This is a genomic window from Caulobacter sp. Root1455, from assembly GCF_001426905.1.
Lineage (GTDB): Bacteria > Pseudomonadota > Alphaproteobacteria > Caulobacterales > Caulobacteraceae > Caulobacter.
On record NZ_LMFQ01000008.1, the window covers coordinates 55,327 to 96,449 of the forward strand.

The window sequence follows — 41,123 nt, forward strand, 5'->3', positions numbered from 1 at the left end:
GAAAGGCGTGCGGCGCGGATCGCCCCAGCCGGGGCGGGTGTTCCAACGGCCGCGCGCGAACACCCGCACCGGCGCCCCGGCCCAGCCCAGGATGGCGCGGATCACCGACAGGCCGCGCGGGGCGCGGGCGCCGGGCGAGATCGCGGCCTCCACCCGGTCGATCCGTGTCCAGCCGGCGGTCAGGACGTCGAGGGCGGCGTGGCTGAGGGCGGGGGTCGAGCTGGCGCCGGTGATCGCCCAGCGCCCGGCGGCGCGCGCCGCGTCGTCCAGCGCCGCCTCGAAGCCGGCCACGAAGTCGCGGGCGTCGGCCAGGTCGACATAGTGGGCGCGGGCCGCGAGCACGGCGCGGGGGAAGGCGTGATCCTGCCCCTGGAACGGTCCGGCGGCGTCGACCACCGCCCAGGCGCCCAGCGCCGCCAGGCCCTTCGGGTCCAGGCGGTCCAGCCGGGCGACCTCGATCCGCGCGGCGGGCCGGGTCCTGGCCAGATCGGCCGCCAGGGCCTCCAGCGGTGGCAGGCTTCGGGCCGCCAGCACCAGGACCACGTCAGGCCAGCGGGCGATCATCGCCGCCAGTCTCTGGCCGAACACGCCGCTGGCGCCGACCAGCACGATGCGCTTGCGGCCGTCTTCCGTTCGGTTGGGGCTCATGCGGCCAATCTCATGAAGGCGGCGGCTCCAGCACGAAGCGGGCGCGCTGCTCGGGGGTGGGCAGCATGCAGGTCGAGCGCTTGCCCATCAGCCGGTAGCGGTTGGCGGCCAGCCCGTCATAGGCGCCGTCCAGCCAGGATCGCGGCAGGGCGCCGATCACGCCCAGCCACGACCAGGGCGCGCCCAGCCGCCGCAGCAGGGCCAGGACCGCCGCGCTCTTCTCGAACGCCTGGCCGCCGTCGAGGAACAGGAAGCTGGTCGGCCGGTCCGGGTCGATCCCGTGCTCCAGAGCCAGCCGCCGCCCATAGGCCGACTGGATCGGCGTGAAGCGGATCAGGCCCTCGCGGTCGATGGCCAGCACCGCCTGGACCGAGCCGGAACAGAGATTGCAGACCCCGTCGAACAACCAGAGCGCGTCAGGTTGGGGCGCATCCGACGGTCCGCTCATCGCGCCGCCGCCACGCTTTCGCGGCGCAGGGCCCGGAGGGCCTCGGGCACGTCGCGACGCATGGCCATGGTCGTCATGCCGTTGGGCAGGCCGAAGGGGGCGACGGCGCGGTTCTCGTAGGTGACCCGGGTGCCCTTGCCGCCATCGAGCGGCTCGAGCAGCCACTGGCCCTCGCAGTCCTTGATGTCGCCGCCCTCGCAGCGGAAGGCGATGCGCCGATAGGGCTCCAGAGTCAGCCGCGAGGTCGAGTGCAGGGCCGGCAGCAGGAAACTCCATTTGACCACGTGCTCGCGCAGCTCCACGCGGCCGCCGGCGTCGCGCGACAGCACGGTGCAGCGCTTGACGCTGGGGGTCATCCGCGCGGCCCGCTCGCAGTCGAGGATGGTGGTCCAGACCACGGCGGGCGGCGCGTCGATGTCGATCATCGCCCGCACCTGGCCGCCGCGGCCGGTCGGATCGGTGTGGGCCTCCAGCGCGACCTCGCCGCTTTCGATCCGGTGCAGCCAGTCCCGGCTGATGTCCTGCGCCCCGGCGGCCGCGGGCGCGGCCAGCATCACGAACGCAATGACTAGGGCTCGGCCAGGCATGAGGTGGAGCCTAGCCGAATTTCCGCCCTCGGCGCATCAGGCTTTGGCCCGATTTTTCACCAGATCGTCGACCACCGACGGGTCGGCCAGGGTCGAGGTGTCGCCCAGGCTGCCCAGCTCGTTCTCGGCGATCTTGCGCAGGATGCGGCGCATGATCTTGCCCGAGCGAGTCTTGGGCAGGCCCGGCGCCCACTGCAGGATGTCCGGCGCGGCGAACGGGCCGATCTCCGCTCGCACCCAGAGGATCAGGTCCTTGCGCAGCTGGTCGCTTGGTGCAACCCCCGCCTTGAGCGTCACGTAAGCGTAGACGCCCTGGCCCTTGATGTCGTGCGGATAGCCGACCACGGCGGCCTCGGCGACGGTGTCGTGGGCGACCAGGGCGCTCTCGATCTCGGCGGTGCCCAGGCGGTGGCCCGAGACGTTGATCACGTCGTCGACCCGGCCGGTGATCCAGTAGTAGCCGTCCTCGTCGCGCTTGCAGCCGTCGCCGGTGAAGTACTTGCCCGGATAGGCCGAGAAATAGGTCTCGAAGAACCGGCCATGGTCGCCATAGACCGTGCGCATCTGGCCCGGCCAGCTGTCGGTGATGACGAGGTTGCCCTCGGTCGCGCCCTCCAGGACCTTGCCCTCGGCGTCGACCAGCTGGAGCTTGACGCCGGGCAGGGGCTTGGTGGCCGAGCCGGGCTTCAGGGCCGTGGCCCCGGGCAGGGGCGAGACCAGGATCCCGCCGGTCTCGGTCTGCCACCAGGTGTCGACGATCGGCAGACGGTCCTTGCCGACCACGCGATGATACCAGAGCCAGGCCTCGGGATTGATCGGCTCGCCCACGCTCCCCAGCAGGCGCAGGGACGACAGGTCGTTCTTGGTCACCCAGTCGTCGCCCTCGCGCATCAGGGCGCGCAGGGCGGTGGGGGCGGTGTAGAAGATCTCGACCTGGTGCTTGTCGACCACCTCCCAGAACCGGGCCGGTGTCGGATAGTTGGGCACGCCCTCGAAGATCAGGCTGGTCCCGCCGTTGGCCAGCGGGCCGTAGACGACATAGCTGTGGCCGGTCACCCAGCCGACGTCGGCCGTGCACCAGAACACTTCGCCGGGCCGGTAGTCGAACACCGCCTCGTGGGTCCAGCTGGCCCAGGCCAGATAGCCGCCGGTGGTGTGCAGCACGCCCTTGGGCTTTCCGGTCGAGCCGGAGGTGTAGAGGATGAACAGCGGATCCTCGGCGTTCATCGGCTCGGGCGGGCAGTCCGTGGAGGCCGCGTCCTCGAGATCGTCCCAGACGATGTCGCGGGCGTGGACCAGCGGCACGTCGGCGCCGGTCCAGCGGACCATCAGCACCTTGGCGACCCACGGGCAGCTTTCCAGCGCCTTGTCTATATTGGCCTTCAACGGCACCCGCTTGCCGCCGCGACGGCCCTCGTCGGCGGTGATCACGAAGTGCGAGGCGCAGTCCTGGATGCGGCCGGCGATGGCGTCGGGCGAGAAGCCGCCGAACACCACCGAATGCACCGCGCCGATCCGCGCGCAGGCCAGCATCGCCACGGCGGCGATCGGGATCATCGGCAGGTAGATCGTCACGCGGTCGCCCTTGCGGACGCCCTGGTCCTTGAGGACGTTGGCCATCTTGCAGACCTGGGCGTGCAGCTCGCCGTAGGTGACCTTGAACGAATGGCCGGGGTCGTCGCCCTCGAAGACCAGGGCCACGTCGTCCTTGCGGTGCGGCAGGTGGCGGTCCAGGCAGTTGACCGAGGCGTTCAGCACCCCGTCGGCGTACCAGTGGATGCGGAAGTCGTCCTTGGCGAACGAGACGTCCTTGATCTTGGTCGGGGCCTTGATCCAGTCCAGCCGGCCGGCCAGGTCGCGCCAATAGCCCTCGGGATCGGACTCGACCCGGGCCAGGGCGGCCTCATAGCCGGCGGCGTCGATATGGGCCTTGCCCGCCCAGTCGTCGGGAACCGGAAAAACCTGTCCGTCGCTCACGCCGTCAACTCCCATGATCTTGTTGCGGCGGAGTTATGCGCGTGGCGTGGCGGGGCGCAAGAAGACCATTTGGAAATCGACCTCGACCGCGGCGCCGCCCGAAGCGCCCGCCGCATGAAACCTCCCGCGGTCGGCGAAGCCAATCGCGTCAAAGCTTCATGCGTTCCAATTCTATCCAAAATAAATTGCGCCACTTCAAGGGAACGAAATAAATCCTCAAAACAATGAACTTTATAAAGATGCAATAGTTTTCCCAACCTCGCGAACAGAGGCCAAGTATCAGCCTTGAGATCGCTAAGGTATATTATTCAGGAAAACTCAATTGAAGCGCATTATCTATGTACCGTCGATTGTTTTGTTGTCCTTACTCGCGTCCGCGTGCGTCACGCATGAAACGGTGATGGCCGACGCCAAGCGCACCCTGGCGTTGCCGATCGCGAGCGACAACGGCCAGGCGGCGGGGGCCGGTCTGGCCTCGGCGGCGTGGGGCGATCAATGGAGCGCGACCAACCTTTACAAGCGCGCCGCCACGGCCGACCCCTCGGTGCTCAATCGCTTCAACCTCGCCAGCGGCTACTATCTGACCGGCCGCACCGAAGAGGCCGTGGCGCTCTATCGTTCGGTGGCGCGGGACGGCCAGTTCACCCGAGTCCAGCTGAGCCCGTTGAACGGGGCCGTCGAGGGCACGGCGCGCTACATCAACCTGGGCGACGAGGCCTCGCGCCGGCTGAACGCCATGGCGCGGATCCAGGTGGCCGAGGTCGGGGCGATCGACATCGCGACGCTCCAGCCCGGCGCTGGACCCGATCGCGCTGGCGATCTGTCCGCCATGAGGGTCGTGGCCGGCTCGAGCGCGCACGACATACCCGACGATCAGGCCTTCGCCCTCGACGCTCAGGGGCCGAACGCCACGCTGCCCTAGCCGCCGCTCCGGCGGACGGCCGGTTCGTCTTGACGGGAGATGCCTTGCGACCATCTCCCGCCTTTCCGACAGCGCCTAGGCCGGCTGCCTGACCACGCGCAGATAGGGCTTCTGCTCGTCCCAGCCGCCCGGGAACAGCGTCTTGGCCGCTTCGTTGTCCACCGAGGTGACGATGATCACGTCCTCGCCCGGCTTCCAGTCGGCCGGGGTGGCCACCTTGTGGGCGGCGGTCAGCTGCATCGAGTCGATGACCCGCAGGATCTCGTCGAAGTTCCGGCCGGTGGTCATCGGATAGACCAGGATCAGTTTGATGGTCTTGTCGGGCGCGATGATGAAGACGTTGCGCACCGTGGCGTTGGCGGCGGCCGTGCGGCCGTCCGACGTGCCCGCCGCGTCGGCCGGCAGCATGCCGTACAGCTTGGAGACCGACAGGTCGGTGTCGGCGATCAGCGGGAAGTTGGGGGCGACCCCTTGCGTCTCGGCGATGTCGGCCGCCCACCGCGCGTGGTTGTCCGCCGGGTCGACCGACAGGCCGATGACCTTGACGCCGCGCTTGTCGAACTCGGGCTTCAGGCGCGCCACCGCGCCCAGCTCGGTGGTGCAGACGGGGGTGAAGTCCTTGGGGTGCGAGAACAGCACCACCCACTTGCCGTCGACCCAGTCGTGGAAATGGATCGGACCCTCGGTGGTGTCCTGGGTGAAGTCCGGCGCGATGTCGCCGAGTTTGAGCGTCATGGATGTCTCTCCTGTCCGCCAGAATGGGGTCGGCCCAAAAGGGATGCGTGGAGCCCTAGGATGGGCGTAAAGCCGTGCCCAAGTTGTAGGCGCGCGCCTCCCCCAGCGCCGCCCAGGATTTCTCGCGGAGTTTCCAGCCATGCTGCTCGCCCTTTCGACCTGGCCCGAGATCGAGGCTTACCTGGCGACGTCGAAGACGGTGGTGGTGCCGATCGGCTCCAACGAGCAGCACGGGCCGACGGGCCTGCTGGGCACCGACTGGCTGTGCCCCGAGATCATCTCGCACGAGGCGTCCAAGCTGTCCTCGAGCGTGCTGGTGGCGCCGACCTTCAATGTCGGCATGGCCCAGCATCACCTGGCCTTTCCGGGGACGATCTTCCTGCGGCCCTCGACCTTCATCGCCGCGATCGGCGACTGGGTGCGCTCGCTGGGGGCCCATGGTTTCGAGAAGATCTATTTCCTCAACGGCCACGGCGGCAACGTCGCCTCGATCGAGGCGGCCTTCTCCGAGATCTACGCCGAGTACAGCTTCCGCCGGGAACGCAGCCCCTTCGCCCTGAAGCTGAAGAACTGGTGGGACCTGAAGGGCGTGCTCAGCCTGGCCAACCAGCAGTTCCCCACCGGCCACGGCAGCCATGCCACCCCGTCCGAGATCGCCGTGACCCAGTGGGCCTATCCGGACAGCATCAAGACCGCCGATTACGCGCCGAGGATCGCGCCCACCGGCCCGATCCGCGAGGCCCTCGACTTCCGCGCCCGCTACGCCGACGGCCGCATGGGTTCGGACCCGGCCCAGGCCACGCCGGAAAAGGGCGGCGCGCTGGTGGCCCAGGCGGCCAAGTCGCTGATCGAGGACTTGGCGGAGTTCTCGGCCGAGGCGAGGGTCTAAGGCGGGAGATCAACAACGTTTGTCATCCCGGGCGTAGCGAAGCGAAGACCCGGGACCGACGCCTGAACGCCGCGTTCCACGTCGGTCCCGGATCGGCGCGCTACGCGCTTGTCCGGGATGACAAGGTTGGTGTGATCGCGACCTCGCCTACCGCGGGATCTCCGCGATCTTGGTCAGGGCCACCTGGCGGTAGACCGCGGTGATCTCGAAATACCGGCCGAACGCGCCGTGGAACTGGTCGACGGCCTGCTTCACGCCTGGGCCGCCGATCTCGCTGATGTCGTGCCAGTAGTCGTCCAGCACCATCATGCCGCCCACGCTGAGCAGGCTGGCGCAGAAGCACAGGTCGATCAGCACGGCCAAGGCCGTGTGGCTGCCGTCGACATAGATCAGGTCGAACCGCTCGCCGACCGCCAGCATCCGGGGCAGCTCGTAGGTCGAAAAGCCCTTGCGGGCGGTCATCGACCGGAAGCCGGTCTTGGCCATGTTGCGGTGAAAGCGCGGCTCGACCGCGTGGTACTTCTCTTCCGGGTTCAGGGCCTCGTCGAACCAGGGATCGATCACCGTCACGTCCAGGCGGCCGGGGATCAGCCAGTCCATGAAGGCCAGGTTGCGGCCCTCATAGGCCCCGATCTCCAGATAACGGATCGCCCCGTCGGCCCTCTTCGCGGCGAAGTCGCGCAGCAGCGGGGTGACGAACGGGATGTTGTTCGAAGCCCAGCCCGAGGTGAACTCGTAGCCGACCTTTTCGCTGTGGGCGTCGAAGGCCTCGACCACCGCATGGTCGCGCTTGGCCAGCATGGTGCGGGCCAGGTCCGGGGCGAAACGCGGATTGACCTTGGCGAACGAGCGCAGCTTGGCGCCCAGGCCGCGCGCGTCCTGCGCGTCGGTCAGGGCGGCGTCGAAATTCGGATTGGACCCGTCGGCCATGGCGCGGCTTCCCCGTTTGCGTCGGAAAACCCTAGCGCCAAGGGGTTAAGGAACGGTCAGGTGAAGCTGATGATCGGCCGGTTCCGCAGGGTGCTCCAGCCGGTGTGCAGCGTCCCGGCCCCGCTGTAGTAGGTCCACAGCATTTCGGAGGGGGCCAGGGTCAGGCGCTCGACGGTCGATCCGTCGGCCTGGGCCTGCAGCTGGATGTCGGCGATCATCGCGTCGCGCAGGGCGACGCTGAACATCAGGACCCCCGCGCCATTTATGGTGCTGACCCTGTGCAGATAGCTGGGGCGATCGTGACCCACGCCCAGCGGGCGGGCCCGCAGGCAGAACTCGTAGAGTTTCACCGACAGGGCGTCGATCGGCTTGAGCACGGTGAAGGCGGTGGCCGGCGGCGCGGTCGCCGAGGCGGGCGCCTTCAGCTCTTGGCCGAAGGCGGTCAGCGGCACGCACAGGCTGGGATCGAAGCCGCCGATCACGGCGGCGGGCAGGCCGTCGATCCTGGGATTGGCCGGGGCATAGACGATGTCCGGATCGCCCGGCTGCAGCAGAATGATGTCCATGGCGCGTCCCCGTCTCGTTGGGGCGGACCCTAACCTTGGCCATGACGTTTGGCGACCGGCGTTCTCTCAGCCCGTGACGACCGCGCCGTCCGCCACCCGCACCGGCCACGGGGTCAGGGCCACGTTCTGGCAAGGGCCGGCCACCATCGCCCCGTCCTCGATGCGGAACAGGGCCGCGTGGCCGCCGCAGAGGATCAGGTCGTTCTCGCGGGTCAGGAACCGGCCGTTCGGCCCGGCCAGCGGCCAGCCGGCGTGCGGGCAGCTGTCGACATAGCCGACCACGTCCTGACCCCGCCGCACCACGAACCCGGCGAACACCGCGTCGCCGGCGCGGAAGCGAAAACCCCGCGCGCCGGGCGAGGCGATCTCGTCCAGCGGGCACAGCACGGTCCCGCTGGCGGGCCGGGCGGGGTTGGTGGGATCGGTGCGGGACATCTTTGCTCGAAATAGGCTGTCATCCCGGAAACGGCGCAGCCGTTATCCAGGACCGCCGGAAGCGCATGCGTTCACGCGTCGGTCCCGGACCTTCGCGCTGCGCGCTCGTCCGGGATGACAACGATTGTTAGAGGCTGCCGATCGCCAGCCGCCAGAAATGCACCTCGACGCTCTCGAACACGCCGGCGGCGGTGAAGGGGTCGTTGTCGGCCTGGGCCTGGGCGGCGGCCTTGTCTTCGGCCTCGACCACGATGATCGAGCCGATCGCATTGCCGTCGTCGTCCAGCAGGGCGCCGGCCAGCTTCAGGTTCTTGCTGTTGTTCAGGTAGTCCAGGTGGGTCGGGCGGGTCGCCAGGCGGGTTTCGAGCGCGCCGGGCTTGTCCTTGCAGACGATGGCGTAGAGCGGCATGGGCGGTGGTCCTTTCTTGGGGATGGGCCCTGCGTCCTTCGAGGCCCGCTGCGCGGGCGCCTCAGGATGAGGAATTCAGAAACAACCCACTTACCTCATCCTGAGGCGTGAGCCGAAGGCGAGCCTCGAAGGCCGCGCGGCGCTTCAGGCCTCCGCCTTCAACGGCCGCGACAGCAGCCCCAGGATGGCGCTGTCGACGTCGACCTCGCCGGCCAGGATGGCGGCGACGGCCTCGCAGATCGGGGTCTCGACGCCGAGGGAGCGGGCCAGGGCGCGGACGGCGGGCGCCGAGGCCACGCCCTCGGCCACCGAGACCTTGCCGGCCAGGGCCTGCTCCAGGGTCTGGCCGCCGCCCAGGGCCAGGCCGACGCTCATGTTGCGCGACTGCGGGCTGGAGCAGGTCAGGACCAGGTCGCCCAGGCCGCACAGGCCGGCGACGGTCTCGCTCTTGCCGCCCAAAGCGACGGCCAGGCGGGTCAGTTCGGCGAAGCCGCGGGTGATCAGGGCGGCGTGGGCGCTGCGGCCCAGGCCCTTGCCCTCGGAAATGCCGCAGGCGATGGCCAGGACGTTCTTCACGGCCCCGCCGGCCTCGGCCCCGATCACGTCGGCGGCCCAGTAGGGGCGGAAGGTCGGGATGGCGATGGCCTGGCCGATCCGCTGGCCCAGGTCTTCGTCCTCGCAGGCCAGGGTGACGGCGGTGGGCAGGCCGCGCGCCACCTCGCCGGCGAAGCTGGGCCCCGACAGCACGGCGATCGGCTGGCCCGGCAGCACCTGCGCGGCCACGTCGCTCATCAGTTTCAGCGTGCCCTGCTCGACGCCCTTGGAGCACAGCACCACCGGAACGCCGGCTTGCAGGTGCGGCTTCAAGGCCGTGAGCGCCGAGCGCAGGTGCTGGGCCGGCGGCACGGCCAGGATCAGGTCGCAGGCCGACAGCGCCGCCATGTCGGCCGAAGCGACGATGGCGGCCTCCAGCTTCACCCCGGCCAGGAACATGGTGTTCTCGCGGTCGGCGGCGATCGAGGCCACGACCTCCGGCTCGCGCGCCTGCAGGGTGACCTGGAGGCCGGCGCGGGCCGCGACCTGGGCCAGGGCCGTGCCCCAGGCCCCGGCGCCGATGACGCCCACATGTTTGAACGTCATGCCTTGGCTCCCTTGCGACCGAAACTGTTGCTCGGATTGGATAACGCCGCCGCCTCGTCCAGCGGCCAACGCGGACGCGCCACGGCGTCCAGGTCGTCGGAAATGCCGATCGCCAGCCGCTCGGCCCCGGCCAGGGCGATCATGGCGGCGTTGTCGGTGCAGTAGGCCAGGGGCGGGGCGTCGAAGCTGAAGCCGTTGTCGGCGCAGTTCTTCCGCAGCGCCTCCTTGACCGCGCCGTTGGCCGCCACCCCGCCGGCCACGACGAAGCGCAGGGCCTGGTCCGGGTGGCCGGCGGCGTAGAGCTTCATGGCCCGGTCGGTGCGTTCCGAAAGCTGGCGGGCGATGGCGAACTGCACGGCGGCGGCCAGGTCGGCACGCTCCTGCTGTGACGTGACCTTCTCGACCAGCCGCGCGGCGGCGGTCTTCAGGCCCGAGAACGAGAAGTCGCAGTCCTTGCGGCCCAGCAGGGCGCGCGGCAGGTCGAACTTGGAGGGGTCGCCGCTGGCCGCCAGCGTCTCCAGGGCCGGGCCGCCGGGATAGGGCAGGCCCAGGCTCTTGGCGATCTTGTCGAAGGCCTCGCCGGCCGCGTCGTCGATCGTGGTGCCCAGGCGGGTGCAGGCGCCCACGCCCGCCACTTCCAGCAGCTGGCAATGACCGCCGGAGACCAGCAGCAGCAGGAAAGGATAGTCGATCGAGGCCCCCAGCCGGGCCGAGACCGCGTGGCCTTCCAGGTGGTTGACCGCCACCAGCGGCAGGTCGCGGGCCAGGGCCACGGCCTTGCCGAACGCCAGGCCGACCATCACCCCGCCGACCAGGCCGGGCCCGGCCGTGGCGGCCACCCCGTCCAGGGCGTCGAAGCCGATCCCCGCCGTTCGCATCGCCTCGGCGACCACCGCGTCGATGGCCTCGACATGGGCGCGGGCGGCGATCTCGGGCACCACCCCGCCGAACGGGGCGTGCTGCTCGAACTGGGTGCCGACGATCGACGACAGCACCTCGACACGGCCGTCCTCGTCCCGGCGCACGACGGACGCGGCGGTCTCGTCGCAGCTGGTTTCCAGTCCAAGGATGGTGAGGCCCATTTTCCTTAAGGGGGTCATTCGGTTGCGGCCGCTTCGCCGCTCCTGTAGCAGGCAAGGCGTCTTTCGACCTTGCAGGTAACGTTCGAACCTTGTCCCGGCAACCCATCCGTATCGGCGCGCGCGGCTCCAAGCTGTCGCTGGCCCAGTCCGGCCTGATGCAGGCCCGTATCGCCAAGGCGCTCGGCTGGAGCGGCGGGGACGATCTGGACGCCTACGCCCGGCTGATCCCGATCGTCACCAGCGGCGACCGCATCCAGGACCGCCGGCTGATGGAGATCGGTGGAAAAGGCCTTTTCACCAAGGAGATAGAGGAAGCGCTGCTGGACGGCCGCATCGACTGCGCCATCCATTCGCTGAAGGACATGCCGGCCGAATTGCCGCCGGGCCTGGTGCTGGCCGCCACCCCCGAGCGCGAGGATCCGCGCGACGCCTTCATCAGCCATCTGGCTGAACGCCTGGAAGACCTGCCCAAGGGCGCGCGCCTGGGCACCGCCAGCCTTCGTCGCCAGGCCCAGGCCCTGCACGTGCGGCCCGACCTCGAGGTCGTGATGCTGCGCGGCAATGTCGACACCCGCCTGGCCAAGCTGGAGCGCGGCGAGGCCGACGCCATCCTGCTGGCCCAGTCCGGCCTGAACCGCCTGGGCCTGGGCCATCTGACCCGCAGCTGGCTCGACCCGCTGGCCGCGCCGCCCGCGCCGGGCCAGGGCGCCCTGGTCATCGAGACCCGCGCCGAGGACGTCGATCTGCCCTGGCTGCAAGCCGTGCGCTGCCAGGCCACGACCCTGGCCGTCGCCGCCGAGCGCGGCGCGCTCTACGCCCTGGAGGGCTCGTGCCGCACGGCGATCGGCGCCTATGCGCGCCTCGACGGCCTGGCCCTGACGATGATCGTCGAAGCCCTGACCCCGGACGGCGTCCAGCGTTTCCGCCGCGAGGGTTCGATCGTCCTGTCCAGCGCCGACGCGGCCGACGAGGCCCGGGCCCTGGGCCTCGACCTGGGCGCGGCCGTTCGCCAAGAGGGCGGTCCAGCCCTCATCCTGACCGAGTAAGGCCGATGGTGGCGGCGGCGCCGCGGATCTGGATCACGCGCGCTTCGCCAGGGGCCGAGGAGACCGCCGCGCGCCTGGCGGCCATGGGCCTGCCGCCGCTGGTGGATCCGCTGCTGGAGGTGGTCGCTCTCTCGCCGTCGATCGATCTGGACGGCGTGGCGGCCCTGGCCTTCACCAGCGTCAACGGCGTGGAGGCCTTCGCCCGCCTCTGCGCCGACAGGAGCCGCCCCGTCTTCGCGGTGGGCGAACGCACCGCCCGGGCCGCGCGCGAGGCCGGCTTCGCCGAGGTGGTCTCGGCTGACGGCGACGTCGGCGCCCTCGCGGCGCTCATCGTGGGCCAGAGGGGCCGGATCGGCGGCGTGGTGCTGCACCCCAGCGCCCTGGCGCCCGCCGGCGACCTTGTCTCGCCCCTGGTCGCGGCCGGCCTGACCGCCCGGCGCGTGGCGGTCTATGAAACGGTCGAGCGTGATCCCGAACCCGCCACCCTGGCTCAGCTGGGAACCATGGCCGCGGTTCTGCTCTATTCGCCGCGCGCGGCCGGCAAGCTGGCTCGGGTGCTGAAGGCCCGCCCCGCGCCCAGCCTTCGGGCCTTGTGTCTGTCGCCGTCCGTGGCCGGAGCGCTGGGGACGGCGGAGCAGGACGGCCGCCTGGCGTCCGTGGTCTGCGCGCCGCACCCCAACGAAACCGCGCTGCTGGATCTGCTCACGCTCTAGCTGAACGATTGCGCGGCGCGGCGGCGTGGGGCACGAATGGCGCATGACGCTCGCTCCCGACCCCGTTGAATCCGTTGCTCCGCGCGACCCGGCGCTGTATGGGCGCCGCCGCCTGCTGGGGCCCGGCTTCTGGGCGGTGATCGCCTTCGGGATCGTCTGCGTGGCGATCGGCGCGGCCCTGGCCCGATTCGGTCCGACCTGGTTCTCGGGTCCCAAGGAGCCGCCCGCGAGCCAGCCGTCCGCCGCGAGCGCGCCCCCGCCCGCTCCAGCTGGATCCGTCCCGCCGCTCTACGGCGCGCCCAGCGTCGCCGCGGTCCCGCCGCCGGCCTCCGAGGACGTGGCGCAGCTGGAGGGCCGGGTCGCGGTCCTCGAGACGGGTCAGCAGCGGGCCCTGGACGCCGCCGGCGCGGCCCTGGCCGCCGCCACGCTCGCCGACGCGGCCCGCACCGCCCGGCCGTTCGCCGAGGAACTGGCCAGCCTGGAGCGCGTCCTGCCGCTGTCGCCCGACCTGCGGGCCCTGGCGCGCCTGGCCCGGGACGGCGCGCCGACCCGCGCGGGTCTGGCCGCCGAGTTCGAGACCCTGACCGGCCGCGCCGCCGTCGCCGCCCGCGATCCCGGCCGCAACGCCGACTTCCTGGCCCGGCTGCGGCACGCCCTGTCCAGCATCGTCTCGATCCGCCAGGTCGGCTCGACCCAGGGCGCGACGCCCGACGCGGTCCTGGCGCGCGCGCAGAAGCTGCTGAACGAAGGCGACATCGAAGGGGCGCTTACCGCCCTGGAGGGTCTGCCGGCCCCGGCCCAGACCGTGCTGGCGCCCTGGCGCGCCGCCGCCGAGCGCCGGGTCGAGATCGACCGTCACATCGCCGCGATCCGCGCCGAGGCCCTGGCCGGCCTGGTCCAGGTGACGCGCGCCCAGGGCGAGGCCGCCCCGCCCCATGCCCCGTCCAACGCGCCGCCCGTTTCGGTGACCCCATGATCCGCGCGACGTTGGTCTTCTTCGTGGTCGCCGCCATCGCCGTGGCGGTGGTCGCCCTGACCGGCGAGCCGGGCGCGGCCAGCCTCGACTGGATGGGCTGGCGGGTCGAGATGACCGCCGCCGCCGCCGCCCTGCTGACCCTGTTCACCGCTCTCGTGGCCACGATCCTGTGGCGCGGTCTGCTGTGGGTGGTCGGGGCGCCGCAACGCGCCGCCCGCGCCCGCGCCGACGCCAAGCGCAAGCAAGGCGTCGAGGCCCTGTCGCGCGGCTTCCTGGCCGTCGCCGCCGGCGATGGTTCCGAGGCCCGCCGCCTGGCGCAGAAGGCGTCCGAACTGGCCGAGGACGCCCCGGCCCTGGTTCGCGTCCTGGCCGCCCAGGCCGCCGAGGCGGCCGGCGACCACGTCGCCGCGCGCCAGGCCTACAACGCCATGCTCGGCTTCCCGGAGATGCGTCTGGCGGGCCTGCGCGGCCTGATGCAGACCGCCCTGGCCGAGGGCGACAGGGCCCTGGCCCTGCGGCACGCCGAGACGGCCTACGGCCTGGCCAAGACCGCCCGCTGGGCCTGGCGCGCGCTTCTCGAGGCGCGCCTGGAGGCGGGTGATTGGAAAGCCGCCCTGGCTCTGGTCCAGGGCGCGCTGGAGCGCAAGATCGTTCCGCCGCTGGTCGCCGAACGGGCGCGGGCCGCCCTGCTGGCGGCCTCCGCCGCCGGGCTGGAGGAGTCCGACGATCCCAAGGTCCTGGCCCAGGCGCTGGACTTCGCGACCCAGGCCGCCAAGCTCAAGCCCGACTTCGCGCCGGGCGTGGTGATGGCCGCGCGCCTGCAGGCCGCCGAGGGCAAGGCCGCCAAGGCCGGAGCCCTGATCGAGCACGCCTGGAAGCAGGCCCCGCACCCGGCCCTGTGGCTGGCCTATCGCGATCTGAAGACCAGCGAGACCCCCAAGCTGCGCGCCACGCGTCTGGCCGCCCTGGCCAATCTGAAGCCCGAAGCCCGCGAAAGCCGGCTGCTGAAGGTCGAGAGCGCCCTGATCGGCGGCGATCCGATCGCCGCCCGCGCCGCCGCCCGGCTGCTTCCGGAAGAAGCGCTGACCGCCCGGATCGCCGGCCTGATGGCCCGGGTCGCCTATGCCTGCGGCGAGGCCGACGAGGCCCGAGCCTGGGTCGCCCGGGGCGCGGCCGTGCCGCAGGAGCCCGACTGGTCGGATCTGGACCCCGAGGGCCGCGCCTTCGCCTATGCCCGGGACGACTGGGCGCGGCTGACCGTCAGCTACGCCGAGACCGGCGAGCTGATCCATCCCCGCTTCGAGCGTCGCGAGCGCACGATGAGCGAACTGCCCGAACTGCCGTCGGCCTATGCGGAATCCACGCCGTTCGTCCGGGCCGCCGAGACCGGCGGCGCGCTGATGCCCATTCCCGACGATCCGGGAATCGGGCCGGCGGGCGGCGCCGGCGGGTTCGATCCGGCCCCGTCGCCGGAGCCCGAAACCAGCGGTCCGGCGCCGCGTCGCAAGACCGGTTCACGCCGACGCTTGGCAAGCGGCCCTCGCGCCGCTAAATAGGCCCCTCCTCGCGCCGGGTCGGTGATTTGGCGCCAGGAACACCAGTGTCTTCCGACCCTGTTTCGACGGGCCCGGAGACGAAGCGCGCCGCTTTAGCTCAGCTGGTAGAGCACCTCATTCGTAATGAGGGGGTCACAGGTTCGAGTCCTGTAAGCGGCACCACCTTCCTTTTCCCTTGGCGTTCGGCGGCGCTTGGCGCCTGGGCCTGCTTGCTCGCGGAAATTCGTCCGCCGCGAGGCCGTGCGACGAAATGCCCGCCGACGGTCTACCGCTCTAGGACAGCGCCCCCGTTGCTCAAGCTCGTGGCTAACGCCTGCCCGAAACAGCGCGTCGAACGACCATGTTCGATCAATCGCCATGAAGCTCGACAGTATGAATGCGGTATGGGGTTACACTGCTACTTGTAATGAGTTTGATTGCCTTGTGTAATTTTTCCAATGTGTGGCAATAAGTCGCGATATTTACATGGAATATGCTCTAATTTTTACTTTGAGATGATCCGCTATTTATGGATGAACATTTCACTGTAATGATTTGTTCACATGAAAATCGACATCACCACTCCCACAAGTCCGGAAAATCCGGTCAGGGGATGCAAGAAATGTCGAAGAGAAACACCCGGAGCGGCATCGTGCTCTGCGCGCTGGCGCTGGTCGCCGCGCCGCTGAGCACCGCCCACGCCGACGCGGCCAAGGATGTCCAGGTCGCGGGTCGCGCGCTGACCTTCCTCGAAAACGGTCCGACCGGCAAAGCCGTGCTGGGCGTGGTCTTCGACCCGTCCAAGCCCGCCTCGGTCGCCGAGAAGAACGCCGTGATGGCCGCCATCGGCGGCGGCATGAGCGCCGGCGCCGTGACCCTGACCGCCAAGCCNGACCCGTCCAAGCCCGCCTCGGTCGCCGAGAAGAACGCCGTGATGGCCGCCATCGGCGGCGGCATGAGCGCCGGCGCCGTGACCCTGACCGCCAAGCCCGTCGAGGCCTCGGCCGTCTCGGGCGTCAGCGGCGTCGCCGCTCTCTATGTCACCGCCGGCGTCAATGTCGGCGCGGCCGCCAAGGCCAAGAAGCTGATCACCATCGGTTCGGATCCCTCCTGCGCCGCCAGCGGCGCGTGCGTGATGAGCGTCTCGGCCGACCCGAAGGTGGAGATCATCGTCAATCGCGCCGCCGCCGCGGCGGTCGGGGCGGTCTTCAAGGCCGCCTTCCGCATGATGATCCGCGAAGTCTGATCCAGCTCGAGCCCAGAGAAACAATCATGAAAAAGACACTTCTGGCCGGCGTTTCGGCCACCTTCGCCCTCTCCCTGGCCGCCCTGGCGTCCACGGGGGCCGCCCACGCCCAGTCGATCGACTACGGCGCGATGGAGCAGCTGTTCAACGAACCGGTGACCACCAGCGCCACCGGATCGCCCCAGCGCGCCACCGAAGCCCCGGCCGACATGCAGATCATCTCGGCCGATGAAATTCGCCGCTCCGGCGAGACGACCCTGCCGGGCATCCTGCAGCGCGTCGCCGGCGTCGACATGCTCAACTTCTCGGCCGGCCAGTCGGACGTCACCGTCCGCGGCTATGATCAGGTCAGCTCGCCGCGCCTGTTGGTGCTGGTTAACGGCCGTCAGGTCTATCTCGACCACTATGGCCTGACGATGTGGCAGACCATCCCGGTGCAGCTCGACGAGATCCGCCAGATCGAGGTGGTCAAGGGTCCGGGCAGCGCGCTGTTCGGCTTCAACGCCGTGTCCGGCGTCGTCAACATCATCACCTTCAACCCGAAGTTCGACAACCGCAACGTGGCGACCGTCCGGGTCGGCGATCATGGTCAGAAGAGCGCTTCGCTGGTCGCGACCCACAAGTTCGGCCAGTCGGTCTCCGCGCGCTTCTCGGCGGGCGCCGAAGAGCGTGACGAATGGGCCCGCACGGGCGCCCTGCCCACGGCGGCCACCCTGCACGATCCGCAAAGGGTCTCGACCGCGCTCGACGTCGTCGCCCAGCTGGCGCCGAAGACCGAACTGCGTCTCGAAGGCTCGTGGGCCAACGCCCAGCAGGACAGCCTGGTCGGCTACAGCTACGCCGTCACCAAGATGATCACCACCTCGGGCAAGGCGACGCTGACCTCCGACACCCGCCTTGGTCAGATCCAGGCCCAGGCCTATCAGAACCAGCTGAACGCGAAATACGGCATCGCCAACGGAGTCCATTGGAAGAACACCATCACGGTGGCCAGCCTGCAGGACCTCTTCAAGGTCGGCGCCGCCCATACGTTCCGGTTCGGCGGCGAATACCGCCACAACACGCTCAACGTGGCGCCGATCGGCGGAGCGGACGTCAGCTATGACGTCTGGTCCGGCTCGGCCATGTGGAACTGGGCGATCAGCAAGACGGTGACGACCACCGCGGCCGCGCGGATCGACAGCCTGCAGCTGCAGCGCAAGGGTGTCTTCCCGGCGCGCATCCCGCTGGCCGACAACAGCAACTGGGACCGCACCATCAGCGAACCCAGCCTGAACTTCACGGCCGCCTGGACCCCCACGCCCAAGGACACCTTCAAGGCCTCCTACGCCCGCGGCGTCCAGGCGCCGAGCCTGATCGAGCTGGGCGGCGTGCAACTGGCCTCCGGGCCGGTCTATCTGCTGGGCAACCCGAACCTGGAGCCGACGATCGTCACCAACTACGAGCTGGCCTATGATCACCAGTTCGCGGCGGCCAAGCTCGGCGTCCGGCTTTTCACCCAGGATTGGCAAGGCCTGAAGAGCGGTCTCGGCACCGCGGCGCTTGACTATATGCCCACGGCGACGACCAATCCCGGCTTCACCTACAAGAACGCCGCCGACTCCAAGATGAAGGGCGTCGAGCTGACCCTGGCCGGCAAGTTGGCCGGCGGCTTCGGCTGGCACGGCGACTACACCTACACCGACGTCAAGGACACGCCGTTCGCCGGCATGAACCCCGTCGCCCGCTACACGGCCTTCGAGTCGACCACGCCCGAGACCCGCGGCAATATCGGCGCGGACTGGGTCAAGGGTCCTTGGGAAGCCGACGCCAACCTGCACTATGTCGGCGACTTCCAGTGGTACGACATCACCAACGGCGCCCTGAAGCCGGTCAAGGCCTATGCCTCCCTCTCGAGCCGCGTCGGCTACCGGATGGACAACGGCGTGACCCTGGCGGTCAGCGGTCAGAACCTGCTCAGCGAGCAACAGAAGCAGACCCGCGGTCTCGAAGCCGAGCGTCAGGTGCTGTTCTCGGTCAGCAAGGCCTGGTGATCCCAGGCGGCTTCGTCCTTCGGGGCGAAGCCGCTGATCTCCGGGGCAGGCGCGCGCTTCGTCCGGGAGCGCGCGTCCTGTCTGCCCGGCGTCTCGCGCATTTGTCGCACCCCCTTCAAGGCGCCTTGCGACAAAATGTCCGTAAGCGGACTGTCGCGTCAGAAGAAGTCGGCCTTTGCTTTCCCCGGCCCTCAGTAGATCGAAGCCATGGTTCAGTAGAACATGTATTCGAACGAACATCTCCCGCCCATTGTGGGTGAAAATGACCCTAGTTGCTGATAAATTAAAGTACACATTCAACAATATTGCCGCGATCTGTACGAAAGATAAGTCATAAAGAGCAGGCAATTTATAAGATTGATATAGATCAATTTCATCCGATGCGTTGAATACCAACGTTCTCCAAATTGCTTTACAGACTTGTTTACTATTGCAGCGACATCAGACACCCCGTGAAGCCCGGAAGAAACTCGGGCAGGGGATGCAAGATGTCGAAAAGAAAAACCCGGGGCGCCGTAGCGCTCTGCGCACTGACCCTCGCGCTGGCGCCGTTGGGCGCCGCCCACGCCGACGCGGCCAAGGACGTCCAGGTCGCCGGTCGCGCGCTGACCTTCCTCGAAAACGGTCCGACCGGCAAAGCCGTGCTGGGCGTGGTCTTCGACCCGTCCAAGCCCGCCTCGGTCGCCGAGAAGAANCCGAACGCCCCGAACAGCACCACGCCGGCGGCGATCAGCACCGTGGTTAGCCGTGCTGGGCGTGGTCTTCGACCCGTCCAAGCCCGCCTCGGTCGCCGAGAAGAACGCCGTGATGGCCGCCATCGGCGGCGGCATGAGCGCCGGCGCCGTGACCCTGACCGCCAAGCCGGTCGAAGCCTCGGCCGTCTCGGGCGTCAGCGGCGTCGCCGCTCTCTACGTCACCACCGGCGTCAATGTCGGCGCGGCCGCCAAGGCCAAGAAGCTGATCACCATCGGTTCGGACGTCTCCTGCGCCACCAGCGGCGCCTGCGTGATGAGCGTCTCGGCCGATCCCAAGGTCGAGATCGTCGTCAACCGCGCGGCCGCCGCCGCCGTGGGCGCGGTCTTCAAGGCCGCCTTCCGCATGATGATCCGCGAAGTCTGATCCAGCTCGAGCCCAGAGAAACAATCATGAAAAAGACTCTTCTGGCCGGCGCTTCGGCCACCTTCGCCCTCTCCCTGGCCGCCCTGGCGTCCACGGGGGCCGCCCACGCCCAGTCGATCGACTACGGCGCGATGCAGCAGCTGTTCAACGAACCGGTGACCACCAGCGCCACGGGCTCGCCCCAGCGCTCGACCGAGGTTCCGGTCGCCATGGAAATCATCTCGGCCGACGACATCAAGCGCTCGGGCGCCGTCGACCTGCCGACCATCCTCAGCCGCGTCGCCGGCCTGGACGTGCTGAACTGGGGCGCCGGCGCCTCGGACGTGAGCGTCCGCGGCTATGACCAGGCGATGTCGCCGCGCCTGCTGGTGCTGATCAACGGCCGCCAGGTCTATCTGGACCACTACGGCTACACCGCCTGGGCCACCCTGCCGGTGCAGCTGTCGGAAATCCGTCAGATCGAAGTCGTCAAGGGCCCCAACAGCGCCCTGTTCGGCTTCAACGCCGTGGGCGGCGTGATCAACATCATCACCCAGAACCCCAAGTTCGATGACACCGGCAGCGTCTCCCTCACCGGCGGCACGAACGGCTACGGCGAACTGTCGGTGGTCAAGTCGGTGAAGCTGGGCGAGCGCTTCTTCGCCCGTCTGTCGGCCGGCGCGGCCCAGATGGACGAGTACAAGACCAACGCGGCCGTTGCGTCCAACCTGCTGACCGACCCGGCCCGGGTCTCGGTCAACCTCGACACCATCGCCCAGCTGACCGAGAAGACCGAACTGCGCGTCGAAGGCTCGTGGTCGAACGTCCAGGTCAGCGAAGTGGTCTCCAACATCGACTACTCGCCCAGCAAGTACGTCACGACCTCGGTCAAGGCGACCCTGGCTTCCGACACCCGTCTTGGCCTGCTGCAGGCCTCGGCCTATGAAACCAATCTGACGGCCAAGCAGGTCGTGGTCGGCCAATCGGCCCGCTTCGAGAACAAGCTGGACGTCCTCAGCGTCCAGGACCTGTTCAAGATCGGCGCGAACCACACGTTCCGCATCGGCGGCGAATACCGCAAGAACCAGGTCAACACCGCGCCGCTGGTCGGCGGCAAGCTGAGCTACGAGGTCGCTTCGATCTCGGGCATGTGGAACTGGGCGATCAGCGAAAAGCTGGCCGTGACCGCCGCCGGCCGCTACGACGACCTGAGCCTGTCGCGTGAAGGCACGTTCCCGGCCGGCTACCCGGCCGTGACCAACGCCTACTGGGATCGCTCGATCAAGAAGGCCAGCTACAACCTCGGCGTCGTCTATCGTCCGACCCAGGCCGACACCTTCAAGGCCACCGCCGCGCGCGGCGTGCAGGTTCCGACCCTGGTCGACCTGGGCGCGGTTCAGCTGCGGGTCGCCGCCGGTCCCTACACCATCGGCGTGATCGGCAACCCGACCCTGGAGCCCTCGATCGTCACCAACTATGAAGTCGGTTACGAACGCGCGCTGCCGGGCCTGGACGCCAAGGCCGGCGTCAGCGTCTTCACCCAGAAGACCGAAGACGTGAAGGGCCAGCCGACCTCGGCCCAGATCGACGTCATGCCGACCGCGCCGGGTGTCCTGCCGCTGCTCAGCTACCGCAACGTGGGCGACAGCGAGATGTGGGGCGTCGAACTGACGGCTTCGGGCAAGATCTCGGGCGGCTACCACTGGAGCGGCAACTGGGCGTTCACCGACGTCGACGACCAGCCGACCGCCGGCTTCTCGCCGACCATCCGCCTGACGAACTTCTCGGCCACGACGCCGGAAGTGCGGGCCAACGTGTCGTTCGGCTGGTCGAACGCCGAATGGTCGGCCGACGCCTTCGCCCACTACACCGGCGACTTCAAGGGCTACACCTCGGACCAGACCCCGGTCCTGGCGGACATCGAGGGTTACGTCACCCTGGGCGGCCGCGTGGCCCGCACCTTCGACCACGGCCTGACCCTGGCGGTCAGCGGTCAGAACCTGACCGAAGGCCGACAGCGCCAGACCACCGGCCTGGAAGTCGAGCGTCGCGCCTTCGTGACCCTCAGCAAGGCCTGGTAAGCTTCACGCTCACCGGAAACGAGAAGGGCCCCGTCGCGAGACGGGGCCCTTTTTCGTTGGAGATCCCCGATCTCGGCGCCGAGAGCGGACAGAATGAGCGTCCGCCGTGGGTGGAAGGTGGACATCGACCGGATGGTCGCGCCAAGCGAGACCCACGCCCCGCCACAAGGCGGATACTGGGGCGGCTTGGGCATGGCTGGGCGTCCCCAAGTCGAACCGGGTTAGACCTCTTCAATATCCGGCAGCGCCCAACTGGCGTCGAAATACGCCTCCAGTGGCGCGTAGAGGCGGAAGTACGTGAACCAGGCCCGTCCGGGCACGGTCGGGATCCAATTCGACTCCGGCGCGCCTTCAGGGGGCTCGGGACCGAACACCAAGTCGATCGAGCCGTCGGGGTTGGTCGCCAGGTCGTGGCGCGAGCTGCGGTCCACCTTGTCCAGCGGCGTGTCGATGAAGCACCGGGTCTCGATGTCGTAGAGCGTCACCGACCACCACTGACCCACCGGGACATTCGGCGGCACATGCAGGCGATAGGTCTTGCCGCCGTCGAGCCAACGCCCAGCTGCGTCGCGATAGGTGGACAGATAGGCCTGGCCCTCGCCTGGCGTGTGGGTCGTCATGCCCGCCGAAAGCCCGACAGCCTCGTAGAACCACGACGCCCGCTCATCGAGCTCGGAATAGAATTCCGACTGCTGGCTGAGGTCGACGTTCACCACCCGGTCCCAACGCCCGCGATAGGTCGCGGTGGCAAAGCGCTTGTCGAAGGAATTGGCGATGGCCATCAGCCGGCCGATCCGGGCGCCGTCGGCCAGCGCTTTGGCCTGAACCGAGGTCGGTTGGAACGGCTTGCCCTTCTCCAAACCCAACGGTTTGAGCATCGCCATGATCAGACGATCCTCTTCCTTGACCGGTTCGACCTGCAAGATCGCGTCGAGCCGCTCCCAGTACGCCATGCCGGTCGGATGGGTCCCGCTCCAGGCCCGCCCTTCGGGCCGGACCACGCGGGTCTTGCGCGGCGCGGCGGCGTCCTGGGCTGGATAGGCCTGATAGCCCGCCAGGACTCGCGCGGCTTCGTCCGGGTCGGTGGCCAGGATGCGGGTGGCGTGCATGATGTTGAAGGTCGGCGAACGCACCACGTGATCCGCCGCAAAGCCTTTCGGCGCGTCCTGGCCAGGGCCCAGGATCAGATAGCGCCCCCCATTGCCCTTGTCCGGACCGGTCAGGCCGAAGTCAACGATCGACCGCTGCCAGAAGTCGCCGCAACCGCCCGCCGTTTCGCCCGCCGGATAGTCGACGACGAGCGGACCGGTCCGCGCCAGGTTCACGAAGCCGACGATATAGGGCGTGGTGCCGTTGGCGGTGATCAAGCCAAGCTTGTCGCGAGGGCTGACGTACTGGACGATGTCGCCGTCCCGAGCGCCGAACACCGTCTCGTGCTGGTTCTGCCATTGGGCGTACCCAATGATCGGCAAGGCCCACAGATAGGCTTGGCAGGCCCGCTGGAAGTCGCGCTCCTCGTAGAGGTGGTCGATGGCCGCTTGATCGGGCAAGCCCTGCCTGTCCAGGCTTAACGGCCCGATGCGGGTGTCCGTCTCGCCGCCTTTCGGACTGAAGCTGCGTTCGGAAGCGACGGGCGATGTCTCGAGATCGGACATGGGCGAAACTCCTAGGTCACTTTGCGGACGGAAGGCGGCGGCCAGCCGCCGGTCTGAGCCGGCTGGCTGGGGCCGTAGAGACGGAAGATCACGTTGAATGGTCCGCTCTTGGGCGACGGCAGCCAGTTGCCCTGATTGTCGGCTCCCGGCGGATCGTGCTGGACGTAGATTGTGAGCGAACCGTCGTCTCCGAACTTGAGCCCCGGACTGCGGTCGCCCAGGGAATAGCGGTTGATGCTGTTTTCGGAGAGCAGCCGGCTGGGCAGCTCATAGAGCGTCGCCGACCAGAAATACTTGGCGGGCGGAAGCTGGTCCTTGGCCAAGCGTATTTCGTAGCGGCTGGCCCCGTCCAAGGGCTGGCCGGTGGAGTCCTGGTCGGCCCCGACATAGACCGCCTCCTCGGCCGCGTTGCCGTAGATGCCCATGGCGGCGGCGACCGCCCGTTTGAGGTAGTCGTCGCCCAGTTGTTCACGGGACCCGAACAGGCCGATCGAACTCTTGGTCACCGCGATCTTGGCCTTCAGGGCCGCCTGACCGTCCTGCGCTCCGCCAATGACGGCGGCGCGGTCGGCTTCGCTCAGGCTCGCCAGGTCGAAGGGCTTGCCCGGCCCGATCCCGACCTTGGCGAAGCGGGCCATCAGGCCGGCCTCCGACGCCGCCGGCGGCTGGGTGAACTGCAGCAGGAAATTCAACAGGCCGATGAACTCTGGCCCCAGCCACTTCTTCTCATCCCAGGCGGGCCAGGTGATGGCGGGCGCGGCCGCTGGCGCGGCCGTCTTGGCGAAGGCCGATAACGGTTGGAGCTTGTACTGGGCCTGGAAGGCCTTGAGCGCGGCGATGTCCGAAGGTCCCAGCAGGCTGGTGCGGCCCAGGTCGACCACGATGTCGCTTTCAGCCTTCAGCACCTTGGCGATCCCGGCCGGGGGCGGTCCGTTCCATTTGGGACCGGCGATCAGGTAGCTGCCCGGACCTTCACCCGTGGCGCGTACGCCGACATAGCCGAAGATCTGCGTGAACAGGTCCATCCACTGGTGGACATAATACCGGCCGGCTTGGGCGGCTGGCACGGTCAGCACCCAGGGTTCGGCCCGCAGGTCCAGCCAAGCCCAGCTATAGGGCGTGTCGTTGTTGGGGGTGACGATGTCGCGGTTGGCCGGAGTGAAGAACTGGGCGTAGTGGCGGAACTTGCCGAAGCCGCCGACATAGCCGGGATTGGCTGGGTCGAGCGTCTGCTTGGCCAGGGTCGCGTAGTTCATGATCATGGGATAGGCGTAGATCCAGGCGTCGCGGACGATGGTGCGTGGATCGCTTGACCCCGCTGTGTCGTCATCAGAGGGCGGAGCCGAGATCTGGCTCTTGGGACCGCACGAGGCCATCAGGCCGATTCCGCCGAGCGACGCCGCGCCGGCCAAAAGCAAACGTCTGGATGGGATCATGGCAGCCTCCATCGCCACAGACTGCGGCGCGGAGCACGTCGCCGACATGGAGGCGAACCCCTGCGGAGACACGGGATTCCCGCAGACAGGTACGGAAAAAAGCCTGAGCCTCCATCCCGCAAATCGCCCGTAGGCCTTGGACGCCGCCGCAGGGGCGATCTAGCCTGGGAGCGTGCCGACAGCGGGCGGTCTGCTATCGCCGCGCCAATGTCCGAAGGGTCGAAGGCGGACCTAGTCCCAGCCCTTGATCTTTTTCTTTTTGCCCAGGGCGAACAGGCCCGGATAGGGGCCCTTGCCGGTGCGGTACAGGCACCAGTCGTCGTCCTTCTTGCAGTCGCCGTCGAAGGCCGCCTTCTTGTCGGGGTCGATGGCGGCGTACAGCGCCGGCCCGTTCTTGTTCTTGGCGCCCAGGGCCTCGGCGCAGGCCTCGCGCTCGGCCTTGGTCAGCTTGACGATGTCGGCCTCGGTGCAGCCGCTCTTGCGCGCGGCCTCGCGCAGGGCCTCGCCGCCGCCGGTCAGGGTTCCTCGCGCCGTGAAGCCGGGCGGGGCGACGACCTGGCCGCGCTGTGAAGGAGTCAGCGCCGGGACGGACAGAGTCGGCACGCCCGGCGGCGGCGCGCGGAGGGCGGGATGGAAGGCCGTCGTCGCGGACGCCCGCGCCCGCGGCGCGGGGCGGTCGGGCGTGGCCGGGGCCAGCAGGCTCACCTCGACGCTGCGGGGCTCGACCAGGCTCGGCGCGGGCGGCACGGCGATCAGCAGGGCCCAGCCCAGCAGGCCGTGGAACGCCAGCGACAGGCCGCCGACCACCAGCCAGCGCCGCCTGCCCGCTTGCATGGCCGATCTCACGGAACGCGGTCCTCGACCTGGCGCGTGCCGACCTTCCTGGCGGACCGCTCGGGGGCCGTCACTGGCGGGATGCGTCAAAGATGGGCTCGATCTCACCGAACCGAGCTCTAGCGACGGGGTGGGGCCGGACGATGGCCGCGACAAGTCGGGCCTGAAACGAATGCGGCCAAACGAAAAGGGCCCGGCGTCGCCGCCGGGCCCTTCCATTGTCATGAGGCGCGGCCGTCAGGCGGCGGCCTTCTCCTTGACGCCGAAGCGGCTGTAGAAGGTCTCGCCCTTGGCGGCCATGTCGCGCAGCAGTTGCGGCGGGGCGAAGCGGGCGCCGTACTTCTGGGCCAGGGCGTCGCAGGCCTCGACGAACTTGGCCACGCCCACGCCGTCGATCAGGCTGACCGGGCCGCCGGTCCAGGGCGCGAAGCCCCAGCCCAGGATGGCCCCGACGTCGGCTTCACGCGGGTCGGTGATCACGCCTTCCTCGAAGCAGCGGGCGGCTTCCACGGCCTGGCGGTAGAGGAGCCGGGTGCGGATCTCCTCGATGCCGGCCTTGTCGACCTCGGCGATCTTGACCGGCGCCAGCTTGGCCAGGCCCGGCCACAGGGTCTTGGGGCCGTTCTCCGGATAGTCGTAGAAGCCCTTGCCGTTCTTGCGGCCGTAGCGGCCTTCGCCCTCGACCATCTTCTCGATGATCGTGGTGAAGGGGCGCTCCTCGTACTTGTCGCCGAGGTCCTTCTTGGTCTGCTGGGCGATCTTGTAGGAGAGGTCCAGCGCGACGTCGTCGTGCATCTCCAGCGGACCGCGCGGCATGCCGGTGGCCCGGCCGACATTGTCGATGATGGCCGGGGCGTAGCCGTCGGCCAGCAGCTCCATGCCTTCCTGCACGAAGGTGCCGAAGCAGCGGCTGGTGTAGAAGCCGCGGCTGTCGTTGACGACGATCGGGGTCTTCTTGATCTTCAGGACGTAGTCGATCGACTTGGCCAGGGCTTCCTGGCTGGTCTCGTCGCCCATGATCAGTTCGACCAGGCCCATCTTGTCGACCGGCGAGAAGAAGTGGATGCCGATGAACGAGGCCGGACGCACCGAGGCCTTGGCCAAGCCGGTGATCGGCAGGGTCGAGGTGTTGGAGCCGAAGATCGCGGTGTCGGCCAGCTGGGCTTCCGCCAGCTTGGTGACCGAAGCCTTGACCTCGCGGTTCTCGAACACGGCCTCGACGACCAGGTCCGAACCCTTGACGTCGGCGTAGTCGGCGGTCGGGTGGATCAGGGCCAGGATCGCTTCGCCCTTTTCCGGGGTCATCTTGCCGCGCGAGACGGCCTTCTTGACCAGGCCCTCGGCGTAGCCCTTGCCCTTGTCGGCGGCTTCCTGCGTCTGGTCGATCAGCACGGTCTCGATGCCGGCCATGGCTTGGACATAGGCGATGCCCGCGCCCATCATGCCGGCGCCGAGCACGGCCACCTTCTTGACGTCGTAGTGCGGCACGCCAGCCGGACGGCCCGAGCCCTTGCCCAGTTCCTGCAAGGACAGGAACAGGGTGCGGATCATGCCCTTGGCCTGGGCCGACATCATCGTCTTCAGGAAGTAGCGGGTCTCGATGCGCAGGGCGGCGTCGAACGGCACCTGCAGGCCCTCATAGACCGCCTTCATGATGTTCAGCTGGGCGGGATAGTTGCCGTAGGTGGTCTTGCGCAGCATGGCGTTGCCCATGACGAAGACCTGGCTGCCGCCGGCCGAATAGGGGCCGCCGCCGGGGATCTTGAAGTCCTTCTTGTCCCACGGCGCGACCGGGTCGCCCTTGGTCTTGATCCAGGTCTTGGCGGCCTCGACCTCTTGGCCGGCCGGGACGACCTCGTGCACGACCTTGAGGGCCAGGGCCTCGGCCGGCTTCATCGACTTGCCTTCCAGCAGGTACGGCGCGGCGGCCATCACGCCCATCAGGCGCGGCAGGCGCTGGGTGCCGCCGGCCCCCGGCAGCAGGCCGACCTTGGCTTCCGGCAGGGCCAGCTGGATCTTCGGATTGTCGGCGACCACGCGATAGTGGCAGGCCAGGGTGATTTCCAGCCCGCCGCCCATGGCCAGGCCGTTGACGGCCGCGGCCACCGGCTTGCCGCAGGTCTCCAGGGCGCGGAACGCCTTGTTCAGCGCGAAGCCGGCCTCGAAGGCGGCCTTCAGGCCCTCTTCGCCCGGCTTGCCGCCGCCCAGCCCGCCGCTGCCGCCCAGTTCGCCCAGGTCGGCGCCGGCGCAGAAGCCGGTGGTCTTGCCCGAGGTGATCACCGCGCCCTTGATGGCGGCGTCGGACTTGATGGTTTCCACCACCTCGCCGATTTCCTTGATCACCGAAGCGGTCAGGGTGTTCATCGAACGGCCGGGCACGTCGAAGGTGACCAGGGCGATGCCGTCGCCGTCGACCTCGATCTTGAAGTTTTCCATGTCTCTAGTCCTCGGCTCTTAGACGCGTTCGATGACGGTGGCGGTGCCCATGCCGGCGCCGACGCACAGGGTGATCAGGGCGGTTTCCTTGTCCGAGCGCTCGAGCTCGTCGAGCATGGTGCCCAGGATCATCGCGCCGGTGGCGCCCAGCGGGTGGCCCATGGCGATGGCGCCGCCGTTCACGTTCATCTTGTCGTGCGGGATGTTCAGCGCCTGCATCATGCGCAGGACGACGGCGGCGAAGGCTTCGTTCAGCTCGTAGAGGTCGATGTCGGAGACCTCCATCTTCAGCTTCTTGAGCAGCTTCTCGGTGACCAGCGACGGGCCGGTCAGCATGATCGAGGGCTCCGAACCGATCGAGGCCGCGCCCTTGATGCGGGCGCGGGCCTTCAGGCCCAGGGCCTCGCCCATTTCCTTGGTGCCGATCAGCACGCCGGCGGCGCCGTCGACGATGCCCGAGCTGTTGCCGGCGTGGTGGACGTGATTGACCTTTTCCACCTGCGGATAGCGCTGCTGCACGACCGCGTCGAAGGCCATCTCGCCCATGCCCGTGAACGACGGGTTCAGCGAGGCCAGGGTCTGCATGGTGGTGTTTCCGCGCACCGTTTCGTCGTGATCGAGGATCGTCAGGCCCAGCTGGTCCTTGACGCCGATCACCGACTTCTTGAAGCGGCCGTCGGCCCACGAGGCGGCGGCGCGGCGCTGGCTCTCGACGGCGTAGGCGTCGACGTCGTCGCGGCTGAAGCCGTACAGCGAGGCGATCAGGTCGGCCGAGACGCCCTGCGGGGCGAAATAGGTCTTGAAGGCCGAGGACGGGTCGGTGGGCCAGGCGCCGCCGTCGCTGCCCATGGGCACGCGGCTCATGCTCTCGACGCCGCCGCCGATCGCCAGCTGGGCTTCACCCGAGGCGACCTTGGCCGCGGCCATGTTCACCGCTTCCAGGCCCGAGGCGCAGAAGCGGTTGATCTGCACGCCGGCGACGCTTTCGGCGTAGTCGGCGGTCAGCACGGCGGTGCGGGCGATGTCGCTGCCCTGCTCGCCCACCGGGGCGACGCAGCCGAGCACGACGTCGTCGACATGCGAGGTGTCGAGGTTGTTGCGGTCACGGAGGGCTTCCAGGACCTGGGTCGCCAGGGACAGCGAGGTGATCTCGTGCAGAGATCCGTCCTTCTTGCCCTTGCCGCGCGGCGTGCGCACGGCGTCAAAGATGTAAGCGTCGGCCATTTGATGGCTCCTTCCTGCGTAGGCTTGGATGGTTCGTTAACCAAAAAGGCGTCTGATTCCGGTGATTTGGAGATCAGGACGATGACGGCAGCTGAGCGCTCGACGGACGTGGCCCACCCGGCGGTGAGCGACTTCATCGCGCGCGGCTATCATGTGTTCGGCGGCGGCGTGGACCCGGCGGCGGCGAGCGCCCTGCTGACCAAGATCCGCGCCCTGCGGACGTTCGACGCGGACCTCTTCCTGTCCGAAGCCGAGTTCGACGCCGACCCGCAATATATCGGGGTGAACCCCGCGCCGGGCCGCAACCTGCTGGAGCGGTTCGAGGACGACCTGGCCTTCGTCGAGAAGGACCCGGCGATCGTCGCGGCCCTCTCCGCCCTGCTGGGAGACGGCTACGAGATCCTGCTCAAGAAGTTGATCTGCGGCGTGCCGGCCAGCGTCGTGCCCGACTGGCTGAGGGCCCGCATCGCCGGCAACCCGGTCAACAACCTGGGCGCCTATGTGAGGGCCCCGTTCCGGGACATCACCTATTTCTACGGCATCGACTTCCACCAGGACCTGATCGACTACAAGGACCGGGAAGCCGACTTCATCACCCTGTACATCTACCTGCACGACGTGGGGACGCACGACGCCCCGCTGTTCCTGCTGGAGGACAGCCACAAGCTGGGCGGGACGCTGTTCCCGCATGACCTGACCAAGAACGAAGGCGGCTGGCTGTACCGCGACGGGCGCGGCCACGCGGTCCAGACCAAGCAGCACCTGCTGACCGGCAAGACCGGCTACGCGGCCATGTGGCACGCCTGCACCCTGCACGGCACCCAGCCCGACGCGGCCGACAACGAACGCCTCTCCCTGCGCTACCTGATCGCCCGCAAGCCGGGCGTCGCCGCGCCGGGCATGGACGCGGTCAACGCCACCCTGCTGGGCCCCCTCAGCCTGGAGGCCACGCGCAAGGATCTGGACGCCCGCGGCGCGGCCCAGATCAAGGCCAACAGCGTCAACAAGGCGTAGGGCCAGGCTCATTATTTCCACGTGCCGATCGGCGCCTTGGCGATCTGGGCGCACGACAGGCCCCGGGCCGAGGCCTTGGCGCTGTAGGTGACGCGGTAGCCGAACTCGGGCGGCGGCAGGGCGCAGGCCTTGAAGCCGGGCGTCGTCACCGACAGCGTCCAGTCGGCCACCTTCGAGCGCAGCAGGTTGTTGCACTGGTCGACATTGGCCTTCAGCGGCAGCTCGAAATCGCCCGGCGGCTTGGAGTGGGGGTTCTTGGCCACCAGCTTGCCGGAGAAGAACAGCGGGCGCGGACCGGCCGCGCGCACGCAGACCACGGCCGAGCGGCTGTCCGAAGCGGCCCCTGGAGCAGCGGGCGCGGCGTGCTGGGCGGGCGGCTGGGGCGGCGGCGCGACGATCAACGGCATCAGCGGATCTCCTTGCAGGTCAGCGGCCCGAAAAAGCTCTTGCGATAGACGAAGGTCAGGCGCTCGCCGGCCTTGAGCGGCCGCGTCGGACGGCAGATCGTGTCGCCGCGGCGCCGGTCGCCGCCGACGGAGCCGCCGTGGATCACCAGCTGCGGCTTGGCCGGGGTCAGGCCCTCGACGTTGGCGCAGCCTGTCTGGCGGGCGTCCACCGCTGGGAACGGCGTCTCGACCAGGGGTGCGCGATAGGTGAGGCTGGTCCCCTCGAGCTTGGCCGAGGTGGTCTTGAAGCGGCCGTCGCGCACCAGTCCGGACACGGCCGTATCCGTCGCGTTGGTCAGGCACAGGACGATGGCGGCTTCCAGCAACATGGCTAGAGCGTCCTCGCGATCAGCAGCTTCATGATCTCGTTGGTGCCGCCGTAGATGCGCTGCACACGGCTGTCGCGATACATGCGGGCGATCGGATACTCGTTCATAAAGCCGTAGCCGCCGAACAGTTGCAGGCAGCGGTCGACGATCTTGTTCTCCAGATCGCTGACCCAGTACTTGGCCATCGAGGCGGTGGCGGCGTCCAGCTTGCCGGCCAGATGCTGCTCGATGCAGTGGTTGACGAACACCTTGGCGACGGTCGCCTCGGTCTTGCATTCGGCCAGCACGAACTGGGTGTTCTGGAAGTCGATGATCGCCTTGCCGAACGCCTTGCGCTGCTTGACGTAGTCAATCGTCAGCTCCAGCGCCCGCTCGATGGTGGCCATGCCCTGGACGGCGATGTTCAGCCGCTCCTGGGGCAGTTGGCCCATCAGCTGGAAGAAGCCCTGGCCCTCGTCGGAGCCCAGCAGGTTCTCGGTGGGAACCTTGACGTCGTTGAAGAACAGCTCGGAGGTGTCCTGGGCCTCGTGGCCCAGCTTGTCGAGGTTGCGGCCGCGCTCGAAGCCTTCGGTCCCGTCCGTCTCGACGACGATCAGCGAGGTGCCGCGCGCGCCGGCGGTTGGGTCGGTCTTGACGACGACAATGATGAGATTGGCGGTCTGGCCGTTGGTGATGAAGGTCTTGGACCCGTTGATCACGTACTGGTTGCCGACGACCTTGGCGCTGGACTTGATGCCCTGCAGGTCGGACCCCGCGCCCGGCTCGGTCATGGCGATGGCGCCGACCAGTTCGCCGGTGCACAGGCGCGGCAGCCAGCGCCGCTTCTGCTCCTCGGTGCCGTAGTGGAAGATGTAGGGGGCGACGATGGCGTTGTGCAGGCTGATGCCGAAGCCGTCGACGCCCTTCAGGCCCAGTTGCTCCATCAGCACGGCCTCGTGGCGATAGTCGCCGCCGGCCCCGCCGTATTCCTCCGGAACGGTCAGGCCGAGCAGTCCCGCCCGGCCCGCCTTGTTCCACATCTCGCGGTCGACGACGTGGTTCTTGCGCCACGTCGCCACCACGGCCTCGGGGGCGTGCTCGTCGAAGAACTTGCCGACCGCGTCCTCGAAGATCGCGATGTCCTCTTCGGCCATGAAGGCCGGCTTTTCGACGTTGAGCACGCTCATGATCAGAAGGCCTCCGCGGGCAGCGCCATCAGGGTCGCCGAACCGGTCTTCAGCTTGGCCAGATGCGCCCCTGCGTCAGGCAAGATGCGTTCGACGAAATATTTCGCCGTGACGATCTTGGTGGTGAAGAAGGGGTCGGTCGAGCCGGCGGCGATCTTGGCGTTGGCCGCCTTGACCATCAGGCACCACATGTAGGCCAGGCCCGTCAGGCCGAACAGGTGCATGTAGTCGGTCGAGGCCGCGCCGGCGTTGTCGGGGTTCTGCAGGCCGTTCTGCATCAGCCACATGGTGCCGTCCTGCAGCTGGGCCTTCACGCCGGCCAGGGCCTCGATGAACGGCTTCAGCTCGGCGTCGCTGTCGTTCTCGCCGATGAACTGGTCGATTTCCTGGAAGAAGGTCATCACGCCGCGGCCGCCCTTGGCCGCCAGCTTGCGGCCGACCAGGTCCAGCGCCTGGATGCCGTTGGTGCCTTCGTAGATCAGGGCGATGCGGACGTCGCGCAGGTACTGGCTGGCCGGGAAGTGCTCGGTGAAGCCGCTGCCGCCGTGCACCTGCATGGCGTCCGAGCAGATCTTGAAGCCCTTGTCGGTCAGGTAGCCTTTCAGCACCGGCGTCATCAGGCCCATATAGTCCTCGGCCTTGGCGCGCACGGCCTCGTCCGGGTGGTGGTGGGCCAGGTCGCCGTGCAGGGCGGTCCAGAACAGGAAGGCGCGGCCGCCTTCGATCAGGGCCTTGCTCTCCAGCAGCATGCGACGCACGTCCGGGTGGACGATGATGGGGTCGGCCGGGCCGTCGGCGTTCTTCGGGCCGGTCAGCGAACGGCCTTGCAGGCGGTCCTTGGCGAAGGCGACGGCGGCCTGGTAGGCGGCCTCGGCCTGGGCCACGCCCTGCAGGCCCACACCCAGGCGGGCCTCGTTCATCATCACGAACATCAGCTTCAGGCCGCTGTTCTCTTCGCCGATCAGCCAGCCCTTGGCGTCCTCGTACTGCATCACGCAGGTGGCGTTGCCGTGGATGCCCATCTTCTCTTCGAGGCCGACGCACTTGACGCCCTCGTTGCGCTCGCCGACCGAGCCGTCGGCCTTGGGCAGGAACTTCGGCACGATGAACAGGCTGATGCCCTTCACGCCGGCCGGGGCGCCCTCGATGCGGGCCAGCACCAGGTGGACGATGTTGTCGGCCATGTCGTGTTCGCCGGCGCTGATCCAGATCTTCTGGCCGCTGATGCGATAGGTCCCGTCAGCCTGCGGAACCGCCTTGGTCCGCAGCAGGCCCAGGTCCGTGCCGCACTGCGGCTCGGTCAGGTTCATGGTGCCGGTCCATTCGCCGGACACCATCTTGGGCAGATAGGTCTGCTTCTGCTCGTCGCTGCCGCCGGTGTGGATGGCCGAATAGGCGCCGTGGGCCAGGCCCGGATACATCGAGAACGCCATGTTGGCCGAGCTCGACATCTCGCTGAAGGCCAGGTTGACGACGTGGGGCAGGCCCTGGCCGCCGTAGGCCGGGTCCGAGCCCAGGCCCGTCCAGCCGCCTTCGCACAGCTGCTTGTAGGCTTCCTTGAAGCCGTCCGGCGTCTTGACCGTGAAGTCCTTGCTCCAGACGCAGCCCTGCTTGTCGCCGACGGGGTTCAGCGGGGCCAGGACCTCGCCGGTGAACTGGCCGGCGGCCTCGAGGATCTGCTCGACGGTCTCGAACGACGCGTCGGCGAAGCCCGGCAGGTTGCCGTGCTGATCGATGTTGAGCACGTCGCGCAGGAGGAAGGCGTGTTCGCGAACGGGCGGCTGGTAGGTCATGAAACAGTCCTGGTCAGTCAGATCGGGGGAGGAGAGAGAAGACGCCGCGCGCCGTTCCGGTCTTGAAGGAGGAACACGGTGTCGGGTCTACTTGCCCAACGCCGCTTCGCCGTGACCGTCGAGCCGGGCGCGCAGCACCTGGTCATAGTCGGCGGCGCGGGGCAGCAGGTCCGGGCGGATCTCGGCCAGGCGCCGCTCGAGGCGGGCGCAGGCTTCGCGCAGTTCGATCAGGGCGCCGTCGATGTCCTCGCGCTGCTGCTCCAGCGCGGTGGCGCGCTCGCGGAACTTCTTCAGCGACCGGGCCATCTGGGCCGCGCCGTCGTCGTTCTCGTCGTAGAGGTCGAGCAGTTCGCGGATTTCCGACAGCGAAAGGCCCACGCGCTTGCCGCGCAGGATCAGCTGCAGGCGGACGCGGTCCTTGTGGGAATAGACGCGGTTGAGGCCCTCGCGGGCCGGGGTCAGCAGGCCCTTGTCCTCATAGAAGCGCAACGCGCGCGGCGTGGCTTTGAACTCGTTGCACAGCTGACGGATTGTAAAGGTGCGCTCTGGACGTCGCAGGTCGGCCAACATTCGAACCCTCCCTGGGCAGGCCCGACTTCTGCGGCCGGGCCGGTTGGTTATCGTCGATCACCATAGGCCCGCGGTATTCTGCCGTCAACGTTTACGTAAACGTCAACTTGCCTGTAGGTGAATAGGTTTACTTTCCTAGAGGTGAGGCATATTTTTCGGGACCACGGCCCAGGATGCAGCCATGTCGTCTCTGTCGCACACCGAAATCTGGACCGCGATCGACGCCCTGGCCAAGCGTTTCGACATGAGCCCGTCGGCCATGGCCAAGCTCGCCGGTCTGGACCCCACCAGCTTCAACCGCTCGAAGCGCGGCGACGGCGACGCTCGCCCGCGCTGGCCCTCGACCGAGAGCCTGGCCAAGGTGCTGGAGGCGACGGGGGTCGGATTTTCGGAGTTCGCGGCCCTGACCGAAAGGGCGCCCAGACCCGATCCGCGCCCCAATCCGCGCGCCGTCCCGCTGATCGGCTTCGCCCAGGCCGGGGCTGAAGGCCTGTTCGACGAGACCGGCGCGCCGACCGGTCCCGAGTGGGACGAGATCGATTTCCCGGGGTTGGGCGAGGAGAGCGTCTACGCCCTGGAGATCACCGGAGACGCGCTGGTCCCGGTCTTCCGCGACGGCGACCGCATCCTGGTCTCGCCGACGGTCCCGCCGCGCCGGGGCGACCGGGTGGTGGTGCGAACCGCGGGCGGCGAATTGCTGATCAAGGAGTTGGCGCGGGTCACGGCCCGCAGCGTCGAGCTGGCGTCGCTCAATCGCGTTGATGGGGGCGACGGCGGGGATCGGACGCTGGATCTGGCCGAGGTGGTGTGGATCGCCCGGATCCTGTGGGCCAGCCAGTAGGCGGCCCCTGGTCGGATAGGGGGGTCAGGTGCGGGGGCAGTCGGCGTGCTTGCTCTGCAGCCAGGCGGTCAGGTCGCCTTCCCAGGGCGCGTCGCACGAGATGTCGACGCGGTAGGACGCCCAGTTGTCGTTGTGAGCGGCTTCGACGTGCGCGGCGGGGAACTGGGCGGCCAGTTCGCCAAGCAGCGAGTCGAATTCCGAACGGTCCGAAGGGCGAAGGGTGAAGCAAGCCATGAGACTAACCTTGGTTCTGATGAAACCAGACTAGACTCCAAATTGCGGACAGACCCTTAACCGACAATTTAGCTGTTGTTCATCTATCGGGTCACGGTGTCGCAGGCGGCGGTCAGCCGCCCAGCGCGCCGGCGACCACCTCGCGCGCCTGATCCTGAACTTCCCGCAGGTGGTCCGGGCCGAGGAACGACTCGGCGTAGATCTTGTAGACATCCTCGGTGCCCGAGGGACGGGCGGCGAACCAGGCGTTCTTCGTCACCACCTTGAGGCCGCCGATCGCCTCGCCGTTGCCCGGGGCCTCGGTCAGGATCCGCTCGATCGGCTCGCCGGCCAGCGTGTTCGCCGTGACGTCGCTCGGGCTCAGGGAGGCCAGGCGCGCCTTTTCCTCGCGCGAGGCGGGGGCGTCGATGCGGGCATAGGCCGGGGCGCCGTGCTCGGCGGTCAGGTCGGCGTAGAGCCGGCTGGGACTGCCCCCGGTCACGCCCTGGATCTCGGCGGCCAGCAGGCCCAGCAGCAGCCCGTCCTTGTCGGTGGTCCAGACCGTTCCGTCCTGGCGCAGGAAGGCCGCGCCCGCCGACTCCTCGCCGCCGAAGCCGACGCTGCCGTCCAGCAGCCCCGGCACGAAATGCTTGAAGCCGACCGGCACCTCCAGCAGGCGGCGGCCCAGCTTGGCGACCACGCGGTCGATCATCGAGGACGAGACCAGGGTCTTGCCGACGGCGACGTCCGCGCCCCATCGCGGGCGATGGGTGAACAGGTAGGCGATCGCCGCGGCCAGGTAGTGGTTGGGGTTCATCAGGCCGGCGTCCGGCGTGACGATCCCGTGGCGGTCGGCGTCGGCGTCGTTGCCGATCGCCACGTCGTACCGCGCCCCGCCCCGCATGGTGCGGATCAGGTTGGCCATCGCCGAGGCCGACGAGCAGTCCATGCGGATCTTGCCGTCGGTGTCGAGCGGCATGAACGCCCAGCGCGGATCGACGCGGTCGTCGACCACGGTCAGGTCCAGCCCGTGCCGGTCGGCGATCTCGCCCCAATAGGCGACGGCCGCGCCGCCCAGCGGGTCGGCCGCGATCCTGACGCCGGCGCGGCGCACGGCCTCCAGGTCCAGGACGCTGGGCAGGTCGTCGACGTAGTTGGCCAGGAAGTCGTACGCGCCCGCCGCCGCCCGGGCCCGTTCGAACGGAATGCGGCGGACGTCCGCCAGGCCGTCCTTCAGCAGCTGGTTGGCCCGCGCCGCGATCGCCGTCGTGGCGTCCGAACCGGCGGGCCCGCCGGACGGCGGATTGTACTTGAAGCCGCCGTCGCGGGGCGGGTTGTGCGAGGGGGTGATCAGCACGCCGTCGGCCGATCCCGGCGCGACCCGGTTGTGCTTGAGAATGGCGTGGGACACCGCCGGGGTCGGCGTGAAGCCGTCGCGGGAGTCGACCATCACCGTGACGCCGTTGGCGACCAGGACTTCCAGCGCCGTGCGCCAAGCCGGTTCGGAGAGGCCGTGGGTGTCGCGGCCCAGGAACAGCGGGCCGGTTATGCCGGCGCTCGCGCGGTGCTCGGCGATCGCCTGGCTGATGGCCAGGATGTGGGCCTCGTTGAAGGCGCCGTCCAGGCTGGAGCCGCGATGGCCCGAGGTGCCGAAGGTCACCCGCTGGTCGGGCCGCGAAACGTCCGGGCGGATCTCGTCATAGGCCTTGAGCAGGGCGGTCAGGTCGACCAGGTCTTCGGGACGGGCCTGCTGGCCGGCGTGACTGTGCATGACGAAATCCTGTTGCGCGCCCCTTGTGACGGGCCGGCGGCGGCGGTGTCTAGCCGCCGAATGCGTCAGTGTTGATACGGGAGCGATCAACGTTTCAGGTCGAGCGCCCCGTTGGCGTGCCAGGCCCAGGCGTGCTCGATGATCGCGTCCAGATCGTGGCGCGGCGTCCAGCCCAGCTGCTGGCGGGCCTTGCGGTTGTCGGCCACCAGGCTGGGCGCGTCGCCGGCCCGGCGCTCGGCCAGCTCCAGCGGGAACGGCCGGTTGGACCGCCGCTCGATGGCGCCGACCAGTTCGCGCACGGTGGTGCCCGTTCCGGTGCCCAGGTTGAAGACCGCGCTGTCCTTGCCGTCCAGCAGCCACTTCAGCGCCAGGACGTGGGCGTCGGCCAGGTCCAGCACATGGATGTAGTCGCGCACGCAGGTGCCGTCGCGGGTGTCGTAGTCGCCGCCGAACAACATGAACTTGTCGCGCTCGCCCCGGGCGGCGGCGATGGCCAGCGGGATGGCGTGGGTCTCGGGTTCGTGCTTCTCGCCGATCCGGCCCAGGGGATCGGCCCCGGCGGCGTTGAAATAGCGCAGGGCCACCGAGCGGAAGCCCTTGTAGCGGGCCAGGTCCTCGAGGATCTGCTCGACCATCAGCTTGCTGCGCCCATAGGGGTTGAGCGGCGCCTGCGGATGTTTCTCGTCCATCGGCACATAGACCGGCGCGCCATAGGTCGCGCAGGTCGAGGAGAACACCAGCTTGTCGACGCCGGCCCGGCGGGCGGCCTCGATCAGGGTCAGGGTCCCGCCGACATTGTTCTCGTAGAAGGCGCCCGGCTCGGCGATCGAGAAGCCGACCTCGATGAAGGCCGCGAAGTGGATGACGGCGACCGGCCTGTGCTTGGCGAACACCGCATCCAGCCGGGCGGCATCGCGGATGTCGCCGACTTCCAGCGGGCCCCACTGGACGAACGACTCCCAGCCGTTCGACAGGTTGTCGTAGACGACGGGCGTATATCCGGCTTCGGCCAGGCGAAGACAGGTGTGCGCGCCGATGTAGCCCGCGCCGCCCGCCACGAGAATGGTTTCGCCCAAGATTTGAATCCCCCGATGTCTCGAAGCGGCGAATGTACGCTCTGCCTCCTATCGTCAATACATGACGGCGGAATGGCGGAGGATTTTCGGCTTCGACGCTCGCTGAGCGAGCGTCAGCCCAGCTTTTCCTCGATCAGCGCCGTCGTCCTGTCCAGGCCAAAGATGGCGGCGAACGAGCCGAAGCGCGGGCCCTGGCTCTGGCCCAGCAACACTTCGTAGAGGGCCTGGAACCAGGCGCGCAGCGGCTCGAAGTCGTGGTCCTTGCCGACCGCGAACACCTCGTTCTGGATCAGCTCGGCGTCCTGGCAGTCCGAGGGCAGGGCCTTCAGGCGGGCCAGGAGGTCCAGGATCGCGGCGCGTTCCTTGTCGTCGGGCGCGCGGAACGCCTTCGTCGGTTTGACGAAGTCGTCGTAATAGTTGATCGCGTAGCCGGCCAGGCGGTCCAGCAGCGGCTGGCTTTCCGGCGTCGCGCCCGGGATGTAGCGCGACAGGAAGCCCCACAGGATCGCCTTGTCCGAGGCGTTGGCCGCCGAGACCAGGTTCAGCATCAGGCTGAACGACACCGGCGAGCCGTATTGCGGCGGGCGGCCCGCGTGGACGTGCCAGACCGGGTTGTCCAGCTGCTTGGCCGGCTCCTGCTTCTGGTAGGCGTCCAGCTGCTGCAGATACTCGTCCGTCGCCTTGGGGATGACGTCGAAATACAGCTTCTTGGCCGACTTGGGGCTCTGGAACATGTAGTACGACAGGCTCTCGGGCGCGCCGTAGCGCAGCCAGTCCTCCATCGACAGGCCGTTGCCCTTGGACTTGGAGATCTTCTGCGAGTTTTCGTCCAGGAAGAGCTCGTAGTTGAAGCCCTCGGGCGGAACCCCGCCCAGCGCCTTGCAGATCTGGGCCGAGGCCTTGACCGAGTCGATCAGGTCCTTGCCGCTCATCTCGTAGTCGACGCCCAGGGCCGTCCAGCGCATCGCCCAGTCGGGCTTCCACTGCATCTTCACGTGGCCGCCGGTCACCGGGACCTCGACCTTTTGGCCGTCCTCGTCCTGGAAGACGATCGTGCCCTTGTCGACGTTGCGCTCCAGGGTCGGGACCTGCAGCACCTTGCCGGTGCTGGGGCTGATCGGCAGGAACGGCGAATACGACGCGCGGCGCTCCTCGCCCAGGGTCGGCAGCATGACCTTCTGGATGGCGTCGAAGCGGGCCAGGGCCGTCAGCAGGGTCTCGTCGAACTTGCCGCCCTTGTAGCACTCGGTCGACGAGACGAACTCGTAGTCGAAGCCGAAGCCGTCGAGGAAGGCGCGCAGGCGGGCGTTGTTGTGGGCCCCGAAGCTGTCATGCGTGCCGAACGGGTCGCGGACCACGGTCAGCGGCTTGCCCAGGTCCTCGATCAGCGGCTGCTTGTTCTCGATGTTGTCCGGAACCTTGCGCAGGCCGTCCATGTCGTCGCTGAAGGCGATCAGGCGCGTGGGGACGGCGTCGTCGGTCAGGGCGCGGAAGGCCGAACGCACCATGGTCGTGCGCGCCACCTCGCCGAAGGTGCCCAGGTGCGGCAGGCCCGACGGGCCGTAGCCGGTCTCCAGGATCACCGGTCTGGCCAGGGCCGGAAAGGTCTTCACGGCCTCGTCGGCCTTGCCGCTGTTGATCAGGACGGAGGCGAGGTCGCGCTCGGCGTCGGACAGACGCAGGCGCAGGACGCGGGCGAGCAGGGCGCGCGCCTGCTCGAACGGCCAGGAACGAGCATCGCGGGCGAGGGGGGAGAGGCCTTCAAACATGCGGGCGGTATAGGGGGAAGTGGCGGTGGTGGCTAGGTTTTGGGTGAGGGATGTGCGGCGTCCGGGTCCGGGCGAGGGGCCGGCGGCGGCTTTCGACCCCGGTCGGACCCGGGACGGATCGGCCTTCCCGCCCGTTCCCCGGCCAGGCCATTCGTTCCGCACGGCCTCGTTCGAGATGTTATGCTGACGGTTCTCGCCGAAATCGCCTTCCGTGCGACAGGGTGCGGGGCTCCAAACTCGAAGGGCGGCCAGGCATGACGATAGAGGCGCGCGCCATTCCAGCGACGGACGAGCGTCTTCTCGAACGACTCGCGGCGGCTCGCCTCCCGGCCTCCGACCTTGGAGAGCCGGGGCAGTTGTTCTTCGTGTTCGAAAACGCGGCGCGGGCGATGGGGTGCGGAGGTCTCCTCGTCGCCGGCGAGCACGCGCTGCTGAGGTCGATCGTCGTTGATCCCGACTTGCGCGCAACCGGCGTCGGCGGTCGGATCTTGGAGCGGCTGGCGCACGAGGCTGGATCACGCGGAGCCCGTAAGGCGTGGCTTCTCACGACCGACGCCGCGACCTTCTTCGCGCGCCACGGCTTCGAGACGGTGGACCGCGCCAACGCGCCGGCCGTCATCTCGGCGACTCCACAGTTTGTCGACATCTGTCCCGGCAGCGCGACCTTGATGATGCGCGGCCTTGTCGTGGGCGGATGAGGTCAGGGGCGGTCTCGGAAAGGGCGCTTTTCTTGAACCCTCTCTCTTGGAGAGGGTTTCGAGCGTTTACGCTCGGCGCATAGCGAACAAACCCCAGCGATTTCAACGCCCTGAACTTTCTCGACCCGATTTGGTCCTCACCCTCCAAACCGCCCGTATCCTTGACTCACCTCGCCGCAKGGAAAGGGCGCATGGCCAGCGACCGATGCGGCGGCGGGGGGCGATCGAGCGGGAAGCTCTGTCGGCGGCGGGATCCGCGTGCGTAGGGACCTCGTCAAACCTCACGTCTCCAGGGCCGGCCGGGCATGGAACACWRAAACGGCGTGGCGTGAGGGCTGACCTAGCAGCAGGCGGGC

At 68.6% G+C, this 41,123-nt stretch carries 36 protein-coding genes, 1 tRNA gene and 1 pseudogene (1 of these 38 running past the window's edge); 12 read left to right on the top strand and 26 right to left on the bottom strand.

Annotation, left to right across the window (positions count from 1 at the left end; genetic code table 11):
- The 4 genes in view from ASD21_RS06140 to acs are tightly spaced (at most 36 nt apart) and all read right to left on the bottom strand, a layout consistent with a single transcriptional unit that may run on beyond the window.
- A protein-coding gene (locus ASD21_RS06140; protein ID WP_056438256.1) for a DUF4166 domain-containing protein crosses the window boundary here: on the bottom strand, positions 1 to 648 show its 5' end (the start). Its footprint begins 1,062 nt before the window's first position; only the first 648 of its 1,710 coding nucleotides appear in the window; its start codon is at positions 646 to 648; its stop codon lies off the left edge, out of view.
- Between the two features lie 10 nt (positions 649 to 658).
- Positions 659 to 1,096, bottom strand: a complete 438-nt coding sequence (locus ASD21_RS06145; RefSeq protein WP_056438259.1) for a thiol-disulfide oxidoreductase DCC family protein — start codon at positions 1,094 to 1,096, stop codon at positions 659 to 661.
- A complete protein-coding gene (locus tag ASD21_RS06150) occupies positions 1,093 to 1,683 on the bottom strand; it encodes an SRPBCC family protein (RefSeq protein WP_056438262.1) in 591 nt (196 codons plus the stop codon). The genes ASD21_RS06145 and ASD21_RS06150 overlap by 4 nt, the downstream gene beginning before the upstream one ends.
- A gap of 36 nt (positions 1,684 to 1,719) precedes the next feature.
- Complete coding sequence (acs, locus tag ASD21_RS06155) at positions 1,720 to 3,675, bottom strand: acetate--CoA ligase (protein WP_056438265.1); 1,956 nt, start codon at positions 3,673 to 3,675, stop codon at positions 1,720 to 1,722.
- Positions 3,676 to 4,060: 385 nt separating this feature from the next.
- Here acs and ASD21_RS06160 point away from each other — a divergent pair, with 385 nt between their 5' ends.
- Positions 4,061 to 4,582: a hypothetical protein gene (locus ASD21_RS06160; RefSeq protein WP_056438273.1), complete on the top strand. Its 522-nt coding sequence runs from the start codon at positions 4,061 to 4,063 to the stop codon at positions 4,580 to 4,582.
- Between the two features lie 75 nt (positions 4,583 to 4,657).
- On the opposite strand, the gene ASD21_RS06165 is transcribed toward ASD21_RS06160, so the two are convergent.
- Complete coding sequence (locus tag ASD21_RS06165) at positions 4,658 to 5,317, bottom strand: peroxiredoxin (RefSeq protein ID WP_056438275.1); 660 nt, start codon at positions 5,315 to 5,317, stop codon at positions 4,658 to 4,660.
- A 139-nt stretch (positions 5,318 to 5,456) separates the two neighbouring features.
- On the opposite strand from ASD21_RS06165, the gene ASD21_RS06170 reads away from it, so the two are divergent.
- Entirely contained in the window at positions 5,457 to 6,206 is a 750-nt protein-coding gene (locus tag ASD21_RS06170) for a creatininase family protein (RefSeq protein WP_056438276.1), read from the top strand.
- 147 nt (positions 6,207 to 6,353) lie between these two features.
- Here ASD21_RS06170 and ASD21_RS06175 read toward each other — a convergent pair whose 3' ends face one another.
- The 7 genes and pseudogenes from ASD21_RS06175 to tsaD all read right to left on the bottom strand — a co-directional run bounded on the left by ASD21_RS06175 (position 6,354) and on the right by tsaD (position 10,786).
- Positions 6,354 to 7,136: a class I SAM-dependent methyltransferase gene (locus ASD21_RS06175; protein ID WP_056438281.1), complete on the bottom strand. Its 783-nt coding sequence runs from the start codon at positions 7,134 to 7,136 to the stop codon at positions 6,354 to 6,356.
- A 56-nt stretch (positions 7,137 to 7,192) separates the two neighbouring features.
- A complete protein-coding gene (locus ASD21_RS06180; protein ID WP_056438282.1) occupies positions 7,193 to 7,702 on the bottom strand; it encodes a hypothetical protein in 510 nt (169 codons plus the stop codon).
- 66 nt (positions 7,703 to 7,768) lie between these two features.
- Positions 7,769 to 8,137, bottom strand: coding sequence for a Rieske (2Fe-2S) protein (locus ASD21_RS06185; protein ID WP_056438283.1), 369 nt, complete (start codon positions 8,135 to 8,137; stop codon positions 7,769 to 7,771).
- A 127-nt stretch (positions 8,138 to 8,264) separates the two neighbouring features.
- Positions 8,265 to 8,546: a YciI family protein gene (locus ASD21_RS06190; protein WP_056438284.1), complete on the bottom strand. Its 282-nt coding sequence runs from the start codon at positions 8,544 to 8,546 to the stop codon at positions 8,265 to 8,267.
- A gap of 15 nt (positions 8,547 to 8,561) precedes the next feature.
- A pseudogene (locus tag ASD21_RS25195) lies at positions 8,562 to 8,694 on the bottom strand (hypothetical protein); the annotation flags it as partial.
- Positions 8,691 to 9,686 carry an NAD(P)H-dependent glycerol-3-phosphate dehydrogenase gene (locus tag ASD21_RS06195; RefSeq protein WP_056438285.1) on the bottom strand — a complete coding sequence of 332 codons (996 nt, stop codon included), beginning with the start codon at positions 9,684 to 9,686 and terminating at the stop codon, positions 8,691 to 8,693. The gene ASD21_RS06195 and the pseudogene ASD21_RS25195, both read right to left, overlap by 4 nt.
- A complete protein-coding gene (gene tsaD, locus ASD21_RS06200) occupies positions 9,683 to 10,786 on the bottom strand; it encodes a tRNA (adenosine(37)-N6)-threonylcarbamoyltransferase complex transferase subunit TsaD (protein WP_056438288.1) in 1,104 nt (367 codons plus the stop codon). The genes ASD21_RS06195 and tsaD overlap by 4 nt, the downstream gene beginning before the upstream one ends.
- Before the next feature lie 71 nt (positions 10,787 to 10,857).
- Between tsaD and hemC the strand changes: the two genes are divergently transcribed.
- The 7 genes from hemC (at position 10,858) to ASD21_RS06250 (ending at position 21,496) form a co-directional block, all read left to right on the top strand.
- Positions 10,858 to 11,814 (top strand): hydroxymethylbilane synthase, encoded by a 957-nt coding sequence (gene hemC / locus ASD21_RS06205; RefSeq protein ID WP_056438291.1) that lies wholly within the window; start codon positions 10,858 to 10,860, stop codon positions 11,812 to 11,814.
- Positions 11,815 to 11,819: 5 nt separating this feature from the next.
- On the top strand, positions 11,820 to 12,527 hold the full coding sequence (locus tag ASD21_RS06210) for a uroporphyrinogen-III synthase (RefSeq protein ID WP_056438294.1): 708 nt from the start codon (positions 11,820 to 11,822) through the stop codon (positions 12,525 to 12,527).
- 43 nt (positions 12,528 to 12,570) lie between these two features.
- Complete coding sequence (locus ASD21_RS06215) at positions 12,571 to 13,503, top strand: COG4223 family protein (protein WP_056438295.1); 933 nt, start codon at positions 12,571 to 12,573, stop codon at positions 13,501 to 13,503.
- On the top strand, positions 13,500 to 15,059 hold the full coding sequence (locus tag ASD21_RS06220) for a heme biosynthesis protein HemY (protein WP_056438298.1): 1,560 nt from the start codon (positions 13,500 to 13,502) through the stop codon (positions 15,057 to 15,059). Before ASD21_RS06215 ends, ASD21_RS06220 begins: the two co-directional genes overlap by 4 nt.
- Before the next feature lie 86 nt (positions 15,060 to 15,145).
- Positions 15,146 to 15,221, top strand: a tRNA-Thr gene (locus ASD21_RS06225).
- A gap of 1,089 nt (positions 15,222 to 16,310) precedes the next feature.
- Positions 16,311 to 18,317: a TonB-dependent receptor plug domain-containing protein gene (locus ASD21_RS06235; RefSeq protein WP_056438307.1), complete on the top strand. Its 2,007-nt coding sequence runs from the start codon at positions 16,311 to 16,313 to the stop codon at positions 18,315 to 18,317.
- 1,145 nt (positions 18,318 to 19,462) lie between these two features.
- Entirely contained in the window at positions 19,463 to 21,496 is a 2,034-nt protein-coding gene (locus ASD21_RS06250) for a TonB-dependent receptor plug domain-containing protein (protein ID WP_056438309.1), read from the top strand.
- 221 nt (positions 21,497 to 21,717) lie between these two features.
- Here the strand turns inward: ASD21_RS06250 and ASD21_RS06255 are convergent, their stop codons facing one another.
- From ASD21_RS06255 to ASD21_RS06275, 5 genes are all read right to left on the bottom strand, one after another.
- Positions 21,718 to 23,151: a DUF1254 domain-containing protein gene (locus ASD21_RS06255; RefSeq protein ID WP_082554648.1), complete on the bottom strand. Its 1,434-nt coding sequence runs from the start codon at positions 23,149 to 23,151 to the stop codon at positions 21,718 to 21,720.
- Positions 23,152 to 23,162: 11 nt separating this feature from the next.
- Positions 23,163 to 24,587 (bottom strand): DUF1254 domain-containing protein, encoded by a 1,425-nt coding sequence (locus ASD21_RS06260; RefSeq protein WP_056438312.1) that lies wholly within the window; start codon positions 24,585 to 24,587, stop codon positions 23,163 to 23,165.
- Between the two features lie 231 nt (positions 24,588 to 24,818).
- A complete protein-coding gene (locus tag ASD21_RS06265; protein ID WP_056438314.1) occupies positions 24,819 to 25,421 on the bottom strand; it encodes a hypothetical protein in 603 nt (200 codons plus the stop codon).
- A 237-nt stretch (positions 25,422 to 25,658) separates the two neighbouring features.
- Positions 25,659 to 27,857 carry a 3-hydroxyacyl-CoA dehydrogenase NAD-binding domain-containing protein gene (locus tag ASD21_RS06270; RefSeq protein WP_056438317.1) on the bottom strand — a complete coding sequence of 733 codons (2,199 nt, stop codon included), beginning with the start codon at positions 27,855 to 27,857 and terminating at the stop codon, positions 25,659 to 25,661.
- A gap of 18 nt (positions 27,858 to 27,875) precedes the next feature.
- Positions 27,876 to 29,081 (bottom strand): acetyl-CoA C-acetyltransferase, encoded by a 1,206-nt coding sequence (locus ASD21_RS06275; protein ID WP_056438321.1) that lies wholly within the window; start codon positions 29,079 to 29,081, stop codon positions 27,876 to 27,878.
- A gap of 81 nt (positions 29,082 to 29,162) precedes the next feature.
- On the opposite strand from ASD21_RS06275, the gene ASD21_RS06280 reads away from it, so the two are divergent.
- Entirely contained in the window at positions 29,163 to 30,095 is a 933-nt protein-coding gene (locus ASD21_RS06280) for a hypothetical protein (RefSeq protein WP_056438324.1), read from the top strand.
- 11 nt (positions 30,096 to 30,106) lie between these two features.
- Here the strand turns inward: ASD21_RS06280 and ASD21_RS06285 are convergent, their stop codons facing one another.
- From ASD21_RS06285 to ASD21_RS06305, 5 genes are all read right to left on the bottom strand, one after another.
- The gene (locus tag ASD21_RS06285) at positions 30,107 to 30,502 is read right to left on the bottom strand and encodes a hypothetical protein (protein WP_056438325.1); all 396 of its coding nucleotides are present in this window, start codon (positions 30,500 to 30,502) and stop codon (positions 30,107 to 30,109) included.
- Positions 30,502 to 30,870 carry a hypothetical protein gene (locus ASD21_RS06290; protein ID WP_056438326.1) on the bottom strand — a complete coding sequence of 123 codons (369 nt, stop codon included), beginning with the start codon at positions 30,868 to 30,870 and terminating at the stop codon, positions 30,502 to 30,504. Before ASD21_RS06290 ends, ASD21_RS06285 begins: the two co-directional genes overlap by 1 nt.
- Positions 30,871 to 30,872: 2 nt before the next feature.
- Positions 30,873 to 32,036, bottom strand: a complete 1,164-nt coding sequence (locus ASD21_RS06295) for an acyl-CoA dehydrogenase family protein (protein WP_056438327.1) — start codon at positions 32,034 to 32,036, stop codon at positions 30,873 to 30,875.
- Positions 32,037 to 32,038: 2 nt separating this feature from the next.
- Positions 32,039 to 33,829 (bottom strand): acyl-CoA dehydrogenase C-terminal domain-containing protein, encoded by a 1,791-nt coding sequence (locus ASD21_RS06300; protein WP_056438328.1) that lies wholly within the window; start codon positions 33,827 to 33,829, stop codon positions 32,039 to 32,041.
- 87 nt (positions 33,830 to 33,916) lie between these two features.
- Positions 33,917 to 34,396 (bottom strand): MerR family transcriptional regulator, encoded by a 480-nt coding sequence (locus ASD21_RS06305; protein ID WP_056438347.1) that lies wholly within the window; start codon positions 34,394 to 34,396, stop codon positions 33,917 to 33,919.
- A 184-nt stretch (positions 34,397 to 34,580) separates the two neighbouring features.
- On the opposite strand from ASD21_RS06305, the gene ASD21_RS06310 reads away from it, so the two are divergent.
- Positions 34,581 to 35,240 (top strand): S24 family peptidase, encoded by a 660-nt coding sequence (locus ASD21_RS06310; protein WP_056438329.1) that lies wholly within the window; start codon positions 34,581 to 34,583, stop codon positions 35,238 to 35,240.
- 24 nt (positions 35,241 to 35,264) lie between these two features.
- Here ASD21_RS06310 and ASD21_RS06315 read toward each other — a convergent pair whose 3' ends face one another.
- The 4 genes from ASD21_RS06315 to ASD21_RS06330 all read right to left on the bottom strand — a co-directional run bounded on the left by ASD21_RS06315 (position 35,265) and on the right by ASD21_RS06330 (position 40,069).
- A complete protein-coding gene (locus ASD21_RS06315; RefSeq protein ID WP_056438330.1) occupies positions 35,265 to 35,474 on the bottom strand; it encodes a hypothetical protein in 210 nt (69 codons plus the stop codon).
- 112 nt (positions 35,475 to 35,586) lie between these two features.
- Entirely contained in the window at positions 35,587 to 37,224 is a 1,638-nt protein-coding gene (gene pgm, locus ASD21_RS06320; RefSeq protein ID WP_056438334.1) for a phosphoglucomutase (alpha-D-glucose-1,6-bisphosphate-dependent), read from the bottom strand.
- An 86-nt stretch (positions 37,225 to 37,310) separates the two neighbouring features.
- Entirely contained in the window at positions 37,311 to 38,300 is a 990-nt protein-coding gene (galE, locus tag ASD21_RS06325; protein ID WP_056438335.1) for a UDP-glucose 4-epimerase GalE, read from the bottom strand.
- Between the two features lie 113 nt (positions 38,301 to 38,413).
- On the bottom strand, positions 38,414 to 40,069 hold the full coding sequence (locus ASD21_RS06330) for a lysine--tRNA ligase (RefSeq protein WP_056438336.1): 1,656 nt from the start codon (positions 40,067 to 40,069) through the stop codon (positions 38,414 to 38,416).
- Positions 40,070 to 40,323: 254 nt separating this feature from the next.
- Between ASD21_RS06330 and arsN2 the strand changes: the two genes are divergently transcribed.
- Entirely contained in the window at positions 40,324 to 40,767 is a 444-nt protein-coding gene (arsN2, locus tag ASD21_RS06335; RefSeq protein WP_056438337.1) for an arsenic resistance N-acetyltransferase ArsN2, read from the top strand.
- Positions 40,768 to 41,123: the final 356 nt, after the last annotated feature.

What these genes read in the sequence shown, in the direction of transcription:
- ASD21_RS06300 (WP_056438328.1), bottom strand. Translation starts at nt 33,829, where the DNA reads ATGACCTACCAGCCGCCCGTTCGCGAACACGCCTTCCTCCTGCGCGAC.
- ASD21_RS06235 (WP_056438307.1), top strand. Translation starts at nt 16,311, where the DNA reads ATGAAAAAGACACTTCTGGCCGGCGTTTCGGCCACCTTCGCCCTCTCC.
- tsaD (WP_056438288.1), bottom strand. Translation starts at nt 10,786, where the DNA reads ATGACCCCCTTAAGGAAAATGGGCCTCACCATCCTTGGACTGGAAACC.
- ASD21_RS06185 (WP_056438283.1), bottom strand. Translation starts at nt 8,137, where the DNA reads ATGTCCCGCACCGATCCCACCAACCCCGCCCGGCCCGCCAGCGGGACC.
- ASD21_RS06290 (WP_056438326.1), bottom strand. Translation starts at nt 30,870, where the DNA reads ATGTTGCTGGAAGCCGCCATCGTCCTGTGCCTGACCAACGCGACGGAT.
- ASD21_RS06210 (WP_056438294.1), top strand. Translation starts at nt 11,820, where the DNA reads ATGGTGGCGGCGGCGCCGCGGATCTGGATCACGCGCGCTTCGCCAGGG.
- ASD21_RS06180 (WP_056438282.1), bottom strand. Translation starts at nt 7,702, where the DNA reads ATGGACATCATTCTGCTGCAGCCGGGCGATCCGGACATCGTCTATGCC.
- ASD21_RS06280 (WP_056438324.1), top strand. Translation starts at nt 29,163, where the DNA reads ATGACGGCAGCTGAGCGCTCGACGGACGTGGCCCACCCGGCGGTGAGC.
- ASD21_RS06170 (WP_056438276.1), top strand. Translation starts at nt 5,457, where the DNA reads ATGCTGCTCGCCCTTTCGACCTGGCCCGAGATCGAGGCTTACCTGGCG.
- ASD21_RS06250 (WP_056438309.1), top strand. Translation starts at nt 19,463, where the DNA reads ATGAAAAAGACTCTTCTGGCCGGCGCTTCGGCCACCTTCGCCCTCTCC.
- ASD21_RS06330 (WP_056438336.1), bottom strand. Translation starts at nt 40,069, where the DNA reads ATGTTTGAAGGCCTCTCCCCCCTCGCCCGCGATGCTCGTTCCTGGCCG.
- ASD21_RS06295 (WP_056438327.1), bottom strand. Translation starts at nt 32,036, where the DNA reads ATGAGCGTGCTCAACGTCGAAAAGCCGGCCTTCATGGCCGAAGAGGAC.
- ASD21_RS06190 (WP_056438284.1), bottom strand. Translation starts at nt 8,546, where the DNA reads ATGCCGCTCTACGCCATCGTCTGCAAGGACAAGCCCGGCGCGCTCGAA.
- arsN2 (WP_056438337.1), top strand. Translation starts at nt 40,324, where the DNA reads ATGACGATAGAGGCGCGCGCCATTCCAGCGACGGACGAGCGTCTTCTC.
- ASD21_RS06285 (WP_056438325.1), bottom strand. Translation starts at nt 30,502, where the DNA reads ATGCCGTTGATCGTCGCGCCGCCGCCCCAGCCGCCCGCCCAGCACGCC.
- ASD21_RS06175 (WP_056438281.1), bottom strand. Translation starts at nt 7,136, where the DNA reads ATGGCCGACGGGTCCAATCCGAATTTCGACGCCGCCCTGACCGACGCG.
- ASD21_RS06145 (WP_056438259.1), bottom strand. Translation starts at nt 1,096, where the DNA reads ATGAGCGGACCGTCGGATGCGCCCCAACCTGACGCGCTCTGGTTGTTC.
- ASD21_RS06165 (WP_056438275.1), bottom strand. Translation starts at nt 5,317, where the DNA reads ATGACGCTCAAACTCGGCGACATCGCGCCGGACTTCACCCAGGACACC.
- ASD21_RS06270 (WP_056438317.1), bottom strand. Translation starts at nt 27,857, where the DNA reads ATGGAAAACTTCAAGATCGAGGTCGACGGCGACGGCATCGCCCTGGTC.
- ASD21_RS06150 (WP_056438262.1), bottom strand. Translation starts at nt 1,683, where the DNA reads ATGCCTGGCCGAGCCCTAGTCATTGCGTTCGTGATGCTGGCCGCGCCC.
- ASD21_RS06315 (WP_056438330.1), bottom strand. Translation starts at nt 35,474, where the DNA reads ATGGCTTGCTTCACCCTTCGCCCTTCGGACCGTTCGGAATTCGACTCG.
- pgm (WP_056438334.1), bottom strand. Translation starts at nt 37,224, where the DNA reads ATGCACAGTCACGCCGGCCAGCAGGCCCGTCCCGAAGACCTGGTCGAC.
- ASD21_RS06160 (WP_056438273.1), top strand. Translation starts at nt 4,061, where the DNA reads ATGGCCGACGCCAAGCGCACCCTGGCGTTGCCGATCGCGAGCGACAAC.
- ASD21_RS06255 (WP_082554648.1), bottom strand. Translation starts at nt 23,151, where the DNA reads ATGTCCGATCTCGAGACATCGCCCGTCGCTTCCGAACGCAGCTTCAGT.
- ASD21_RS06215 (WP_056438295.1), top strand. Translation starts at nt 12,571, where the DNA reads ATGACGCTCGCTCCCGACCCCGTTGAATCCGTTGCTCCGCGCGACCCG.
- ASD21_RS06275 (WP_056438321.1), bottom strand. Translation starts at nt 29,081, where the DNA reads ATGGCCGACGCTTACATCTTTGACGCCGTGCGCACGCCGCGCGGCAAG.
- ASD21_RS06220 (WP_056438298.1), top strand. Translation starts at nt 13,500, where the DNA reads ATGATCCGCGCGACGTTGGTCTTCTTCGTGGTCGCCGCCATCGCCGTG.
- ASD21_RS06260 (WP_056438312.1), bottom strand. Translation starts at nt 24,587, where the DNA reads ATGATCCCATCCAGACGTTTGCTTTTGGCCGGCGCGGCGTCGCTCGGC.
- ASD21_RS06310 (WP_056438329.1), top strand. Translation starts at nt 34,581, where the DNA reads ATGTCGTCTCTGTCGCACACCGAAATCTGGACCGCGATCGACGCCCTG.
- acs (WP_056438265.1), bottom strand. Translation starts at nt 3,675, where the DNA reads ATGGGAGTTGACGGCGTGAGCGACGGACAGGTTTTTCCGGTTCCCGAC.
- ASD21_RS06195 (WP_056438285.1), bottom strand. Translation starts at nt 9,686, where the DNA reads ATGACGTTCAAACATGTGGGCGTCATCGGCGCCGGGGCCTGGGGCACG.
- ASD21_RS06265 (WP_056438314.1), bottom strand. Translation starts at nt 25,421, where the DNA reads ATGCAAGCGGGCAGGCGGCGCTGGCTGGTGGTCGGCGGCCTGTCGCTG.